Below are 51,796 nucleotides of genomic sequence, written 5' to 3' on the forward strand. Positions count from 1 at the left end.
TAATAAAAATAGAATCTTTGGTAAACTGTACAACTGAAAATGCAGTGGAATCTTGAGTATCTAACATCCCTTTAAAGGTTAGGTAATGGACTCCATCTTTTACTGCATAATCTCCCGCATGGTTATGTCCGTTAAAATAAAACTTAACATTTTCATAGGGTTGAATTAGTTTTTGAAATTCTTTAAAATTCCAAAGGTTATGCAAATCCCTTTCTCTAATGGCTGGAAAATGACAATAAATACCTACATGCTCATCATTAACAATTGCTTTATCTAGCTCAGATTTTATCCATTGTAACTGTTCATGACTTAAACCTCCATTCCAAACAGCAACGTTTGGTAAGTTGTCACTTTTAAGTTGATTAAAAAGCGAATCGGTTTGCTTTATTTTATGGGGTTCTGCACCATAAAAACTCAGCTCATTACCATCCAAAACTATAAATCGCCAATTGAATTTCTTAAAGCTATAATATCTTGTTTTAAGTCCCATTTTATTAGGAACAAACCGCTTTAAAGAATCGGCTACACTAAAATCATGATTTCCTAAAACATGCCTTTTTTCCGATTTCAAGGCATTCCAAATTGGTAAAACAGTATCAAAACTGGCAAAACCTCTATCAATAAAATCTCCTAAATGAATGGTATATTCCAAATCTTTTGTATTCAAGAAATCTACAGCAACTTGCAATTTTTGTTTTGCAGCTTTATAAAACCTTGGCGCTTGGGTTTCACAGGCACAATATTGGCAATCAGCAATTACGCCTATTTCAAAACTACCATCAGATTTATCCGTTGATGTTTTACACGCAAAAACTAATAAACCAATTATTAACAAGGCCTTCTTCATAATCCATTGATATTGTTACTTTACTCAAATAATGTTGAGGACAAATACCTATCGCCTCTATCACAAATGATAGCTACAATAACCCCTTCATTTATTTCCTCTGCTATTTGCAAGGCACAATATACAGAACCACCGCTACTCATACCAGCAAACACACCTTCTTCTTTGGCAAGTTTTATGGTAGTATTTTTTGCTTCTTCCTCAGACACATCTACCACGATATCCACCTTTTTCGGATTAAAAAACTTAGGTACATATTCTGGTGACCACTTTCTAATACCTGGTATTCTAGCCCCATCAGCTGGTTGTGCACCAACAATAGTCACATTACTATTCTGCTCTTTCAAATAAGCAGAAACACCCGTTATGGTTCCCGTGGTTCCCATAGCCGACACAAAATGAGTGATTTTTCCGTTAGTAGCTTCCCATATTTCAGGACCTGTAGTTTTGTAATGTGCTTTCCAATTATCGTCATTTTCAAACTGGTTTAAAAGCACATAGCCTTTTTCATCTCTTAGCTTAAACGCCAAATCTCGTGATCCTTCAATACCAACGTCGGCAGGGGTTAAAATAACTTCTGCACCATAAGCACGCATGGTCTTTACGCGCTCTTCGGTAGAATTTTCAGGCATGATTAACACCATATTTATACCTAATAATTTTGATATAAAAGCCAATGCAATCCCTGTATTTCCACTAGTTGCTTCTACTAAAGTTCCTCCTTTTTTTACATCCCCTCGCTTTATTGCTTCATTAATCATATTAAAGGCTGGTCGGTCTTTTACGCTTCCGCCCGGGTTATTGCCCTCTAATTTTAAAAATAAACGAACGCCTTTTTTATTGATTAGATGTGTTGCTTCTACAAGGGGGGTATTGCCAATTTGGCCAATGATACTATTTTCGAATGCCATTCTTCTTGGGTCTAATTTTAATCTCAGTTTGATAGGTTACTAATGAATTTTCTGGAACAGATTCTGTAATCCAAACATTGGCGCCAATAATACTATTTGCACCTATTACAATATCGCCTCCTAATATGGTTGCATTGGCATAAATACAAACATTAGCTTCTATTGTTGGGTGCCGTTTTGTAGAAGCTAAACTTTTAGCTACAGAAATACCGCCTAATGTAACACCCTGATAAATTTTTACACCTTTTCCAATAATAGAGGTTTCTCCTATCACAATACCTGTTCCATGATCTATATAAAAAGACTCGTCTATTGTGGCTCCTGGATGAATATCAATTCCTGTTATGCCATGAATATATTCACTCATCATTCTAGGTAAAATATAAACACCCAATTCATGTAAAGCATGACTTAACCGATAAATTGAAATGGCATGAAATCCTGGATAAGCCATATATATTTCTTCTAAACTATGTGACGCAGGGTCATTTTTTTCAAAAGCTATAGCATCTAAATCTAGTTTTCTTCGTATTTCGGGGAGCTCAGTTTTAAATGCCTCCCAAATAGATAATCCGTTTTCAACTTTAAGTTTTAAAAGGATTTTCAAAAATGTCGTTTCTAAATAGTCTTGATGTTCCACTTCTTGTTCGCAATCAAACAACGAATAAAAGAGTCTTTTTGTAAAGGTCTTTACTGTATCTTTCAAACAAACATTATAACTTTTCATATATGTGTTGGCTTTTTTTCTGTTTATAAAAATAGTCTGTAAATATTTATAAACTTACTTTTTATTGTAAAAACTAAAATCCTGCAAGATGTTAAATAATCTTGCAGGACTGTACTATTATCAATAATCTAAAAATTTAATTTATAGCTTGAACTACAGCTTTTGGCGCTTCTTTTCTTGACCCGTCAAAACCATCAATTCCACTTACGGTTGTATATTTCAAAACGTACTTTTTACCAGGATTGATAATTCTATAAGCTGCCTGACACATTAACGTAGCCTCATGGAAACCACAAAGAATTAATTTTAACTTCTCAGGATACGTATTCACGTCTCCAATGGCAAAAATACCAGGAATATTGGTTTGATAGTTTAACGAATTATCTACTTTAATGGCATTCTTTTCAATCTCTAGTCCCCAATTTCCAATAGGTCCTAATTTTGGTGACAATCCAAATAATGGAATAAAATGATCGGTCTCAACACGAGTTGCCTCCCCTTCTTTAACATAGGTTACCGCTTCGATATTACCCTCACCATGAAGTTCAGTAACTTCTGCAGGTGTTATTAAATTAATTTTTCCTCCTTGAGTTAGTTCTCTAACTTTTTCAACCGAATCTAACGCCCCTCTAAACTCATTTCTTCTGTGAATTAACGTTACTTCTGAAGCTACATCAGTTAAAAAGATACTCCAATCTAAGGCAGAATCACCACCTCCAGAAATGACAACACGCTTATTTCTGTAAAATTCAGGATCTTTAATAATGTATTCTACACCATTATCCTCATAATCTACTATGCCTTCAATAGCTGGTTTTCTTGGTTCAAAAGATCCCAAACCACCGGCAATAGCCACCACTGGCGCATGGTGCTTTGTGCCTTTGTTTGTGGTTACAATAAAAGAACCATCTTCTTGTTTATCAATAGTTTCGGCACGCTCACCCAAAGTAAAACCTGGCTCGAATTGCTTGCCTTGTTCCAACAAGTTTTTGGTTAAATCACCCGCTAAAATCTCAGGAAACCCAGGAATATCATAGATGGGTTTTTTAGGATAAATCTCTGAACACTGGCCACCAGGCTGTGGCAATGCGTCAATTAAATGACATTTTAGTTTTAATAACCCTGCTTCAAAAACGGTAAATAACCCAGTTGGTCCTGCTCCGATAATAAGTATATCAGTCTTGATCATCTTATGATTCTTTTTTTTGTATTAATCCTTTTGTGAATTCGTTAAGTGTTTCCACTTTTTCTTCAAAATCACCTTTTATTGTTTTTCTGTATTCGTTCAAATTTTTCACTAAATCGTCTATGTTTTCAGGAATTACTTCCTCAAAAAATTGCCTTAAACGTTTAGCGGTAGTTGGCGATTTTCCATTGGTAGAAATAGCCACTTTTACATTACCTTTTGTTACAATCCCTCCCATATAAAAATCACAATATGGTGGATTATCAGCCACATTTACCAAAATGCTTTGTTGTCTACAATGCTTATGTACATTCAGGTTGACTTTTGGCTTGTTGGTGGTTGCCACCACAATATGTTTTCCTTTAAGATGTTTTTTCTTGTACTTCTTTTTAATTAAAGTTACATCACCAGTCTTGGCCAAAGCTATAGTTCCTTCCCTAAACATTGGGGATACCATTGTTACATGTGCATCGGGGCTCGATTTTAAAAGAAACGTTAATTTTTCTTCGGCAACAAAACCACCACCTACAATAAGCACCTGTAAACTTCTGGCTTTTAAAAAAATAGGATACAAATTATTTCTTTCTTCCATATCCTACTTTTCTGCTATCTCATTATAAATAGAACTCAATGTAGCACGCTCTTTTACCACATCACCAATAACAATGATTGCTGGTGATGATAATTGTTTTTCTGCAACAATACTTTCAATAGTATTTATGGTTCCTATACCTACATTTTCATCTTGTCTAGTTCCATTTTGAATAACAGCCACAGCCGAATCTTGCTTGTTTGCTTCGGAAAAAATCTTTACAATCTCACCAAGCTTACTCATTCCCATTAAAATAACTACCGTGGCGTTTGATTTGGCTGCCAAAGCTACATCACTTGACAATTTATGCTTCTTCGTGGTACCAGTAATGACCCAGAAACTTTCGGAAGCACCTCGTTTTGTTAATGGAATACCTTGATAAGCTGGCACCGCTACAGACGATGATATACCTGGCACTACATAAGTTTCCAATCCAAATGCTCTTACATAATCTATTTCTTCAGCACCACGCCCAAAAATAAAAGGGTCACCACCTTTTAATCTTACTACATGTCCTTTTTCTTTTGCTTTTGAGACAATCAATTCATTGATTTGTTCTTGCTGAAATGCATAACACCCCTTACGTTTTCCCACAAAAATAAGCTCCGTATCTTGAGAGGTATATTTTAATAGATTTTCGTTTATAAGCGCATCAAAAAGTATCACATCGGCAGATTCAATAGCCTTAATAGCCTTAAGGGTTATTAAATCTTCATCGCCAGGACCTGCGCCTACAACCGTTAGTTTGGGTGTTTTCAAGTTCATTATATAATTTTAGACCGCTTTTGCAGCATTAGTTTCAACTGCTCTGAAAGCTCTTACTTTTTGTAAAAACTGATTTGCTTGTTCAATATATTTTGATGCAAAGTCTTCAGAAGGAGCAAATTTATTAATTTGATACACTAATTCTGAAAAAGAAACGTTGCCCAACTCAATTTTTTCACTTTCAACAAAAATCTCATCAAATTGTGCGATAATACCAGCATGGGTATTTGTTTTCTTGTTTTCTGCTAATAATAATGCTTTTGCTGAATTTACCAACGAGCTATACGCATGATAAATAGCACTTGAATACACTTTATTTCTTAAAGCTTCTTTAGCATTCTCAATTTTTTCTTCGCTCTCTAAAAATAAGGTAGCAATTAAATCAATGACCACACCAGCACATTCCCCTATACCAATCTCTTTTACATATTTCTCTTCCGTACCCCAATCAATAAAATCACTTTCAGTTAAATTACTAACATCTTGTAAATCTTGTAAAAAGTCATAGAAATACCTTTCACCTTTTTCTTTATAGTACGCAACAAACTTCTTCCCTTTGGCATTAGCCTCATAATCATTCAAGATTCTCCTTAAAGCTTCGGGTCCTCTTCTACTTGGTACCTTCACCACTTTATCTGCAAAAACACCATTTCCATCACCTAAATTACCGCCACCTAATAATACTTGTAATGCGGGAGCTACTAATTTATCTGGTGTACGAACAGACATTCCTTGAAACCCAATGTTGGCCATATTGTGCTGTCCGCAAGCATTCATACATCCACTAATTTTAATCACTAAATCTTCGTTGCTTAAATACTGTGGATATTCTGCTTTTATAACGCGCTCTAATTCATCAGCAATTCCAGTACTACTTGCAATACCCAAATTACAAGTATCTGTACCTGGACAGGCTGTGATATCAACCGCTTTGTTATAACCTGCTTCAACAAACCCTAATTTTTCTAACTCATGATAGAAAAATGGCACTAGTTCCTCTTTTACATAAGGAATCAATATATTTTGACGTAATGACAAACGAATTTCTCCCGCCGCATAATTTTCAACTAAATCTGCTAAAAGCCTTGCCTTATCCGTGTAAAAATCTCCTAAAAGCACCTTTATACCTATAGCCACATACCCCTCTTGTTTTTGAGGCACTAAGTTTGTGCTTTTCCAAGTTTCAAAAGCTTGCTCATCTTTGATAGTAACTTCTGGAACATTAGATACCACAACTGGCTGAGCATATTCATAGGCATCAGCATCAATAGCTACTGATTTTAAGGCTATAGCATTTTGCTCAGCTTCAACTAAATTTTTAAAAGCCTCTAAACCAATATCCTTAATTAAGAATTTCATACGCGCTTTGGCTCGGCTTTTACGCTCACCATAACGATCAAAAATTCTTAAAACACCTTCCATTACTGGAATGATTTTATCCGTTGGTAAGAAATCAAATAACACATCAGCGTGACGTGGCTGTGATCCTAAACCACCTCCAAGCAATACTTTAAAGCCGCGTTGTCCTTCTTGTATTTTAGCTATAAAACCAAGGTCATGCAAGTATGACAATCCCGTATCGTCATCAGAAGCTGAGAAAGACACTTTAAACTTACGCCCCATTTCCTGACAAATTGGGTTTCTCAAAAAGAACCTAAATAGAGCATCCGCATAAGGAGATACATCAAATGGCTCATTAACATCAATACCAGCAGTTTCACTAGCTGTTACGTTTCTCACGGTATTACCACAAGCTTCTCTTAAGGTAATTTCATCTCGCTCAAGTTCAGCCCACAGCTCTGGCGTTCTATTCAAGTCTACATAATGAATTTGAATATCTTGACGTGTTGTGATATGTAATCGCCCACGAGAATATTCATCAGATACTTCTGAAATTCTACGTAACTGATTACTTTTCACTTTCCCATATGGTAATTTAATACGAATCATTTGTACGCCCTCTTGACGTTGACCGTAAACACCACGTGCTAAACGAAGGCTTCTAAATTTTTCTTCATCAACCTTACCGTTGTGAAAAAGCTCAATTTTATTTGCTAAATCGATGATATCTTTTTCAACTACTGGATTTTCTATTTCTGTTCTAAAACTTTGCATTCCTCTGCTAACCTCCCAACGGGAAGGAATTTGTTAGTTTGACTATATTATTATTTGTTAAGCTGCTTTTATTCTATTGGATAAATCCCGCGCCAACGGTATTATTTGACTGCGGATCAATAAGAATAAAAGACCCATTAGTTCTATGATTTTTAAACTGATCATAAAAAATAGGTTTGTTCAATTTAAATGATATTGAAGCAATATCATTAACACCTATACTTGTTACACCTTCTTCAATGCCTGAATAATCAGGGTGAATTTTATGATTAATCTTATCAACCTTAGCCAATACTTTATTAATCCCATGTTGAACAATGTATTTGCCACCTGTATTTAATTGGGTAGCATCCATCCAACACACATTCGCTGTAAACTGTTTTTCAATAGTTGGTAAATCACCATCCTTAACAATCATATCACCTCTACTTACATTGATATCATCTTCTAAAGTGATGGTTACTGACGAACGTCTTGAAGCCGTTTCATATTTTTCATCATAGAAATAAATCTCTTTGATTTTTGATTTGGTCATTGATGGTAACACCACAACGGCATCACCAACGCTTAAATTTCCTCCGTAAACTTTACCAGCATAACCTCTAAAATCATGGAATTCTTCTGTTTTTGGACGAATCACATACTGCACTGGAAAACGCGGAGTACCTGTATTAAAGATATCGGCTTTATCTAATTGCTCTAAATGCTCTAGCAAAGCTTCGCCTTTATACCAAGGCATTTTATCTGTGGTGTTTACTACGTTATCACCTTTTAATGCACTAATGGGAATAAACGTAATTTTTTGTCCTTGATAATCACGCTTACTCATTAACGCTTCAAAATCGGCTTTAATTTTGTTATAAACCTCTTCAGAATAATCTACTAAATCCATCTTATTGATAGCAACCACTACATCTTTTATTCTCAATAAATTATTGATAAAAAAGTGACGATTAGTTTGCTCAATCACGCCTTTTCTTGCATCAATTAATATGATTGAGGCCTGTGATGTTGAGGCTCCAGTAACCATGTTTCTGGTATACTCTACATGACCAGGAGTATCGGCAATGATATAACTTTTCTTCTTGGTTGAAAAATAGATATGCGCTACATCTATAGTAATACCTTGTTCTCTTTCAGCAACTAAACCATCTGTTGCTAAAGAAAAATCTAAGTAATCATAACCACGTTGTTTACTTGTTTTTTCAATAGCCTCTAACTTATCTGTAGTTAAAGATTTTGTATCATAGAGAATACGTCCTATTAACGTACTTTTCCCATCATCTACACTTCCTGCTGTTGCTATTTTTAATACTTCCATTTTATACTGTTGTTGGTTGTTGGTTTCTGGTTAGCAGGTTTCCCTATTAACCTTTTATATTCAACAACTTATATTATAATTTATTTTTTTGAAAATGTTTGCTTATTTAAATTACCTTTAATAGATAACTAACAACCATTAACCATTTTAAAAATACCCTTGTTGTTTACGTTTTTCCATAGCTGCTTCAGAGCGTTTATCATCTATACGTGCGCCACGCTCTGAAATAGTCGATTCTCTAATCTCTTCAACTACCTTATCAATAGTAGACGCTTCTGACAACACCGCTGCTGTACAACTCATATCCCCTACCGTTCTAAAACGCACCATTTCTTCAATAACCTCTTCATGATCATCTCTATAAACCACATCATCTTCCGCCGACCAAATCATACCATCTCTTAAGAATACTTTACGTTTATGTGCAAAATATATAGAAGGAATTTCAATGTTTTCTTTCTCTATATAAGACCATACATCTAACTCGGTCCAATTTGAAATTGGAAACACACGAACATTTTGCCCATGCTCTATCTCTCCATTCAACATATCAAACAACTCTGGGCGCTGATTTTTTTCATCCCATTGACCAAAATCATCACGTACAGAAAAAATACGCTCTTTAGCTCTAGCCTTTTCTTCATCACGACGTGCACCACCAATACAAGCATCAAACTTAAACTCTTCAATAGCATCAAGAAGTGTTGTAGTTTGTAACATATTTCTACTAGCATACCTTCCTGATTCTTCTTTTACCTTACCTTGGTCTATAGAATCTTGCACATTTCTTACAATTAATTCTAAACCTAACTCTTCAACCAATCGGTCTCTAAATTCTATGGTTTCAGGAAAATTATGTCCTGTATCGATATGCATTAAAGGGAATGGCACTTTTGCTGGATAAAATGCTTTTACAGCCAATCTTACCAAAGTAATTGAATCTTTTCCTCCTGAAAATAACAACACAGGTTTTTCAAATTGCGCTGCAACTTCTCTCATAATGTATATCGCTTCATTTTCTAACGAGTTGATATGTGATGTATCTTTATTCATAATTGTGTTTCAATTCGCTTTCGCGGAACTATTTTTTATTGATTAGGCGTGTAAACCACACTCTCTATTTGCTAATGCTTTGGTTGGATCAAAATATTTAAACTCATTAGGAAGGCTATTCTCTTTTAAATACCCATCTAATTTCTCATCAGACCAAAAGTAAAACGGACTTACCTTTAAAACACCATCTTTACTTAAACTAAAAATCCCTATGCTATCTCTAAATGCGGTTTGCCCCTGACGTAAATTTGTAAACCAAACTTTAGGTTTATGCTCATCCATAGCTCTTTTAAAAGGCTCTAGCTTCACCTGCTCAGTAAACAAAGCATGTTCAGGATCATCAACAGCAGGTATTCCCAATACTACATCTCTATGCGCCGAAGTTTGCTTTGGGACATACAAAAACACATTTAGATTTAAATCTTTTATCACCTGCTCTGCATGCCTGTATGTTTGTGGTGTATTATATCCTGTATCACACCACACGACTGGCAACGTTGCTTCTACCTGAGTTACAGCATGCAATATTGCCGCTTCATACGGCCTAAAATTAGTAGTCACCACCGCTTTTTGACTTAACTCAAGTGCTTTTTCTACAATTGATTTCGGCGTCGCCTCTTTAAACGCTTTGTTTAACTCTTGTATTTGATTCTCTGTAAACATTGTTTAATTTTTTATTTTCCCCACTTAATAGAATTCCAAACTCGTTCATGGAAAAAGTATAACACCATTTTAGTGATTAATTCAATACCTCCTATTGAAAAAGCCAAATCTAATTTACCCGTTATTATCCAAGAAATTAATACCGTATCTAAAGTTCCTATTGTTCTCCAGCTAAGTGACTTTACAACACTTCTTAGCGGTTTTTCACTAGTAGTATCCTCTTTATACGTAGACTTTTCTTTACTTTTTAATAACATTTGTCCTATCATTTGTCGTTGAATTATATTAATCCTATCAGTTTAGTAGGGATTACAAAAGTAATACTTTTTTTTACTTTACAAACTCTATTTTTTAATTTTTAGATTTTTTGTGTTTTTTTAAGTAATACGCAGGAAACTTTTTAAGAGAATAAAAGAAAAAATGATTATTTGCTAATTTATTCTTCAGACAAATCGGCTAAGGTTGTGTTTCTAAACACTTTAAGTGTGCTATCTCTAACCTCAATCATTAATTTATGTACACTACATTTATGCTCATCAGGGCAGTCATCACACTTTTCATAAAAGTTTAAACTCACGCACGGCACCATAGCAATAGGCCCCTCTAACACTCGCATAACATCGGTCATTTTTGTTAGCGCGGGAGATTGTCTTAAATAGTACCCCCCGTGCTTCCCTTTTTTTGAGCCTAAAATACCCGCTTTTCTTAACGTTAGCAGAATCCCTTCTAGAAACTTTGGCGGAATACTTTCGCTTTTGGCTATTTCACTAACTCGTACTGGTTCGTCTCCTTGTGTTCTAGCAATAAAAGTTAAAGCCTTTAGTCCGTATTTCGTTTTTTTAGATAGCATGTCTTTAAGATAACTTTTTTAAAGCCTGTTCAATATCAGAAATAATATCATCGATATGCTCTAAACCAAGCGAACAACGCACCATTCCGTCAGTTATACCCGCTGCTGCTTTAACATCGGCCTCAACCTTAGCGTGTGTAGTACTTGCTGGATGTGTTACAATGGTTCTGGTATCCCCTAAATTGGCCGATAGTGAGCACATCTTTATAGCATCAAAGAAAGCACGACCGCCTTCTAAACCACCTTTTACTTCAAAAGCTACGATACTTCCACCTAATCGCATTTGTTTTTTGGCTATGTCATGTTTAGGATGCGATTTTAGAAACGGATATTTTACCCATTTTACCTTTGGATGCGACTCCAAATACTCGGCAAGTTTTAATGCATTTTCACAATGCCTATCTACCCTTACTGCAAGTGTTTCTAATGATTTGGACAACACCCAGGCGTTAAAAGCACTCATTGAAGGTCCTGTTAGTCTTGAGAATAAATATATTTCGCGAATCAATTCTTTTTTCCCTACAGTAATACCACCAAGTACTCGCCCTTGTCCGTCCATTAATTTCGTGGCCGAATGGATTACTAAATCAGCACCAAATTTAATAGGGTTTTGCAAATATGGTGTAGCAAAGCAATTATCAATTACTAACAACAAACCATGCTTTTTACAAATAGTGCTTAAAAATTCTAAATCTAAAACATCAACTCCCGGATTGGTAGGTGTCTCTGCATAGATAAACTTTGTATTAGGTTGAATTAAATTTTCGATAGTTTCCACCTCATCAATATTGAAATACGAACATTCAATATTCCATTTTGGGAAATACTTGGTAAACAAACCATGAGTTGCTCCAAACACAGAGCTGCACGACACCACATGATCACCTGCATCAAGCAAGGTAGCAAAGGTTGAAAACACAGCAGCCATACCACTTGCAAAAGCAAAACCAGCTTCTGCACCTTCCATCAAACATACTTTATCTACAAATTCATTGACATTAGGATTGCTGTATCTACTATATAAATCACGTTGTTTCTCTTCTGCAAATGATGCGCGCATTTCTTCTGCATCATCAAACACAAACCCCGAGGTTAAGTATAACGGCACCGAATGTTCAGAAAACTGAGTGGTTTCTGATTGTGTACGAATAGCTTCTGTTTCAAACTGCTTTTTACTCACTTTACTTTTTTTATGATCAATACAATTGACCTATTTACAAGACGACATAACGTCTAAATTCATTTTATTTTCGATAATCTTAAAATATCTCCAAAAACACCTCTAGCAGTTACCTCGGCTCCTGCTCCAGCTCCTTGAATTACAATAGGCTGTTCACCATATGATTCTGTAAATATCTCAAAAATAGCATCAGATCCCTTTACATGTCCCAGGGTGCTATCTTCTGGCACTGAAACTAATTTCACCTCTAAAACACCTTTATCTTGAGATAAATCACCAGACAAATCACCCACATAACGTAGTACGTGCCCCGGTTTTTGTTCGTCTTTTAGTTTTTGATACCTTACATCCAGCACTTCTAATTGCGACAAAAATTCTGCTACAGAAATGTCTCTATAAGCTTCTGGAATAAGATTTAGCACCTCAACATCTTCAAATTCATTTTGTAAATCTAATTCTCTAGCCAAAATTAGTAATTTTCTCGCTACATCATTTCCTGAAAAGTCTTCTCGCGGATCTGGCTCGGTAAAACCCTTGTCTACTGTTTCTTTAATAATGGCACTAAATGGCTTTTCTTCTACCGAAAAATTATTAAACAAGTAACTTAAGGTTCCTGAAAACACGCCTCTAATACGTGTAATATTTTCACCTGATTCGTGCAATAATTTAATGGTATCAATCAAAGGTAATCCTGCTCCAACTGTGGTTTCATATAAATATTCCTTATTATGCTCTTTTAAATTAACGCGTAAATTGGTGTAAAACTCATGAGAAATCGTGTTAGCAATTTTATTGGATGACACCAAATCAAAACCAGCTTCAACCAAAGGTATGTAGTTTTGATAAAAGGTAGAACTCGCGGTATTATCAACCGCTATTAAATTTTCTAAATGATGTGTTTTGGCAAACGCTATGATATCGTCAATTGAATTTTCAATAGATGACTCTGCTATTTCTTCTTTCCAATTTTCTGAAACCCCATCTTTATTTAAAAGCATTTTTTTAGAGTTAGCTATTGCAAAAACGTTAAGATGAATACCCTTTCTTTTCTCAATATCTTCCTTAGACTTTAAAATTTGATTGATTAAAGCCCCGCCTACACCTCCATGACCAAAAATGGCAATGTTTATTTTTTTAGAAATACCAAAAACTTCACCGTGAATCACATTAACCGCTTTATGCAATTGGTTCTTTTTCACCACCAAACTTACATTCTTTCCTGTTACTGTGTTATTAAAAAGTAACGGTGTAATCTGATTTCTAATTAAAGCATTGAACGGTTTATGAAACGAGCTCAATTCAATACCCACAATGGAGATCACAGATACGTCATCAACCACATCAATTTTATTCACGTCTTGCGAATAAAAATCACTCTCAAACTCCCTCTCAAGCGCCAAAACAGCTTGTGTAGCTTGATCTGCATCTATAATCAACCCTATACCCCGCTCTGAAGACCCTTGAGACACTATACTCACACTGATACCATAATTGCTTAAAGCTCCAAAAATTCTAGCGTCAACACCAATTTTACCCAAAAGCCCTCTTCCTTCAAAATTCAATAACGCCACATTATCAAGAATTGATAATGAAGTTACTTCCTTAGTACTTGGTCGAGCTGTAATTAAGGTACCTTCATCTTCAGGATTAAATGTATTGAGTATTCTTAAGCTGATATTTTTCTCAACTAAAGGAATGATGGTTTTGGCGTGCAATACCGAGGTTCCAAAATTAGCCAACTCGTTGGCTTCACTGAATGACAATTCTCTAATCTGTTTGGCATCAGAAACTAAATTAGGGTCGGCTGTGTAAATGCCGTTTACATGTGTATAATTTTGAAGCTCATCCGCATCTAAAAAATTAGCAATTAAAGCCGCTGTATAATTACTGCCATTTCTGCCTAATGTAGTGGTTTCATTTTTCAAATTTGAAGCAATGAAACCTGTAATTACATTTACCGAATCTTTATGTTTTTTGAAATATGCCTGCGTGTTTTCCTTTGAAAGTTTTGACAATGGTTGCGCATTGCCAAAAGCTTCATCTGTTTTTATTAAATCTCTTGAATCGGTAGCATGTGCGTTAACTCCGCGCTCATTCAAGATGGTTGTGATTAGTTTTACAGACAATAGCTCGCCCTGTGCTAAAATATTATCTTTGGTTTTTTTACTATAATCACGTAACAAACTAACACCTTCAAAAAGCTGATCTAAAACAGAGAACTCTTCTGAAAAATCGACTGATTTTAAAGGTTCAATCTGATAGGTTTTAAAAGCCTCTAAAGCTTCTTTATATGACTTTCCTTTTAAGGCTTTATTTAAAATAGCCTCTAAATCATCGGTTGCCGATCCTCGTGCCGAAACCACTACACAGATACGATCCCCATTTTTTACCTTATTCTCTATGATTGAAAGTACTGTTTCTAATCCTTTTCCATTAGCTAGAGACTTACCCCCAAACTTTAAAACTTTCATGCGTTTTCTTTTTGAATCAGGCACAAAAATGCCTTCAATTATTTTCTCCAGTTGCTCATACTCCATTAAAAAGGCATCATGCCCATGCACCGAATGTATTTCATTATAAGTCACATTAGGATGTGTTAATGCCAGCTGCCTATGAGTTTCTCTATTCTCTTCTGCTGTAAAAAACAAATCGGAGTCCACCCCAATAATATGAATATTAGCCTTTATTGTATCTAAAACATTGAAATCTTCTTTTCTTCCTTTGGTTACATCAATGGTTTTAAGCAATTGATTCATGAGTTTATAAGCCGAAAGCTGAAAACGTTCCTGTAACCTTTTGCCATGGTGCAATAACCAACTCTCCACATTAAAAATCTCTAAATCATCATTTATAGAACGGTGGAAGCGTTCTTTAAAAGATTCTGGGGTTCGATAACACAACATGGCATGCATTCTAGCATCATGTACCGGATTTTTTGAATTCAGCAAAAACTGCTCTTGAATTTGACAGTTGGCAATCAACCAATCGGTAGACTTCCAATCGGTAGCCACAGTCACCAAATTCTCAGTAAAATCTGGTTTATTAACGGCCATTTCCCAAGCTATACCCCCACCTAGTGAGCCACCTATGGTAGCAAACACTTTAGGAATATTTAGTTTTTCAAGACCTAACAGAAATATATTAGCCACATCTCTAGCTACAAAATCCTTATAGTTATCAATGATGAAGCTATCATAACCATTTCCTGGTATATTAAACGCTAAAATAGAATACAACTTGGTATCTATCACTTTATCATCACCAATTAAATCCTTCCACCAGCCATCTTTACCTGCCACATTACTATTACCCGTAAGGGCATGGTTCACTAAAACTATAGGTGCAGTACCTAATGGTTTACCAAACACCTGATAACTCAATTTTATTTGAGGAATGGAAACTTTACTTTCAGTAACAAAGTTTTCAAGAATGATATGTTGTAATGGCGTATCCACTAATATTCAAATTACATTTAACCTGTTTTACTTTGCAGCATCAAACAAGTTATTAATAGTTATATTTTTTCAAAAGCCTGCTTTAAATCCGCTTTTAAATCTTCAATATCCTCAATCCCAACAGACAACCTGATTAAATCTGGCGACACACCTGCCGAAGCCTGAGCCGCTTCATCCAATTGTTGATGGGTGGTACTTGCCGGATGAATAATCAATGATTTTGTATCTCCTATATTAGCTAACAATGAAAATATCTTTGTTTCATCTGCTACGGTCTTTGCCGCTTCAAAACCTGCTTTTGCTCCAAAGGTAACAATTCCGCTTTGTCCTTTAGGTAAATATTTATCTGCTAAAGCTTTATATGTACTACTTTCTAATCCTGGATAATTTACCCATGCCACTTCAGGTTGAGCCTCAAGCCATTTAGCCAACTCTAAAGCATTCTTACTATGCTGCTTGATTCTTACAGGTAAGGTTTCCAACCCTTGAATGATATTAAATGCATTTGTTGGACTTAAGGCGCCACCAAAATCACGTAATCCCTCTAAAATCAATTTGAATGTATAGGAGGCAGCCCCTAAAGTTTCATAATATTTCAATCCGTGATAACCTGCTGAAGGCTCTGTAAATTCCGGAAAATTCCCATTGGCCCAGTCAAAAGTTCCAGCATCAATTATTGCGCCTCCTAACGAAGTACCTTGTCCCCCAATATATTTGGTTAATGAGTGAATAACAATATTTGCGCCGTGCTCAATTGGATTTAATAAAGCTGGTGTTGCCACTGTATTATCTACAATGAAAGGAACGCCTGCTGCTTTTGACACTTCAGCTATTGCCTCTAAATCTAACACATCTAATTTGGGATTTCCTAAGGACTCTACAAAAAAGGCTCTTGTATTATCTTGAACGGCATGTTTAAAATTTTCAGGGTTTGAAGCATCAACAAATGTGGTTGTGATACCTAATCGCGGTAACGTTACGCTTAATAAATTGTATGTTCCGCCATACAAACTACTTGAAGCCACAATATGATCTCCTGCCTTTAACAGCGTTAACAAACCCGTTGAAATCGCTGCTGTACCAGAAGCAAATACTACCGCACCAATACCACCTTCAAGCGCTGCTAAACGTTCCTGTAAAATTTGATTGGTAGGATTATTTAATCTTGTATAAATAAAGCCTAATTCTTGTAGTGAAAACAAATTAGCCGCATGTTCTGAATTATTGAACACATACGATGTAGTTTGATAAATAGGAACCGCTCTTGTTCCGCCAGTTGCACTAGTTTCATGTCCTGCATGAAGCGCGTTTGTTGCAAATTTTTGTGTACTCATTTTTCTAATTTTTTTTGAGTTAATAATTTAATTAATTCAAAAGTCAAAATGCACCTTTTTATAGATGTACTTAATAGAAAAATGTTATAAAGAATTTTAAAATTGCTAAGAGCAATTTTATTATGGTTATCTATCCAAACATCGATAAATGAATCAATATTCAAGTAGAATTTAGCACCTTCTTTAATAAGTTTAAAGGGTTGCTAAGGTTTCATAGGGTCTAATCCCTCCGCCTTTCTTGATAACATCTCAGTAAGTCTTTGAACTTTGTAATTGCAAATATTCGTTCAGAAAAATTAATTTCCAAATTTTTTCAGGTGAAATTTTAAATTTTTGTAAAAATTTAAGAGTTCAACATGCGTTGCTGAAACTTATCTCGAATAATTTGACCTATGGGTTTATTTTCTATTTTAGACTCTAACCATGAGATAATATCTAAATATAAAAACGCACGACTTTGATAAGGATCATCTTCAAATTCCTTAAGTTTTCTATGTAATTTGATGAATTCGTTTTTCACTTCATTCGGATAAATATCCCCCAAACCTCTTAAAAACTTGATAAATTCTTTTTGCACCTCATGCAAATCTTCCATTTTAATTAAAAACTTATAGGTGCTTCTTATTAACACATCAAGATTGTAATCTAATCCTGCTTCATAGTGCGCCACCAAATTCAAAATTCTTGAAAAACACAATAAATCTTCCCGCATTTGAAGCGACCTATTGCTTATAATTTTCTCTAAATAATAAATACATTTTTTATTATCACCAGCCCCAAAGTTCATACACGCCATTTTATAATAAAACACCATAATGTGATGCTCATCAATGCGATCTTTATATACACGAAGACGTTCTAACACCTCATCAACCAAAGGAATGCCTTCTTCAAAACTTCCTTCAATAAAATGTAAGTTAAACTTGTTATTATAAATATATAAAAAGGCTAAACCATCAATATTATCATCGGCTGGAAACCATTTTTGCTGTGTAATATTTTCAAGTTTAAACAATACCTCTTTAAACTTTTCATATTGCCTCAAGTAAAATAACGCTTCCAGCAAATAATGATTTCCTCTTAGAAAAAAGACAGGGTGCAGCACAATCATGTCTTCATTATAATAAAATAAATCCACCCACTTTTTGGCATATTTATAACAGGATAAAAAATCTTGGGTTAAAAAACTATACCACAATTTAGCCTTAAACAACCACAATTTTTCCCTAAAACCTAATTCGTTAATATCATACTTAGGCAATCTATCATTATAATACTCTGTTATACGCTTGGTTTCAGCCTTATTCTTCACATAGCCTGTTTTTAAAAACTGGCCGTATAACTGAAGTGATAAATTAGATAATTTACTAGCCAAAACATTTTGCTGACTTAACTCTTTGGCTTGCACAGACAATTCGTCAGCCCGATTATTTAAACTCCTCGTAATATACTGAGATTCAATAACCTTTTCAAGCTCAACAATTTCATAAGCCACATTTTTCTCTTCATTCGTAATGGCTAAGTTCTTCGCTTTATCTAAAATCTTTAAGCTTTGTTTATAAAGCCCTTTATGATATAAAATGGTTGCAAAATCAAGTTGCTCTCTAATTTGAATGCGAATATCTTGATGAGATGGATTCAAGCGAAGACTTATTAAAATCTGTTTGTATAAATGTGCCTTTAAATTTGAAAGCTGCTGTTTCTTTACAATCCCTTTTTTAAGGATTACGGCTTCATCATAAGATCCCAATTTATCAAGAATATTAAAGAGCATTAAGAATTTTGAATCCTCATTTACCCCTAATCTTCCTACATAAAGTTTAAACTGTCTTTTTTCAGATTTTGAAAGCGACTTAATTAAAATAAACAAATTATCTTTTTGTTCTCTTGTCATAGTTACAAAAACAGATGTAAAACTCTTATTATAAGCTTTTTAACAAAACATTCATTGTGTTTAACATCGTAAAAAACAAATGTAGAATTCCATTTTTACAAAACCAAAATATACATTCGTAAATCAATACGAAAATATATTTTAATAAATGTCTGATAATAGAGTCCAAATTTTTGATACAACCCTAAGAGATGGCGAACAAGTCCCTGGTTGTAAATTGAATACTGAACAAAAATTGATTATTGCCGAACAGCTTGATAATTTAGGCGTTGATATCATCGAAGCTGGTTTTCCAGTATCAAGTCCAGGCGATTTTAAGTCAGTTGAAGAGATTTCAAAAATTGTAAAGAATGCAACCGTTTGTGGTTTAACCCGTTCTGTTGAAAATGATATAAAAGTAGCTGCCGAAGCATTAAAATATGCCAAAACAGCAAGAATCCATACAGGTATAGGAACGTCTGATTCGCATATAAAATTCAAGTTTAAATCGACGCGAGAAGATATCATTGAGCGCGCTGTAAAAGCCGTGGCCTATGCCAAAACGTTTGTAGAAGATGTTGAATTTTACGCTGAAGATGCTGGTAGAACAGATAACGACTATTTAGCGCGTGTTTGTGAAGCGGTAATAAAAGCTGGTGCTACAGTTTTAAATATTCCAGACACCACTGGGTATTGTTTACCACACGAATATGGTGCAAAAATTAAATACTTAAAAGAAAACGTAACTGGTATTGATAAAGCCATTTTATCGTGTCATTGTCATAATGATTTAGGTTTGGCTACCGCCAACTCCATTGAAGGGGTTATTAATGGTGCCCGACAAATAGAATGTACTATTAACGGTATTGGTGAGCGTGCAGGCAATACCGCTTTAGAAGAGGTAGTTATGATTTTAAAACAACACCCTTACTTAAACCTTGATACGGGTATTCAAACCGAAATGCTTTATGGTATAAGCCAATTGGTATCAGACAGTATGGGTATTTATACACAGCCTAACAAGGCCATTGTAGGTGCTAATGCTTTTGCCCACAGTTCTGGTATACATCAAGATGGCGTTATTAAGAATCGTGAAACCTATGAAATTATCGACCCTAAAGATGTGGGTGTAACAGAATCGGCCATTGTACTTACCGCTAGAAGTGGTAGAGCGGCTTTAGCCTACCGAGCCAAAAATGTAGGATACGAGTTAACCAAACTTCAATTGGATGAAATTTACACAGATTTCTTAGATTTTGCTGATAAGAAAAAGGAAGTAGATGATAATGATATTCATAAAATCATTGAAAGCAGCAAGATTTATAAAGAAATTACATCCTCTTAATCGAATATATTTCAATTATTTATAACAATTAGCTAATTTACAAATACATTTTCTCTTTAAAGCACTTTGAATAACCCATGAAATTAAATATTGCTGTTTTACCTGGAGATGGTATTGGACCAGAAGTTACTGCACAAGCCGTCAAGGTTTTGAAAGCCATAGCCATGGAATTTAACCATGTATTTACTTTCAGAAAAGCACTTGTGGGCTCAAGTGCCATGGATAAAACTGGAAATCCGTTACCAGAAGAGACCGTTAACATTTGTAAAGAAGCTGATGCTGTTCTATTTGGAGCTATTGGTAGCCCTGCCTATGATCATGATCCAGATGCCAAAGTAAGACCTGAACAAGGTCTTTTGGGCATAAGAAAAGCTCTTGGTTTGCATACTAATATAAGACCTGTCATAGCCTATGAAGATTTACTAAACAAATCTTCACTAAAAGTTAAGCAGATAAAAGATACAAACCTTGTCATTTATAGAGAACTTACCGGAGGTATTTATTTTGGAGAAAGGCATTTAAGTGACGATGGTAACACGGCTTCAGATGTTTGCACCTATCAGCGTTTTGAAATAGAACGTATTGCTCATGGCGCTTTTAAGGCGGCACAATCAAGAAAACGAAAATTAACCTTGGTTGATAAAGCAAATGTTCTGGAAAGCTCAAGGCTTTGGCGCCGTATAGTTAAAGAAATAGCGCTTCAATATTCTAATGTTGAAGTGAGTTATATGTATATTGACAATGCAGCTATGGAGCTGATTATTAACCCAAGACAGTTTGATGTTATTTTAACCGAAAATATGTTTGGGGATATTTTATCAGAAGAAGCAAGTGTTATTGTAGGATCAATAGGATTATTGGCCTCTGCTTCTTTAGGTGATAAGCATGCCATGTTTGAGCCCATTCACGGAGCTTATACAAAAGCAGCTAATAAAGGTATTGCAAACCCCATTGCCTCTATTTTGTCGGCCGCTATGTTACTGGATCATTTTGGGTTAGATGATGAAGCAGCTCTGGTACGCGAAGGTGTAGATAAATCGTTGAAACTTCATATAACCACTCCCGATTTAAATAACAAATATGACAATATAAGTACTACTAAAGTAGGTGATTTTATTGAAGATTTTATTAATAATCCCGATGAAACAAATCTAAACTTTACTAATATACATTTAGGACAATCCACTATTATTTAATTATTTGAGTTAGTCAACAAACTATTAAACTGAACATAATGGGACGTCCAAAAAAAGCGCATTTTTTTACAAATGCGCTTTATTTTTATACCTAGTACGATATTCTCATATTGAATTCCGTTCACTCAAACTAAATTTAACCTTAATCTTTAATCATACAGCCTAAATTACTCTGGTTTATAGGTTCGAATGTATTCAAATTTAGAAGTTGAACGTGCTTCACTAATAACAGAAGGATCAGTTGTATAATCCTCAACCTGCCCTACTGTCTCTCGCCAAGGTTGTGCCGCAGCCGATATAATAAGATACATATCCTTATTTAAACCTGTGCCATTTGTATAGTTCAACGGATCTATTTCATCAGTAGGTGTTTCTCTTACTAATTCGCCATCAACATAATATTTAAGTGTCCAAGGATCTAACCACAGTATTCCATAATTATGATAATCATCTGCCCACTGTGTTCCTTTTCCATCAGCATAATAGGTTTCTGGCCCTTTGGGTTGATAATCTTGAAACGGATCTCTTATAAACGTATGATGACTTAAATGTAATCTTTTTGAAAAATAATCGTTGTCTTTACTACCATAAGCTTCCAAATTATCTATTTCCTGAGTAGAGTCTTCACTTAATAGCCATACAGCCGTAGCTAACGATGATTCACTTATTTTTGCCCGCGCTTCCATATATAGCGGATATCCTACTTTGGCTTTTGATGTTACACAACCCGTATGCACATTATTACCATCAATAGTCGCTTTATACACAAGTTTACCATCTTGTATTGAAGAATTTTCCGGAGTATAAACCGTTGATGTTGTAGCCGTACCAGACTTTTTAGGTCCTGTCCAGCCATTGAAAAACGAATCTTGCCAATCATCTGAAAATTGAGAATCAGTCTTATCACTATATTCAAACTCATTGGAAAACTCAGGTTGAATAACCCACATTTTTCCATTACCAGGATCTGGTAAAAAAGCAACTGGGCTCGGTGCTTTATCTGTGGTAATATCTTTTTGATCTCCATAAATTGTTTCAGAATTACTAGACAAATAGGCTCTGAAATAGTATTTAGCATTACCTTTTAATTCTGAAATGGTAGTAGTAAAATCATTTGACGTTGATGAAACCACTTGTTTGTTATCATTAATTGTAGGAAGCTCTGTTTCGGCCCAAACGACACCTTGCTCTATGCTCTGAAAATCGTCATTCCCATAGGAAATAGTTCCTCCTACTAAAACGTCTGAATAGACGGCGGTTTTCTCTGGAATTTTAGTATTAACCATTGTTAGAATTGGGGTAACTTCAGGATCATCTTCTGTGGCGTCACTTTTACTGCATGAAGCAAAAATGATTAAACTACAACATAATGTTAGGGGCAAATATTTATTAAGCATAATATATTGAAAAATTATTTTAGTAAAAATACCAACTCAGCTTCAATTACAAGGAAGCTAACACTGGAAAAAAACTAAACTTTCAATAAATTATCCCAATTACCGATGTCTATTTTTACCGATTGAACGAAATTAATGACTCATTCTATAAGAGTACATGCCATAGGTTGTTTCTCTAATTTTTTCAACCAACGCTTCGTAAGGATTATCACAAACATCAACAAGCCCAATATTATAATTTTCACCATCAAACCTTCCAGTGAGCGGTTCATCGATATACTGAAACCAATGCGCACCAATAACTGAAGGGTTTCTTAATGCACCTTGAATGTAGCTTTGATACTTTTCACCTCTATCCTCCTGACTTTCTGCTTTCTTAACACCTGCATGAAACATACCTCTATCAACAGCTCCAAAATGAAATTCACCAATTAAAATGGGTTTATCTACACCTTTTGGCAGACCGATATTTTCTACGCTATACTCATATTTATTGAAGCTCATAATATCCATATACTTGCTTGCTGCCGTTAACACCACATCATTATTAGCCCAAGCAAAACGACAACCTAAATAATTTTGTTTAGGTGCAATTATCTGCAATTCTTCCTTTATGGTCTTAAAATACGTTTCAGCAATTTTTCTATAAAAATCGACTAAATCTGGCATAGCTTTATTCATATCTGGTGTTTCAGTTGATTTAAGCAAAGCTTCCCAGGATTGATGTGACGTTCCCCAAGATTGATTCAAAGCTTGTATAGTGGTATACTTATCTGTTAAATCTTGAACGAAAACATGTTTTGCAATTTGTGTTTCAGGGCTCCTCAACACACCAATGGACAATGATCCCAAATCACCCCAAGACAATTCATTATCCACAAAGTAGCCGATGCACCAAGCATCATAAGCGCCTTCTTTTTGAGATGCCATTGATGCCTTAACAGCCTTTTCAAATTTTGGATCAAACACATCATGAAACCTTCCCCAAAATCCTTCAGATCCTTGAATTTTTGGTGTATTCCTAATCCAAATAGATCCCACATATGCCGTTTTTTGTTGTCTGGTTGTCCAAATATCAGAAACAAATCCAATCGTATTTAATCCCCAGCTCTTAAACCTTAAATGTGCTAAATCTGAAAACTTATACTGCCAATCATAGTCAAACTTTTTAAACAAATTACTCTGATAAAAATTAAAAGATGTATATGAATCTATTTTACTGTAAAACCCATGAGAAGCTCTTCCGCCTTCACCATAAAACTTAGCATACTCGCCCTCTGCTTTTGGTAATGTCTCAAAATAATGTTCTCTTCCTGAAGTCCCTGTATGTGCACTATTTGGAGAAACACAATTCACCCCAGCCGTCCAAAACAAATACCCTTCCGGATCAACCAGCCACCATTTACCTTTGTACTTCTCTGTTCTAAAAAAGCCTGTGGCTTCTAATTTAGGACCACCTGTCCAGCCTCCATAAGTTCCTCTTTCCTCTGGCCCACTCTTTTCCAAGAGCTTTTCTAAATTAACTTCTGCCACTTGTTTTAATTCTTCTTCAGCATGTATTTTTCCCTTCCAATCGTTGTGTTTATATTGGCCAAACTTGTCTACAAATGGAAAAAAACCTGAAGTATCTCGTACTTCTAATTTGCCTTCGGCTCGAATATTATCAATAGTAAATGTATTATTTGATGAGGCATAACGTGAACAAAAGCTTATTTCTTTAATAGCATCAATATCTGTTTTCAATGAACCAGGTATACCCCGCATGCCTTCAACTTTCAATTGAGGCGAAAACACCCATGGTGTCCAGGCTAAATCAACTGTTATTGCCTTTTTCTCACCCGGATTTAAATCTACGTAATCTGAACAATACCATTTAATTAAACCATCTGGATCATCGCCTACAAACATTTCAACTTGCATGTAAGAATCACCAATATTAGCAACATCAGCTTTTACTTGATGGTATCCTTTTAAATCCCAATTTACATTATCTGGTTGTTTTAAAACAATAGTAGGTTTCGACACCTGATGCCCTGTTTTTACCTGTAACAATTTAGTTGTCCCAGACTCAATTACTTTGTATGACGCGTCTACAACTCCTTCTACTTTTAACTGATTCTCTTGTTCAAAATCAAAAAGCACATACTCTTTCGTTTCATCTATTTGCTTCTTACAAGAAAGAAAAACTGAAAAAGAAAATAATAACAAAAAAATACGGTGGTGTATGCTATTCATTTTGAGTCTAATTTAGTTGATGCATAAATATAATCTTCAAAAAAATAAAAACAGATTCTTGTACTTTACAAAAACTGTACAAGCGCTACAACCAAACACTTAATCAAATGAATACAGTGTGATTTACAAAAAAAGTTGGGTTTTTAAACTATTAAAGATTGCTTAACCAAACGTGTAATCTATCAGTCCAGGTCTCTAAATACGCATTCCCCACAGCTAAACCATATCCGTGGCCACCAAAAGGATACACATGTAATTCAGCCTTAACACCATGATTATTTAAAACCTTATATAATTGCAGACTATTCTCTACCGGCACTGCTTTATCATCACCAGAATGTACTATAAATGTTGGAGGTGAATTTTCAGTAACATGAAGTTCATTTGAGTACTGGTGTTTCAGATTTTCATCGGCATCTTTTCCCAACAAATTGTTGCGAGATCCTTTATGGGTGTAATCATGTTTCAAGGTAACTACGGGATATATCAATATAGAAAAATCTGGTCTGGCTGAAATGGTATCTAAGGGTTGTTCTTCAAACTCATTTTGTTTGTTAAACTGTGTACTTAATGTGCCCGCCAAATGACCTCCAGCAGAAAATCCCATAATACCAATTTGATCTGGTTTTATATTAAACTCAGCAGCGTGATATCTCACCCATCTCATAGCACGTTGCGCATCCTGCAAAGGCGCTTTATGCGGTACTTTTAATGATTTGGAAAGTGGTAACCTGCTTTTTAAAACAAATGCTGCAATACCTTTACTATTAAACCATTTGGCAACATCTGTCCCTTCCCAATCATATGATAAACTGCGATACCCGCCGCCAGGACAGATTATTACACCCTGTCCTGTGGCACTTTTTTTGGCTGGCAGAAAAATTTGTAATGTTGGTGTTTTTACAAGTGTGATTCTTGTAATGTCTGTTTTTTCAACCACCTCCTCTTGTTCTGTTTCTTGGCTATTGGGTATGTTACTATCCCAAATTTCTATCGTTTTAACCTGTGCATGCCCCATATTAAGTCCAATAAAACAAAACCATAAAAAAAATAGTCTCATATCCTTACTACTCTCTATTTAGGAAATTTATCGCGTATTTTATCCAAACTCAAATTATGAATGCTTCCTGTATGGGTGTGTTTTTTTGAGGTATCAGGTACATAGGTGCCATTTTGAACTTGTCCGCCAATTTTCTGATAAGCTTCTCTGAAACTTTGCCCCTCTACAACCAAGGTGTTAATATTATCAACCGTGAACAAGTATTTGTACTTATCATCATTGATATTAACATCTTTAATTATTATTTGTTGAATCGAGTAATTGAAAATATCAAGAATATCCTTTATTTCCTCAAACGCTGCAATCATATTCTCTTTTAGCAACTGAAAATCTCTGTGATAACCACTCGGTAAATTATTAGTTATTAAAAGCATCTCCCCTTGAAGCGCTTGAATTTTATTACATTTTCCTCTAATTAATTCAAATACATCTGGGTTCTTTTTATGCGGCATAATACTGCTTCCTGTGGTGAGCTCATCTGGGAAGGATATAAAATCAAAATTCTGACTCATATACAAGCAAGTATCCATAGCAAAACGAGCTAAGGTATTGCTTAAACTACCCAAAGCAGCAGCAATAGTCCGTTCATTTTTTCCGCGTCCCAGCTGTGCCGCAACGACGTTGTATTTTAATGTAGCAAAGTTCATTTCTTCAGTAGTAAATTCTCTATCAATAGGAAAAGAACTACCATATCCTGCAGCTGATCCCAAGGGATTTTGATCTACCGTTTTTAAGGCTGCATTTAATAGAAAAACGTCATCTATCATCAATTCTGCATAGGCAGAAAACCACAATCCAAATGATGAAGGCATAGCCACTTGCAAATGTGTATAGCCTGGCAATACTTTATCTTTGTATTGCTCAGCCAAATGCAACAGTGTATCAAACAAGGTCTTTGTTTTGCTTTGAATTAGCTTTAAATTCTCTTTATAATACAGGTGACAAGCCACCAAAACTTGATCATTTCGTGAACGTGCTGTATGAATTTTTTTTCCTACCTCGCCCAATGTCGCTGTTAATTCATACTCTATTTTAGAATGAACATCTTCAAACTGCGCATCGATAACAAATTCACCTGCTTCAATTTCATTTTCTAAAACTTGTAACCCTCCTAAAAGTTGTTCTAATTCTATGGTGGTTAAAATGCCAATTTTATGCAACATTTTAGCATGTGCTTTTGATGCTATAACATCATATTTTGCAATATGAATATCTATTTCTCTATCGTTTCCAACTGTAAATTGTTCTATTTTTTTATCGATAGATATGCCTTTATCCCAGAGTTTCATTATTTTCTATTTATTTGTTTATATGCTGATGTGTTAAACAATAACGCGATTCAACAATTCCACATAAATCTTTATACCTTCTTCTATTTCCTTTATAAAAATAAATTCGTTTGCCGAATGTGACCGTGTACTATCACCTGGTCCTAATTTTAATGACGGACAGAATAAAACGGCCTGATCTGATAGTGTTGGTGACCCATAAGTGGTTCGCCCCATATCAACACCCGCTTTCACCAAATCATGATTCATTGGAATACTGGATGAATTAAGCCTTAAACTTCGTGGGGTGATTTTTGTTACAGGTGCTTGTGCTTGTAAAATTTGCGCTATTTCAGCATTACTATAAGCATCGTTTACACGGACATCAATAACTAAATCTACATGACCCGGAACTACATTATGCTGCGACCCTGCATTTATTTGGGTTACCGTAAGTTTCACGTCACCTAAGGCCTCAGAGCCTCTTTCAAATTTAAAATCTTGAAACCATTTAAGTGCTTCTATACTGTTATAAATAGCATTATTATCATTGGGGTGTGCAGCATGACTGGGTGTTCCCTCAATCACAGCATCAAAAACAACAAGACCTTTTTCAGCTACTGCCAAATTCATAAGCGTGGGTTCTCCCACAATGGCTACATCTACTTTTGGAATAATGGAAAGCATACTATTCAATCCATTTGGGCCACTACTTTCTTCTTCCGCCGAAGCAACAATAACTAAATTGTATTTTAAATTTTTATAATTATAGAAATACGTAAAAGTGGCTATTAAAGCCACCAAACATCCTCCTGCATCATTACTTCCTAAACCATATAGTTTTCCCTCGTCAACAATAGCCTTAAAAGGATCATTGGTATAGGCCGAATTTGGCTTAACCGTATCGTGGTGCGAATTTAGCAATAGTGTAGGTTTGCTGTTATCAAAGTACTTATTAACCGCCCATACATTGTTTTTTGTTCTCTTATAATCTATGGCATAGCGTTTAAACCAAGCTTCTATATGTGATGCCGTAATATCTTCTTCTGATGAAAAAGACTGCGTTTCTATTAATTGTTTTAAAAGCGTTATAGCTTCTTGTGTTAACTGTTCTATCATAAAAACAAGGTTGTAAACTTTTGTTCTTTATTACTTATTACAGTTGGGTTGCCTATAAATACTCTAGACACACCTTGCTCAATAGCATGGTAGCAATTTTCTAACTTGGGCAACATACCATCATGAAAAACGCCATCGTGTTTTAACACTTGATAGGTACCTGAATCCATGTAATCAATAACCGAATTATCATCATCAACAGACATAAGCACGCCGTTTTTCTCAAAACAATAGTACAACTCAACCGTGTATAATTTTGATAAACCTATGGCTAATTCTGAAGCTATGGTATCAGCATTGGTGTTAAATAATTGACCGTTTTTATCATGGGTAATGGCACAAAATACTGGTGTAAAATTAGCTTTAATCAGTTTATTTATGCTTTTATAATTTACTTTTTTAACATCACCCACAAATCCATAATCAATAGCTTTTACTGGACGTTTTACAGATAAAATACTATTAATATCGGCACCTGTTAATCCAATAGCATCAACATGTAACGCTTGAAGTTTTGCAACAATATTTTTATTTACCAAGCCACCATAAACCATAGTGATAACCTCTAACGTATCTGCATCTGTAATACGGCGCCCATCTATCATTTTAGACTCTACACCTAACCTTGACGCTATGTGCGTAGCGCGTTTACCACCTCCATGTACTAAAACTTTATGTCCTTCTAACTTAGAAAAATGTTTTAGAAATGCATTTAAAGCCTCTTGATCTTCTATAACATTTCCTCCTATTTTTACTATTGATAATTTTTCTTTCATATTCTTTATTTTAGATTTTAAACACGTTTAAGCCTGAAACGTTATTGCAAATCTTCTAATATTTTTTTTAACACCAACTGCGCGGCATAGGTTCTGTTATTTGCCTGCTGAATTACAAGAGACGCATCACTATCTAACACCGCATCTTCAACAACCACATTTCTTCTTACAGGCAAACAATGCATAAACTTGGCATGACCCAATTTCTCGTTTGTAATCATCCAATTAGGGTCTGTGTTTTTTATTTGACCATAATCTTCATAAGAGCTCCAGTTTTTGGTATAAACAAAATCTGCTCCTATAAATGCTTCTGCTTGATTATGATATATAGGCGTGTCTTTAGTTATTTCAGGATTTAAATTATACCCCTCTGGATTGGCGATTACAAATTCAACATCCATTTTTTGCATGGCTTCTACAAAACTATTTCCAACGGCATGTGGCAAAGCTTTCACATGTGGTGCCCAACTTAATACCACTTTAGGTCTTGGTTTTGTTGTATACTCCGAAATGGTTAAGGCATCTGTTAAACCTTGTAAAGGATGTCCTGTGGCACTTTCCATATTTACAATGGGTACCGAAGCGTATTTAGCAAAGGCATTTAATACCTGCTCACTCTCATCTTTCGCCTTATCGGTTAAAGTTGGAAATGCTCTAACCGCAATGATATCACAATACTGAGATACCACAGCCGCCGCTTCTTTAATATGCTCGGCGGTGTTTCCATTCATCACTGTACCATCACCAAATTCAATACCCCAAGCATCACCAGAAACATTCATAACAATCGGGTTCATTCCTAAATTTAAAGCGGCTTTTTGAGTACTTAATCGCGTTCGTAAACTTGAATTAAAAAAAAGCAAGCCTAAGGTTTTGTGTTTACCTAATTCAACATCACCCAACGGATTTGATTTAATGGCTTTAGCCGCCTCAATCCATGCATTAATATCATCTATATCTTGAATAGAAATGTAATTCATCTTAATTATTTTATTTTGGTAAACAGTACTTTATTTTGCATTGCATTTACTATAAAGTTATCTTCTAAACCGTTTACAATCCATGTTTCTATGTTTGCTTTTTTAGCTAAGGAAGCGGCTTCTATTTTAGAAGCCATACCACCACTTCCATGCGAGGATTTTGAACTCACTACTTGTGCTCTTAACTTCTCAAAATTTAAAACCTCTTCAATGGTTTCTGGCGCTTCGTCATTTATAGAAGCTTTGGTATAAATACCATGCGTGTTGGTTGCAATAATGAATAAATCAACCCCAAGTAATGACGCTGTTAATGCCGCTAATTTGTCGTTATCACCAAACTTAATCTCATCAGTGGCTACTGTATCATTTTCATTTATAATTGGCACATAGTTATTATTCATTAATACTTTTATGGTATTCATGATATTGGTTCTACTATCTTCCTTTTCAAAATCTGAATAGGACAATAAACACTGTGAACTTAGTAAACCGTACTCTCTAAAGATTTCCTGATAAATTCTAATAAGATGTGGCTGACCAATTGATGCCAAAGCCTGCTTTACAAAAACTTCTTCTTGTTTACTCTCTAGCTTTACAAATTGCTTAGCCACTGCAATAGCTCCTGAACTTACAATAACAAACTCACAGGAATCTTGAAGCTTAGCTATTTGATTTGCAACATCTTCAATTTTTCCTCTTGAAATATTATTGGTCTCTTTGGTTAGCGTATTTGAACCAATCTTTAATAGTATGCGCTTCTTTTTTTGCATGTTTATCTTATTTGTCCATTTCCATGAACATACCATTTATTAGTCACTAAATGCTGTAACCCTATTGGTCCACGCTGATGCAACTTATCTGTACTAATAGCAAGCTCACCCCCTAAACCTAATTGTCCACCATCTGTAAAACGAGTTGAAGCATTGTGATAAACCGCAGCCGTATCTACATTAGCCATAAACAATTCGGCCTCGGTATCATTCTTTGTTATAATGGAAGACGAATGTCCGCCGGAATATTTATTGATTTTAGCGATAGTGTCTTCATTTGATGCAATTTCACCAATAACAATTTTGTAGTCTAGAAACTCTTCGTACCAGATATCTTCAGAATCAAAAGCTTTAATTTCTTCAAACTTTGACGTTTTGGCATCTCCTAAAATTTCAACATTAAACTCCTTTAATTTAGCAATCAATGTTTCTATAAACTTATCTTTATCAGGCAAATTGGCATCAATAAGTACTTTGTCAACAGCGTTACATGCCGATATTTTTGCAGTCTTTCCGTTTACGATAACATTTAAAGCAACATCTAAATCTGCCTCCTTATGTACATAAACAAAATTATTTCCGCGTCCGCTAATAATAACTGGACAGGTGGCATGTTTTTTCACAAAGGCAATTAAACGTTCCCCTCCACGAGGCACAATTAAATCTACTTTTTGTGTTGGCTTTTCTAAAAACGCTTGAGTTTCTGTCCTATTAAATTGTAAATACTCCACCCAACTGGTAGCTGCTCCATAGGTCTGCAACGCCTCATGCCATAAGGCTACAATTTTCAAATTTGAATGTAAAGACTCTTTCCCGCCTTTTAATAAAATCTTGTTTCCAGATTTAAACGCAATGCCTGCAGCTTCAACCGTTACATCTGGTCGTGATTCATAAATAATCATTACCGTTCCAAAGGATGCTGTTTTATTATAAATCTGCATACCATTTTCATGCTTAAAGCTAAAACGTTCTATCCCAACTGGGTCTTCCTGCGAAGCCAAATGAGTTACAGACTTTATCATTTCATCTACTTTTGCATCGTTAACCTTTAAACGATCAAACATAGAAATATCATCCCCTTTGTAGGCTTCTAAATCTGTTTTATTTATTTCTATTAACGCTTCTCTATCACGCTTTAAAAGTTCTGCCATTTTTAATAAAACAGCATTTCTTATTTCTATAGATAGTAAAGTATTCATTTTGTAGTTTTAATTTTAAACCTTAGCCTCAACTATTTCTGAGTTGGCTAAGACGCCTATAAGCGCTTCAAAAAACATATTTATATGCTCTTTCCTTACGGTTAAAGGCGGTAATATTCTTAATAATTTTTTATTTGAGGCACCTCCTGTAAAAATATGGTGCTCATAAATTAATTTTTTTCTGAGGTCGCCCACTTCAAAATCAAATTCAAGCCCTAACATTAAACCTCTTCCTTTTATTTTCTTTATCTGTGGAATGGTTTGAGCTATCTTGATGAAGTATTCAGACATATTAATCACATTATTCATCAACTGTTTTTCCTCAATCACATTTAGCACAGCTAAGCCTGCTGCACAAGCCAAATGATTTCCACCAAATGTGGTACCTAACATGCCAAATTTTGCCTCAATTTCTGGATGAATCAATATCCCGCCAATAGGAAAACCATTTCCCATACCTTTGGCTATTGAAATAATATCGGGTGTCACATTATGATGTTGAAAGGCAAAGAATTTACCTGAACGCACGTAACCAGATTGTACCTCATCGGCAATAAACATGGTATTATTGGCTTTACAAAGGGCATAAACTTGTTCAAAGAAATCTGATGTTCCCTGATCTAAGCCTCCTACACCTTGAATAAACTCAACAATGACTGCACAAACATCTCCTTTTTCAAGTTCTGCTTTCACGCCTGTAATATCATTCAAGTCTAAAATAGTTACTTCCTGTTGCGCATTTATTGGCGCTATAATATTAGGATTATCCGTTGCGGCCACAGCAGCCGAAGTACGCCCATGGAATCCATTTTTAAACGCTACCACACGTGATTTCCCTGTTTTAAAGGATGCTAATTTCAAGGCATTTTCATTTGCTTCTGCCCCAGAATTACACAAAAACAATTGATAATCTTTACAACCAGATAATTTTTCTAACCTATCAGCTAGTTTAACCTGTAAAGGGTTTTGTATGGCATTAGAATAAAACCCGAGCTTTGACACTTGATTTGAAACTGCCTCAACATATTTAGGGTGTGCATGACCAATGGAAATCACGGCATGACCCCCGTAAAGATCTAAATACTCAGCCCCTTGATCATCATAAACGTACACCCCTTTACCAGATACAGGGGTTACATCATATAGTGGATAAACGTTAAATAATGGCATATTAATTCTTTTTAAGTTGATTTATTTTTTCAAACGAGGCATTAATCCCTTTTATTAATGAAGAACTTAATCCTTGATGTTCCATTTCATTAAGGCCTTCAATGGTACAACCACTTGGTGTTGTAACACGATCAATTTCTTCTTCGGGATGCTTACCCGACTCTTTCAACAAACTTGCCGCACCATAACAGGTTTGCAAGGCTAACTCATGAGCTTCATGTGCTTCAAAACCTAATTGAATAGCCCCTTGAGTGGTTGCTCTTACCAAACGCATCCAAAATGCAATACCACTGGCGCAAATAACCGTAGCTGCTTGAATTTGTTCTTCAGGAATTACCATGGTAGTACCTAGCTGATTAAAAATATCCTTTGCCAATACTAAACGGTCTTGCGCTACTGTATTAGCTGCCAGGCACGTCATAGACTTACCTATTGAAATCGCGGTATTTGGCATAACTCTGATAATGTGTTTATCCCCTCCAACTATACCTTCTATTCTTGATATTTCAACACCAGCAGCAACAGACATTACGGTATGGCGATCTGTAATAAGATGTGTCACGCTCTCTAGTACGCTATTAATATGCTTAGGTTGAAGTGCAAAAATGATCATATCTGACTGCTCAACAGCTAAAAGATTATCATTCGTTACCGTCACATTTTCAAGGGTATTAAACGCATCTACATTGGCCGTATTTTTATCACTCAAATACAGCGAGGTATATGATTTATTCCCTATAAGCCCTTTAGCAATCGAGCTTCCTAAATTTCCAGTTCCAATAATGGCTATTCTCATGGTTTTCTTTTTAAAAATATGTAGCTTTTAAATGTAGCCCTGTTGTTTCCTCAAAACCAAACATTAAATTCATGTTCTGAACAGCTTGTCCTGAAGCCCCTTTCAGTAAATTATCTATAATGCTTGTTATCAATAATTTACCTTCATGTTTATGTAAATGAATCAAACATTTATTGGTATTAACCACTTGCTTTAAGTGCAAAAAATTATCTGAAACAAAAGTAAACGCACTATTTTTGTAGTAGGCGTTATAAAGCGCTTTAGCATCTTCTAAAGCACCTTCAAAATCGGTATAAATTGTAGCAAAAATACCTCTTGAAAAGTTTCCTCTATTTGGCATAAAAAGGATTTCAGAAGAAAACGTGTGTTGCAATTGTTTTACTGACTGATTAATTTCTCCTAAGTGCTGATGGGTAAACGGTTTATAATACGAAAAGTTGTTATCTCTCCAGGTATAATGTGTGGTTGCTGACAAGGACGTACCAGCTCCAGTAGCTCCTGTAACCGCATTAATATGCACATCATTATTTAACAATTCGGCTTTAGCTAACGGAAGCAAGCCTAGTTGAATGGCTGTTGCAAAACAACCTGGATTTGCAATAAAATTGGCAGATATTATCTCTTCCTTTTGTAATTCTGGCAGTCCATAAACAAAATCCTTACCGTTAAAAACTCTATCTTTTTCAAGTCTGAAATCATTACCTAGATCTATAATTTTAGTGTTTCCAGAAAAGACATTTGATTCTAAAAACTTAACTGAATTACCATGACCTAAACACAAAAACAAGACATCAACTTTAGGGTTTATGGTATCTGTAAAAGTTTTATCAAAAGACCCCACCAGATCTTGATGCACTTTACTAATTTGATTTCCTGCATTACTTGTACTAAAAACAAAATCGATCTCAGTTTCTGGATGATGAATTAATAGTCTAATAAGTTCTCCTGCGGTATACCCTGCACCCCCTACTATGCCTACTTTAATCATCTTGTTTTGAATTTACTTGTTGATATATCTTATTCTGATTCCCCAAAATCTTTATAAAGCCTTTGGCGTCATCAGCTGTCCAAGCTTTATTCTCTTCACCATAACTTCCAAACTTAGCACTCATTAAATCATGTTTAGAAGAAATACCGTCTAAATTGAAATGGTAAGGTTTTAAGGTAACAAACACATCTCCTGTAACCTTGTCTTGGCTATTCTGTAAAAAAGCCTCAATATCACGCATAACAGGATCTAAATATTGTCCCTCATGCAAGTGCATACCGTAAAAACTAGATAAATATTCTTTATGCTGCAACTGCCATTTGGTTAAGGTATGCTTTTCTAATAAGTGATGCGCTTTGATGGTAATGAGAGCTGCTGGGGCTTCAAAACCAACACGGCCTTTTATACCAACTATAGTATCACCCACATGAATATCTCTACCAATAGCATAAGCTGACGCTAAGTTATTCAACACTTCTATATTAATTTCAGGCTCATTTTCAACGCCATTAACAGCAACTAGCTCACCTTTTATGAAGGTAAGTTTTACTTTTTCTTCTTCGGCATGCTTCAATTGCGATGGATAAGCTTCATCTGGCAATGCTTTTTCAGAGGTTAAGGTCTCTGCGCCGCCAACACTAGTACCCCACAACCCTTTATTAATGGAATACTTAGCCTTTTCCCAAGACATATCAATACCATTGGCCTTTAAATAATCAATTTCTTCTTGTCTGGTTAGCTTTTGATCTCTAATTGGAGTTATGATTTTAATTTGAGGCGCTAAGGTTTGAAAAATCATATCAAATCTCACCTGATCATTTCCTGCGCCTGTACTACCATGAGCGATATACTCAGCTCCAATACTTTTAGCATACTCAACAATTTCAATAGCTTGAACAATGCGTTCCGCACTTACAGATAAGGGATATGAATTATTCTTTAATACATTTCCAAAAATTAAATACTTTACTACTTTTTGATAAAATGTAGAAACGGCATCAATATTTTTATAAGTAGACACCCCCATTTTATAGGCGTTACTCTCAATGTGATTGATTTCATCTTGGGAAAATCCTCCTGTATTAACGCTCACAGCATGCACATCATATTCTTTTGATAAACTTACGGCACAGTATGAGGTATCTAATCCTCCGCTATATGCTATAACTAATTTTTTCATTTGTCTGCTTTTTTATCTTTCTTTAGAAATAAGGCTTCTTTTATTCTTTTTAATCTTTCAACCACCTTTCTCTTAATAGGTTTTACTTCTTGTTTTTTGGCTTTTGAGTCATACAACATTCCTGTACACAAACACATTTTTCTATTGGTTCGTGTTAAAACATCATAATTTTTGCACGTTTGACATCCGTCCCAAAAGGTAGGATCGTCCGTTAACTCAGAAAAAGGCACGGGCTTATACCCCAAATCGCTATTCATTTTCATCACAGCAGGTCCTGTGGTAATACTAAAAATTTTAGCGTCTGGAAATTTATTTTTAGAGTGTTCAAACACTTTAAGTTTTATTTCTTTAGCTAGTCCTCTCCCTCTAAAATCTGGATGCACAATGAGCCCTGAATTGGCAACAAATTTACCATGCCCCCATTTTTCAATGTAACAAAAACCAGCAAACTTACCATCCTCAATAGCAATAACAGCATTACCATTCTCCATTTTGGTGGCTATATATTCAGGCGTACGTCTAGCAATACCTGTACCTCGTACAGCTGCTGACTCTGCTATGGTTTCGCAAATAATTTCTGCGTATTTTATATGTGATTTATCGGCTATTACAACCTTCATTTCCTTCTTTTGTATTGAATGTCAATTAATATTCTTTTCTTAACTGCTGAACTGGACTCACCTAATTCAATAAAAATTACACATACCCTTACGGGCGACGAGGAAATCTTCGACGCATCATATCTCGGTTAATTATGAAATTAACGTTATTTTTAAATATTATGAAAAAGAAATTGGACAATTTGAAAAAAATTAAAATGACGTTTTTAAGGTTATTCGACTAATTTAAGGCAAATTAGAAGCGGCGGCGATTGCGCACGGGCAAACCGGGTGTAGTACAACGTATTTTATTTTTTAAATTTTTCATGCCTCAAAATTAAGACTTTATTTTATAAACGCCTAAAATCAATAGCGTTTTTAGAAATATTTGTGTAAATCTCGATTTTTTTAAGATTTTATTTTAATATTTCGAAAAATACTTTGATTTCACAAAAAAAACGCACGCCTTTATAGCCTACATCTTTTACTCTAAGCATCCCAAACTAAAATTTTCAGATTATTTATCTTTTACAAGCGCTATAAAAGAGAGTCAGTCACAATTCAGCAACGCTAAAAAAAAGAATACTTTAATTTAAATTATCACCATAAGCCCAGCCATCTCTTACTGGCTCCTTTAAGAAGACATCGAGTTCTGGCTTATTGGTCACTTTTAAATTTTCAGCATCAAACTTTATTACACCACCAAAACGCTGCGCCATAACGCCTACCAAGGCCATTTCTGTTAAATTGGCCGCATAATCAAAATTGGATCCCGGCAACGTATTATCTTTTATGGCATCAAGCCATTCTTTATGAGGTTGATTATTACCTACCCTTGGTATTGTTTTACTGGGTGCATCCTTTAAAAATGCCGCCCATTCATCCTCCGACACTAATAGTTTTGGTTTTTCAGGCCTTGCCCCTGTTATTAGCGTTCTCTTACTTCCTATCATGAGCATACCTCCTTTAGGGTTTAACTCTTGAATTCCCCATTCTGGTTTGATTTTAATATTTGGCTTTTTATAACCTTCATGCCAAGTAAGCTTAACCGCTGGTTTATTATCTCGTTTTTTAAAATCAAACACAACTGTAGACCTGTCTGGCATAAAACCTTCATGATTAAAACTGCCTTTTGGAACTTCAGCCTTAACCTTATGTGGTGACCCTAAATTTAATGCCCAAAATGGCGCATCTAAAGTATGGCATGCCCAATCGCCCAATTGCCCCAAACCAAAATCATAAAAACCACGCCACGATTTTGGCGCATAAGCAGAATTAAACGGACGCTTTTTTGCGGGGCCTAACCAAAGATCCCAATCTAAATAATCAGGAATTGCATCTTCTTCAGGTGGAAATTGACCTGGCTTGGTAAAATAATACCCAGGCTCAAACCTATTAACACCACGCCATGCATGTACTTCTTTCACTTCCCCTAATACATCTGCATCATACCACTCTTTTATTAATCTTATCCCTTCAGTAGTATGCCCTTGATTCCCCATTTGAGAGACTACGCCATAATACTTTGCTGCCTTTTTCAGTGTTCTTAATTGCCATATATTATGCGCTAATGGCTTTTCTACATAAACATGTTTTCCCAACTCCATAGCCGCCATAGTTGCTGCAAAATGTGTATGATCTGGGGTTGAAATAACCACCGCATCAATCTCGCTATTCATGTTATCGAACATCTGCCTAAAATCCTTAAAAGTCTTTGCTTTCGGATAATTTAACGCTGCTTGCTCTAAAAACCGTCGATCTACATCACATAAGGCGACAATATTATTGCTTTCAGAAACCATTTTTAAATTGTATCCTCCCCTATTTCCTACACCAATAACCGCTATATTTAATTTGTTATTTGGCGAAACACTGAGTAAACTAGGAAGCACAGCAAAACCTGCGGAAGCTATTGCTGTTTTTTTAACAAATAATCGTCTTGAAATGATTGATTTAGTCATGTTTAAATTCTATTAGTTTAGTTCTCTAAGCCAAATATTTCTGTAACTCACACGACTATTATCGCCGTGATCTTGCAATTTTAAAGGCGCCTTACCATGAGCCTTATTTTTAGGCCAACCTCTATATTCTGTAGTGCCTTTTATTTCAAAATGGTCTTGAATCAAAACACCATTATGCAATACCGTGATTGTGGCAGATTTCATTTTTTCACCGTCCTTATTAAATTCAGGTGCATGATAAATAATATCATAACTATTCCACGCTCCCGAAGGCACCGAAGCTACTACTAATGGTGCCGATTGCTTGTAAATAGCCCCCACTAATCCGTTAACATAGGTTTCGTTATCATTATTATCCAATACTTGAACCTCATACCTTCCCTGAAGAAAGACGCCACTATTTCCTCTATGCTGTCCTTTTCCCTGAATATCTTTGGGCGACTTCCACTCAATATGCAATTGCACAGAACCAAAACTTTGTTTGGTTTGAATATCACCTGACTTATCCTTTACAGTCATACTTCCATCGTTATTTAACTGCCATTCAACAGGTCTATTGTCTTTTGAATGTTCCCAATGATTAAAATCTGTTCCGTCAAATAACACAATAGCATCACCAGGTACATCACCGTGAGCTTTTGGATTTACTTTAGGTGGAACCGGAGCATAAAATTCGGTTACTTTTGGGTTAGTAGGTTCCTTTATCTTCTGAAAAGTTCCTGTCTCAATAGCCTTTTGAATAGCTTGTTTTTCCTGACAACCCACACCTAACGTAATAAACAACAAAAACACAACCAATAAATGTTTCATAAATAACTATTAGATTATATCCCTAAAATAGTTTTTAATTGTGCTACATCTGTTTCGCCTCCAGCAAAATCATCAAAACTACGCTCAGCTGCTTCAATAATATGTTTTTGAATAAAAGACGCTCCCTCTCTTGCGCCTTGCTCAGAAGATTTTATACAACACTCCCATTCCATAACCGCCCATAAATCTAAACCATACTTGGTTAGCTTTGAAAAAATACCACTGAAATCAACCTGACCATCTCCTAAAGATCTAAATCGCCCAGCACGATCTGCCCAAGCGCTATATCCGCCATAAACACCTTGTTTTCCTGTTGCATTAAACTCTGCATCTTTAACATGAAAGGCCTTTATACGTTCGTGATAATAGTCTATAAATGTCAAATAATCCAGCTGCTGCAAGACAAAATGACTAGGATCATACAAAATATTGGCACGTTTATGATGCCCCGTAGCCTCTAAAAAACGTTCATAAGAAACCCCGTCATGTAAATCTTCTCCTGGATGTAACTCATAACACACATCAACACCATGTTCATCAAAATGATTCAATATAGGCAACCACCGTTTGGCTAATTCCGCAAAACCAAGTTCTACCAATCCATTGGGGCGTTGCGGCCACGGATATATAGTATGCCACAATAAAGCGCCTGAAAAGGAAGCATGCGATTTTAAACCTAACCTACCACTTGCTGTACCTGACTTCTTTACAAAATCTATAGCCCATTCTGTTCTTGCTTTAGGGTTGCCACGAACCTGCTCTGGAGCAAACCCGTCAAACATTGTATCATAGGCAGGATTTACGGCCACTAATTGACCTTGTAAGTGAGTAGACAGTTCTGTAATCTCTAAACCAAAACCATTGACTTTACCTTTTAATTCATCACAATAGGTCTGACTTTCAGCGGCCCTTTCAATATCAATTAAATGAGACTCCCATGTTGGTATTTGAATCCCTTTATACCCTAAATCCGAGGCCCATTTACACATCCCTTCCAAGCTATTAAATGGCGCTTCATTACTAGCAAACTGTGCCAAAAAAACAGCAGGTCCTTTTATTGTTTTCATGTTTTAATATATTAATCTAATGTTGTCCAAGCCGCATTATTCTTATTACTTTCAACCGCAGCATATATAAATTTCATGCCGCGCACCCCATCATCAATTGTAGGGTAATCAGGAAATTCAATGGTTTCACCTGCTAAAACCGCCATAGCATGGGTGGCAAAATTTTTATAAATGGTTGCAAAAGCCTCCAAATATCCCTCTGGATGTCCCGCTGGTATTCTGGAAACATTCAAACATTCTGGATATAAATTATTTCCATTAGGTGTGTATACTTTAATAGGATCGTTAAGCCAGTGTGTTATCAATTGGTTAGGGTTTTCTTGATGCCATTCTAAACTTCCTCTTGTTCCATAAACCTTAATAGCCAAATTATTCTCTTCACCCAATGCTATTTGAGAAATAGACATAGTTCCTTTTGCTCCATTACTCATACGCAGCAACACATTACCGTCATCATCAAGCACTCTTCCTTCCCCAAACACACCAAGATCGGCCGCTAATTCATCAATCTTCAAACCTGTTACATACTCAACTAAATTTTCAGCATGTGTACCAATATCACCTAAAGCGCCGCCAATACCCGATTTTGTTGGATCTACCCGCCAAGCCGCTTGTTTATTATCGGTACTTTCAACAGCTGTAGATAACCATCCTTGCAAATACTGTACTTGAATTTTTCTAATAGTTCCTAAATCGCCATTAGCCACCATGGCTCTCGCCTGCTTCACCAGCGCATTCCCTGTATAGTTATGAGTTAAAGCAAACAGCTTACCACTTTTAGCTACAATAGATTCCAATGCAAGCGCCTCGTCAAGCGTAAGCGTAACTGGTTTATCACAAACTACATGAAATCCGTGTTCTAGAGCCATTTTAGCCGGCGAAAAATGCATATGATTAGGCGTTACAATAGCTACAAAATCCATGCGCTCCTCCTCTGACAAAGCCTTCTCTTTTAAAATCATTTCTTCATAACTACGATAGCATCTATTTTCTGGCAAGTATAATGCCTGTCCTGATTTTATCGATTTTTCAGGATCACTACTAAACGCCCCACAAACCAATTCTATGAGCCCATCAATTGAAGCTGCTTTTCTGTGCACATCACCTATGAATGATCCCGAGCCGCCACCAATCATTCCCATTCTTAATTTTCTACTCATTTTTTTATACTTCAGAAGTTTTTACTTGTCGCCGCATGTAAAGATGTAACCCCATAAAAGCCACGATTAAAATAGCTGGCAAAAGAGACATTGTACGAAGTGCTTCAGCAGCACTTGCATTATCCATTAAATTTCCCATAATTGGTAAAACAATAGACACCGAAAACATGCCTGCGCCTCCCATAATAGACAAGCCCAAAGCACCTGTTTCGGGTAAATATTCCGCAACAAAACCTAACATGGTTGGCCAAAAGAATGTGACACCAATAGCAAAAATAGCCGCCGCCACAAAAGTTAAGCCTCCCGTAGTCATTGTAAGCATCCAAAGCCCTATAAATGTAAAAACCGCCGAATACAACAACATACCCGATGGTTTCAATTTATGCACCACCTGACCTGCAAACATACGCCCAAACGCCATGATTCCATTGATAAACGCTAATACTAATAATGGTGCCGTTACCGATTCTTTTAATAACGACTCTATACGTTGTGTAGTTCCTAATTCAGATGCTGCTGTTAAAAACATGCAACACACCATAAACAAGAATAACGGTTTTAAGACACTTTTAAACATATCTTTATTACTTATTCCCAACTGCAGGCGTTCGGTTATAGGTATTTTTTGTCCAAAAAACAACACACCATAAAACACCAAAGGAATAAACAAGGTACTAACCATAGCCTCCCAGCTTAAGCCTAGCACATCCATAGTTAGCCAGCCTATTAATGACCCAATTACAATACCTCCAGGAAACCACACATGAAACCTATTAAGCATTTTCGTTTTTTCTTCGGAATACATAGAGGCTATCATAGGGTTCAATGCTGCCTCAACAAAACCATTACCTATTCCAATGAATAAGGTAGCTATAAATAACGAGGTCATAGAGTCAGCTAAAAGCGTTAATACAATGCCAATGGTATGTGTAATAAAGGCCAACCACGTAATTCTTTTTATACCCATTAAATCTACCAAGGGTCCTCCAATAATCATCGCAATAGTAAACCCAAAAAAGGCAGGTGCAAATGCATATCCTAATTGTTCAAGCGTCAAGCCCATACCCTCTGGACCAAAAACGGTTTCTAACCTTGCTCTAATTGCAAAGGTCATGGCTGTGGTTATTAATGCCAAACAACTTGCCAGAAACAATCTGTTTTTATTAACGTGCTCCATAAATTTATATAGTTTAGTTATTTCGTTTTGATTAAGACAGTTCTCTACCTACTTTAATAAGCAAATCTCTTGTTAACTGAATACCTTTTTCTTCTGAAACATTGTTACCTTCAAACTCCACACCCACAAAGCCTGTATATTTAAAATCCTTAACCATGGTCATCATACGTTTAAAATCAATAGTTGTTTCATTACCATGTTCATCAAAATCGTATGACTTGGCACTCACTGCTTTGGCAAAAGGCATTAATTGCCTCATGCCTTTATATCTATCATAAGCGTCTACACAGTTTTTGTCTTCATCTTTGGCAATACAGAAGTTTCCAAAATCGGGTAAGGTACCACAATTAACATGTCTCACCTGTGAAAACACGCGAGACATCCAGTCTCCATTTGAAGAAAATCCACCATGATTCTCAACCAGTATATTAATGTCTGAACCTTCAGCAAAGTTGGATAGCTTTTCCAAAGAATCAATAGCCGCTTTCATAGCATCATCTTTATCTGTTCCTCCTGCTAAATTAACCCGAATAGCATGGCATCCTAAAAAATGTGCGGCATCAACCCATTTATAATGATTTTCAATAGCTTTTAGCCTTCTGTTGTCATCGGCATCAGCCAAATCCCCCTCTTGATCAATCATAATAAGTACATTTTTCTGACCTTCAGAATCTGCTATAGCATTCATCTCTTTAAGATATGCCATATCTTTCACTTTATCCTTAAAAAACCCATTAACATACTCCAAACCATTACAACCTAACGCTCTTGATTTAACCGCAAAATCAAGATTATTCATGTTTCCAGATCTTAAGGCCCGATGCAATGACCATTGCGCTAATGATATATCAAAAAACAACGAGGACTCTTTAGAAACTGTTTCCTTTGAAAGTTCAACCTCTTTTTTTTTCTTTTCATTACAAGCGTACACCCCAAGAGCAGAAAGCGCTAAGCTTGCTTGAGAGGCTTTAACAATAAATTTTCTTCGCTCCATATTTTTGATTTGTCCTTTGGTATAACCTTGTGAAAAATATATAAAAAAAGAATAGTTCCTGTTTGTTTTTATTCAGTGAAAGAATTTAAACAAATTAGATTTCAGGATAGGCACTAATATTTTGATCAATACAAAACCGAGCTCTAAACTCATTTGGAGAACACTTTTCATGCTTTTTAAATACGGTAGAAAAATATTGACTTGTAGTAAACCCACACATATAAGCCACATCACTTACCGTTAAATTCGGATTATTTTTCAAAATACCTTTTGACATTTCCAGCCTCCGCATCGTTAAATACCGCATAGGTGTCACATTAGTTAACTGTTTACAATGATGGGTAAACCTGGTTAAACCAACACCTGCAGATTTTGCCATAAGATCTATAGTCCACTGCTCTGAAAGTTTCTTATCTAACTCTTTCAAAAAATACTTAACACTTCTTGAACTATCTGTTAAAGACTCATTTAATTCAATATTTTCAGTATTCAACAAGTCTAAAATTAATATCAGCAAATAATTAATAAGCAATCTAATTTTTGACGCATTACTACCCTGATCATCTGTATTAATTGCTTGATTTATACGCTTAAAACAATCTCTAACACGTTGATCTGTTTTAAGAATAGACTTTTTATTTTGCCTCAAAATGGTTGTTAACCGCAACAAATCATCTTTAGTTAGCGTAATCCAATCCGGCCAGACCCATTCTTGATGTGGTCTTCTCACACCCAAATCTATTATAACCCAATAAAATTTCCCCATTCCTATAAATGGATTACCAACCTTATGCGCTTCCCACGGTCTAGTAATAGTTAAATGATTTGGTGTAAGCAAAACCTCCTTGTCTTCCTGAGCATAAGGCATAGAACCCGATTCTAGAAAATGAAACTCAATACCTTCATTTCTATGCCAGTCTAAGCCCCAGTCTTGAGGCTCATTGGCATCCCAGTACCCTATACTATTTAACCCAAGCGTATTTTCATCTAACCTATCTCCTGGATACGTATGCCTTGCCAAGGCCTTAAATTTTAATTTCCCCCTTTTAAAAGCATCAATAAGCGGCAAACAGGTATCCGCATGATACACTACTCCATCCGCCTCATAAGGCTTTATTTTCTGTATATTTACTTTCACTGAAATATTTTAAACACTTTATCTCTGCAAAATAGCTATTTTTCCGTTTACTATAAAAGTATTTATTGTTTTATGATATTTTAACAATTTTACTAACTAAATATTACTAAATTATAGACTATTTAAATGATTAATAAACCCATTACGGAAAATCCTGAAACATATGACGCCATTGTTATTGGTACTGGAATTAGTGGCGGTTGGGCTGCCAAAGAACTTTGTGAAAACGGACTAAAAACTTTGGTTTTAGAGCGCGGACGTATGGTAAAACATATTGAAGACTACCCAACCATGCACATGGATCCATGGGATTTTAAACACCGTGAAAGACAGCATCCTGACGCATTAAAGAACCAACACAAACAAAGTCAACTATGGAATGGTGGGCTAACGCGTCCCGATACAAAGCACTGGTTTGTTGATGACTTAAAACACCCATACAACGAAACCAAAGAATACCTTTGGCTAAGAGGCTATCATGTTGGCGGACGCTCTATCATGTGGGGCAAGCAATCGTATAGATTGAGCGATCTGGATTTTGAGGCAAATAAAAAAGATGGACATGGGGTTGATTGGCCCGTGCGCTACAAAGACATTGCCCCTTGGTATGATAAGGTTGAAGAATTTATTGGCGTTTCAGGTGAGAATCTGGGCTTACCTCATCTTCCAGACGGAAAACTAGAACCTCCTATGGAACTGAACTGTGTTGAAACAGATTTAAAAGATAAGATTTCTGAAAATTTTGATGATAGACTTTTAACCATAGGAAGGGCGGCCCATATTACGGGCAACAAACATCACGAAGGGCGAAGTAAGTGTCAATACCGAAATAGATGCATGCGAGGCTGTCCCTTTGGAGGATATTTCAGCAGCAACTCTTGTACCCTACCAGCAGCAGAACGCACCGGAAACATGCATTTAAGACCTCATTCTATTGCTTATGAAATTGTTTATGACGAGAAATTAAAAAAAGCGACAGGCGTAAAAGTTATTGATGCAGAAACGAATGAAAACCTATTTTTTAAGGCCGATATCATTTTTTGCTGTGCTTCAACAATTGCTTCTACTAGTATTTTGATGCAATCAAAATCAAAACGTTTCCCCAACGGACTGGGAAATGATTCGGGTGAATTAGGTCATAATCTTATGGATCACCACTACGCAGTGGGCGCACAAGCCGAAGTAGATGGGTTTTCAGATAAATATTATAAAGGGCGGCGTCCAAATGGCTTTTATATTCCTAGATTTAGAAATCTTGGTGATGATAAAACAAAACAAAAAAACTTTCTTAGAGGCTACGGATATCAAGGTGGAGCAAGCCGAACCAATTGGCAGCATGCTGTCTCTGAATTAAGTTACGGCAAAAATTTAAAAGATGACATTTTAAAACCTGGCCCATGGCGCATTGGTATGGGAGGTTTTGGTGAATGCCTGCCATATCATGACAACAAAATAACGCTAAACTATGACAAGCCTGACCAATGGGGATTGCCAACGGTAACCTTTGATGCCGAAATCAAAGAAAATGAAATAAAAATGCGAGAAGATATGAGAGACCAGGCCATTGCCATGTTAAAAGCAGCTGGTTATAAAAATGTAAAAGGCTACATAGGAAAAGCCATACCAGGAGCTTGCATTCATGAAATGGGAACGGCTAGAATGGGATATGATCCTAAAACATCTGTTCTCAACAAATACAATCAAATTCACTCAGTCCCCAATGTATATGTCACAGACGGTTCGTTTATGACCTCTTCAGCTTGTCAAAACCCATCGCTTACCTACATGGCTTTTACAGCCAGAGCTGCCAATCATGCGGCCAAAACATTTAAAAAGAATAAAGACAGCTAATGGCATGGATAGAAGAACAGCAATAAAAAACTTAGCTAAAGGTTTGGGTGTTGCAGCTGCAACACCTACTATAATGCATATTTTGGTATCATGCCAGGACAAAACAGAAACATGGGAACCTTTATTTCTGTCTGCAGAGGAAAAGCATATTGTCACTCATTTGTCCAATCTATTTATTCCAAAAACAGACACTTTAGGCGCTTTAGATGTTAATGTTCCTCAGTTTTTAGACATGATGTATCACGACATTGAATTAAAGCAAAATCAAGATATATTTAAAAAAGGTGCAACTTATTTTTCGCATGTATTTACTAAAACATTTAACAAACCAGTTGCTTCAGGAACAAAAGAAGATTTCAATCACCTTTTAGATATATATTTTAACCGTTCTGAAACAGATAAGCAGACCATTATTAAAAGACAAAATCAAAAATTAAACCATATTCCTAAAGATGAATTAGAACCTTTTCACGTGTACAAATTTTTATTTTCAGTAAGATATTATGCCATTTTTGGTTACTGTACATCAGAAGAAGTTGGTGAAACGATTTTAGCCTATGATCCTGTTCCAGGTAATTATTTAGGTTGCATCCCTCTTGAAGAAGCAACACAAGGAAAAACGTGGTCTTTATAAATTAAATTATGAGAGAAACTTACGATGCCATTGTAATAGGCACAGGCATAACAGGTGGCTGGGCTGCTAAAGAATTATGTGAAAACGGACTCAAAACTTTAGTTCTGGAACGCGGAAGAATGATAAACCATGTAGCAGATTACCCTACCATGAACTTAGACCCCTGGGATCAAGAACTGAGAGGCGCAACAACCCCCGAAGAAAAAGCCAGACAACTAAAACAAGGTAGAACGGGTTATACCATAAAAAATGAAAGCAGACATTGGTTTGTTGACGATATTGATCATCCTTATAATGAAACGAAACGCTTTGATTGGATGCGCGGTTATCATGTTGGGGGCCGATCAATTACCTGGGGCAGACAAAGCTACAGGCTAAGTGATTTAGATTTTGAAGCCAACATCACCGATGGCCATGGTGTTGATTGGCCTATAAGATATAAAGACATAGCCCCGTGGTATGATTATGTTGAAACATATATTGGAGTAAGTGGAGAAGCCTTAGGATTACCACAACTTCCTGACGGTATTTTTGAACCTCCCATGGAACTCAATTGTGTGGAGCTTCACTTAAAGGAACAAATGTCAAAAAATCATGGCCGCGTTTTAACCATTGGAAGGACAGCTAATACTACCAGTAATAAACTTCATGAAGGCCGGGGAAAATGTCAATTTAGAAACAGATGCATTCGCGGCTGTCCTTACGGCGGATATTTTAGCAGCAATGCCTCTACTTTACCAGCAGCGCAACGTACAGGAAACATGACACTCAGACCGCATTCTATTGCGTATGAAATCATCTATGATGCCAACAAAAAAAAGGCCACTGGCGTTAAAATAATTGATGCACAAACTAAAGAAAAACTTGAATTCAAGGCGGATATCATTTTTTGTTGTGCTTCTGCTATGGCTTCGGCTAGTATTTTATTGCAATCAAAATCAGATAGATTCCCTGATGGTCTTGGAAATGATTCAGGAGAATTAGGACATAACATTATGGATCATCATCTTGGAGCGGGCGCTTCAGGGTCTATTGAGGATTTTGATGCGTTTTACTATAAAGGCAGACGCCCTAATGGTTTTTACATTCCTAGATTTAGAAATCTTGGTGACAACGCCAGTAAACAAAAAGACTTTTTAAGAGGATATGGTTATCAAGGTAGAGCTAGTCGAGGGAGTTTTTCTGAATACGTTGCTGAATTAGCTTATGGAGCGGAGTTCAAAGAAGAAATTCTTAAACCCGGTGAATGGAGATTGGGCATGGGAGGGTTTGGCGAATGTTTGCCCTATCACGACAATAAAATGACTTTAGATTATAATAAATTAGATCAATGGGGATTACCAACCATAACCTTCGATGCCGAATGGAAAGAAAATGAATATACCATGAGGAAAGATATGGTTAACCAGGCCGTAGATATGTTAGAAAAAGCAGGGTTCAAAAATATCAATACTCGAGATACGCCGAAAGCTCCTGGTATTGGTATTCATGAAATGGGCACCGCTAGAATGGGGCACAATCCTAAAACATCTGTGTTAAACAAAAACAATCAAATTCATTCGGTTCCAAATGTTTATGTTACAGATGGCGCTTGTATGACCTCTTCAGGATGTCAAAATCCGTCGTTGACTTATATGGCACTTACAGCGAGAGCTGCCCATCATGCTATCAAACAATTTAAAGCCTTAAAAAATGAATAGACGTGACGCTATAAAAAATATTGGTTTAACCTTAGGTTATACCGCAACAATTCCCAGTGCTTTTAGCATACTACAAAGTTGCCAAACAAAAGAAAACCAATGGAAACCCATATTCTTTGATACAGATGAAGGCCTTGTTATAAAAAATCTCATCGATCTCATGTTACCTAAAACAGAAAAAACTCCCGGAGCTCTTGATGTTAATGTACCAGAATTTATAGATTTATATGCTTATAAGGTTTATGATCAAGAGCAAGCTGCTCAATATCGAATTGAAATTCAAAGTATTTTAAAAGCCTTACCTATTACAGAATCTGGCGTTAGTAAGTTAAAAAACGAGGATTATGATGACTTACTTAAACGCTATTTAAAAACCTCAAAAAAAGAGCAACAGCAATTTAAGAAAGATAAAGACATAACCTACAAAGCTTTAGTAAACTTAAGAAACCAAGCTGTATGGGCTTTTAAAACCAGTGAAGTAATTGGAGAAAATGTTTTAGCCTATGACCCTATTCCAGCCTCCCAAAAAGGCTGTATCTCTGTTGAAGAAGCCACGAGAGGTAAAGCCTGGTCTTTATAACATAACTACAAAAACATAATTTTAATGATAACACGATGTAAACAACTAATACCTATACTTTTTATCGCTTTAATAATTTCCTGTAAACAGCATAAAAAAGCAGAAATCCCTATCTCAAAATCTGAAAGCTGGGTAAAACTATTCAATGGCAAAGATTTAAACGATTGGATTGTAAAAATAAAAGGACACCCTGTGGGTGAGAACTACAACAATACGTTTATTGCTGAAAATGGCGTGTTAAAAGTAAATTATAAAAGCTATAAAGATACCTTTAATAATGCATTTGGACATATTTACTATAAGAAGCCTTTTTCAAACTACCGCTTTAGAATGAAATATAGATTTACAGGCAAACAATTATCAGATGGTGCCGCGTGGGCCAATAGAAATAGTGGGATTATGATTCACTGTGAAAACCCAAAAAACATTGGGCTAGAACAAAACTTCCCTGTTTCCATTGAGGTTCAATTGCTAGGTGGCAATGGCGTTGATGAGCGTTCAACAGCCAACTTATGTACACCAGGCACCCATGTTGAAATGCAGGGCGCTTTACAAACCGAACATTGTATTAGCTCTTCTTCTAAAACCTATCACGGAGAACAATGGATAAGTGTTGAAATTGAAGTTAGAAAAGATTCCATCATTAAGCACTACATTAATGACGAACTGGTCTTGCAATATTACAAACCTCAATACGGCGGAAAAGTAGATTACAATGAAGATTTCTGGAAAGCAAAAGAAGGGCAACCTGTAACTGGTGGTTATATTTCGCTTCAAAGTGAAAGCCATCCTGTAGAGTTTAAGGACATTGAAATTCTTGAATTATAGAAATTTATTGATATGAAGAGACGATACTTTTTAAAAAAAAGCACCTTGGCAGCCACCCTCGCAGGAATTGGCATTCAACATGTAACAGCCAACAACTCTGCTTCTTCATTTAATAGTCACTATTCTAAATTCAAAATGAACTTTGCGCCTCATTTAGGCATGTTTGAACAACACGCTGGCAAAGACCCACTAGATCAGTTACATTTTATAGCCGATCAGGGTTTTACGGCTTTCGAGGACAACAATATCAAAAAAAGACCCATCCAGCTTCAAGAGTCTATGGTTAGAGTTATGACCGATAGAAACATTAAAATGGGAGTTTTTGTAGCGCATGATATTAATTGGAAACAACCTACACTCACTACAGGAAACATTGAATTACGCGATGCTTTTTTAAAACAAATAAAAGAATCTATAGAAGTTGCCAAACGCGTTAATGCCAAATGGATAACGGTTGTTCCTGGCCATTTAGACTTAAAACAACACATAGACTACCAAACGCATCATGTTATTGAAGCCTTAAAGCAAGCCTGTAGCCTACTTGAACAACACGATATTACTATGGTTTTAGAACCATTAAATTTCAGACTTCATCCAGGGCAGTTCCTCTCTAAAAGTCCGCAAGCTTACCAAATTTGTAAAGCAGTGAATTCACCATCTTGTAAAATATTGTTTGATATTTATCATCAACAAATACAGGAGGGCAACCTGATTCCTAATATTGAACAATGCTGGGATGAAATTGCATATTTTCAAATAGGAGACAATCCAGGCAGGACAGAACCCACAACAGGAGAAATAAATTTTAAAAATATTTTTAAATATTCTAAGTTCAATTAATAAGTGCAACACGAATATTTAAAATAGATGGGGCTAGCCCCATCTATTTTAGGCTCAATATTTATATTCGTTTTGGATGAAACATTATAAACAATTGACCTTACCA

General features: G+C 35.8%; 45 protein-coding genes and 1 riboswitch (1 of these 46 only partly in view). Of the genes, 8 read left to right on the plus strand and 37 right to left on the minus strand.

Annotation, left to right across the window (positions count from 1 at the left end; genetic code table 11):
* The 16 genes from FGF67_RS04165 to FGF67_RS04240 all read right to left on the minus strand — a co-directional run.
* A protein-coding gene (locus tag FGF67_RS04165; RefSeq protein ID WP_139695211.1) for a metallophosphoesterase crosses the window boundary here: on the minus strand, positions 1-847 show its 5' portion. It extends 44 nt beyond the left edge of the window; the window shows 847 of its 891 coding nt (coding positions 1-847); its start codon is at positions 845-847; its stop codon lies off the left edge, out of view.
* 20 nt (positions 848-867) lie between these two features.
* On the minus strand, positions 868-1,758 hold the full coding sequence (gene cysM / locus FGF67_RS04170) for a cysteine synthase CysM (RefSeq protein ID WP_139695212.1): 891 nt from the start codon (positions 1,756-1,758) through the stop codon (positions 868-870).
* Positions 1,742-2,485, minus strand: a complete 744-nt coding sequence (gene epsC, locus FGF67_RS04175; protein ID WP_139695213.1) for a serine O-acetyltransferase EpsC — start codon at positions 2,483-2,485, stop codon at positions 1,742-1,744. The genes cysM and epsC overlap by 17 nt, the downstream gene beginning before the upstream one ends.
* Positions 2,486-2,621: 136 nt before the next feature.
* Positions 2,622-3,674 carry an NAD(P)/FAD-dependent oxidoreductase gene (locus tag FGF67_RS04180; RefSeq protein WP_139695214.1) on the minus strand — a complete coding sequence of 351 codons (1,053 nt, stop codon included), beginning with the start codon at positions 3,672-3,674 and terminating at the stop codon, positions 2,622-2,624.
* A 1-nt stretch (position 3,675) separates the two neighbouring features.
* Positions 3,676-4,263 (minus strand): precorrin-2 dehydrogenase/sirohydrochlorin ferrochelatase family protein, encoded by a 588-nt coding sequence (locus FGF67_RS04185; RefSeq protein ID WP_139695215.1) that lies wholly within the window; start codon positions 4,261-4,263, stop codon positions 3,676-3,678.
* A gap of 3 nt (positions 4,264-4,266) precedes the next feature.
* Entirely contained in the window at positions 4,267-5,028 is a 762-nt protein-coding gene (gene cobA / locus FGF67_RS04190; protein ID WP_139695216.1) for a uroporphyrinogen-III C-methyltransferase, read from the minus strand.
* A gap of 9 nt (positions 5,029-5,037) precedes the next feature.
* Complete coding sequence (locus FGF67_RS04195; RefSeq protein WP_139695217.1) at positions 5,038-7,143, minus strand: HEPN domain-containing protein; 2,106 nt, start codon at positions 7,141-7,143, stop codon at positions 5,038-5,040.
* Positions 7,144-7,216: 73 nt separating this feature from the next.
* Positions 7,217-8,464 carry a sulfate adenylyltransferase subunit 1 gene (locus tag FGF67_RS04200; RefSeq protein WP_139695218.1) on the minus strand — a complete coding sequence of 416 codons (1,248 nt, stop codon included), beginning with the start codon at positions 8,462-8,464 and terminating at the stop codon, positions 7,217-7,219.
* A 147-nt stretch (positions 8,465-8,611) separates the two neighbouring features.
* Positions 8,612-9,517, minus strand: coding sequence for a sulfate adenylyltransferase subunit CysD (cysD, locus tag FGF67_RS04205; protein WP_139695219.1), 906 nt, complete (start codon positions 9,515-9,517; stop codon positions 8,612-8,614).
* A gap of 42 nt (positions 9,518-9,559) precedes the next feature.
* The gene (locus FGF67_RS04210) at positions 9,560-10,180 is read right to left on the minus strand and encodes a phosphoadenosine phosphosulfate reductase domain-containing protein (protein WP_139695220.1); all 621 of its coding nucleotides are present in this window, start codon (positions 10,178-10,180) and stop codon (positions 9,560-9,562) included.
* Between the two features lie 11 nt (positions 10,181-10,191).
* Positions 10,192-10,449 (minus strand): DUF2061 domain-containing protein, encoded by a 258-nt coding sequence (locus FGF67_RS04215; RefSeq protein WP_199240653.1) that lies wholly within the window; start codon positions 10,447-10,449, stop codon positions 10,192-10,194.
* A 167-nt stretch (positions 10,450-10,616) separates the two neighbouring features.
* Positions 10,617-11,030, minus strand: coding sequence for an RrF2 family transcriptional regulator (locus FGF67_RS04220; RefSeq protein ID WP_139695221.1), 414 nt, complete (start codon positions 11,028-11,030; stop codon positions 10,617-10,619).
* Between the two features lie 4 nt (positions 11,031-11,034).
* Positions 11,035-12,210, minus strand: coding sequence for a trans-sulfuration enzyme family protein (locus FGF67_RS04225; RefSeq protein WP_139695222.1), 1,176 nt, complete (start codon positions 12,208-12,210; stop codon positions 11,035-11,037).
* A gap of 59 nt (positions 12,211-12,269) precedes the next feature.
* A complete protein-coding gene (gene thrA / locus FGF67_RS04230; RefSeq protein WP_139695223.1) occupies positions 12,270-15,665 on the minus strand; it encodes a bifunctional aspartate kinase/homoserine dehydrogenase I in 3,396 nt (1,131 codons plus the stop codon).
* A gap of 59 nt (positions 15,666-15,724) precedes the next feature.
* Positions 15,725-16,999, minus strand: a complete 1,275-nt coding sequence (locus tag FGF67_RS04235) for an O-acetylhomoserine aminocarboxypropyltransferase/cysteine synthase family protein (RefSeq protein ID WP_139695224.1) — start codon at positions 16,997-16,999, stop codon at positions 15,725-15,727.
* Between the two features lie 123 nt (positions 17,000-17,122).
* Positions 17,123-17,247: riboswitch (SAM riboswitch) on the minus strand.
* Positions 17,248-17,342: 95 nt separating this feature from the next.
* The gene (locus tag FGF67_RS04240) at positions 17,343-18,893 is read right to left on the minus strand and encodes a hypothetical protein (protein WP_139695225.1); all 1,551 of its coding nucleotides are present in this window, start codon (positions 18,891-18,893) and stop codon (positions 17,343-17,345) included.
* A gap of 148 nt (positions 18,894-19,041) precedes the next feature.
* On the opposite strand from FGF67_RS04240, the gene FGF67_RS04245 reads away from it, so the two are divergent.
* Together FGF67_RS04245 and leuB are read left to right on the plus strand one after the other, a co-directional pair.
* Positions 19,042-20,217 (plus strand): 2-isopropylmalate synthase, encoded by a 1,176-nt coding sequence (locus FGF67_RS04245; RefSeq protein ID WP_139695226.1) that lies wholly within the window; start codon positions 19,042-19,044, stop codon positions 20,215-20,217.
* A gap of 77 nt (positions 20,218-20,294) precedes the next feature.
* Positions 20,295-21,413 carry a 3-isopropylmalate dehydrogenase gene (leuB, locus tag FGF67_RS04250; protein WP_139695227.1) on the plus strand — a complete coding sequence of 373 codons (1,119 nt, stop codon included), beginning with the start codon at positions 20,295-20,297 and terminating at the stop codon, positions 21,411-21,413.
* A gap of 167 nt (positions 21,414-21,580) precedes the next feature.
* Here the strand turns inward: leuB and FGF67_RS04255 are convergent, their stop codons facing one another.
* The 21 genes from FGF67_RS04255 to FGF67_RS04355 form a co-directional block, all read right to left on the minus strand.
* Positions 21,581-22,810, minus strand: a complete 1,230-nt coding sequence (locus FGF67_RS04255; RefSeq protein ID WP_139695228.1) for a family 16 glycosylhydrolase — start codon at positions 22,808-22,810, stop codon at positions 21,581-21,583.
* A 132-nt stretch (positions 22,811-22,942) separates the two neighbouring features.
* Positions 22,943-25,045, minus strand: a complete 2,103-nt coding sequence (locus FGF67_RS04260; RefSeq protein WP_139695229.1) for a beta-galactosidase — start codon at positions 25,043-25,045, stop codon at positions 22,943-22,945.
* A 151-nt stretch (positions 25,046-25,196) separates the two neighbouring features.
* On the minus strand, positions 25,197-26,105 hold the full coding sequence (locus tag FGF67_RS04265) for an alpha/beta hydrolase (protein WP_139695230.1): 909 nt from the start codon (positions 26,103-26,105) through the stop codon (positions 25,197-25,199).
* Between the two features lie 14 nt (positions 26,106-26,119).
* Positions 26,120-27,394, minus strand: coding sequence for an argininosuccinate lyase (argH, locus tag FGF67_RS04270; protein WP_139695231.1), 1,275 nt, complete (start codon positions 27,392-27,394; stop codon positions 26,120-26,122).
* Between the two features lie 33 nt (positions 27,395-27,427).
* Positions 27,428-28,492, minus strand: a complete 1,065-nt coding sequence (locus FGF67_RS04275; RefSeq protein WP_139695232.1) for a M20 family metallo-hydrolase — start codon at positions 28,490-28,492, stop codon at positions 27,428-27,430.
* Positions 28,489-29,268, minus strand: a complete 780-nt coding sequence (gene argB / locus FGF67_RS04280) for an acetylglutamate kinase (protein WP_139695233.1) — start codon at positions 29,266-29,268, stop codon at positions 28,489-28,491. The genes FGF67_RS04275 and argB overlap by 4 nt, the downstream gene beginning before the upstream one ends.
* A 41-nt stretch (positions 29,269-29,309) precedes the next feature.
* Positions 29,310-30,248, minus strand: a complete 939-nt coding sequence (locus FGF67_RS04285; RefSeq protein ID WP_139695234.1) for an N-acetylornithine carbamoyltransferase — start codon at positions 30,246-30,248, stop codon at positions 29,310-29,312.
* A 5-nt stretch (positions 30,249-30,253) separates the two neighbouring features.
* Positions 30,254-31,018 (minus strand): glutamate 5-kinase, encoded by a 765-nt coding sequence (gene proB, locus FGF67_RS04290; RefSeq protein ID WP_139695235.1) that lies wholly within the window; start codon positions 31,016-31,018, stop codon positions 30,254-30,256.
* A 2-nt stretch (positions 31,019-31,020) separates the two neighbouring features.
* Positions 31,021-32,217, minus strand: coding sequence for a glutamate-5-semialdehyde dehydrogenase (locus FGF67_RS04295; protein ID WP_139695236.1), 1,197 nt, complete (start codon positions 32,215-32,217; stop codon positions 31,021-31,023).
* A 15-nt stretch (positions 32,218-32,232) separates the two neighbouring features.
* The gene (locus FGF67_RS04300; protein ID WP_139695237.1) at positions 32,233-33,387 is read right to left on the minus strand and encodes an aspartate aminotransferase family protein; all 1,155 of its coding nucleotides are present in this window, start codon (positions 33,385-33,387) and stop codon (positions 32,233-32,235) included.
* A 1-nt stretch (position 33,388) separates the two neighbouring features.
* Positions 33,389-34,183, minus strand: a complete 795-nt coding sequence (proC, locus tag FGF67_RS04305; protein WP_139695238.1) for a pyrroline-5-carboxylate reductase — start codon at positions 34,181-34,183, stop codon at positions 33,389-33,391.
* 10 nt (positions 34,184-34,193) lie between these two features.
* The gene (gene argC, locus FGF67_RS04310) at positions 34,194-35,171 is read right to left on the minus strand and encodes an N-acetyl-gamma-glutamyl-phosphate reductase (RefSeq protein ID WP_139695239.1); all 978 of its coding nucleotides are present in this window, start codon (positions 35,169-35,171) and stop codon (positions 34,194-34,196) included.
* Positions 35,164-36,351: an argininosuccinate synthase gene (locus FGF67_RS04315; protein ID WP_139695240.1), complete on the minus strand. Its 1,188-nt coding sequence runs from the start codon at positions 36,349-36,351 to the stop codon at positions 35,164-35,166. The genes argC and FGF67_RS04315 overlap by 8 nt, the downstream gene beginning before the upstream one ends.
* Positions 36,348-36,971 (minus strand): GNAT family N-acetyltransferase, encoded by a 624-nt coding sequence (locus FGF67_RS04320; RefSeq protein WP_139695241.1) that lies wholly within the window; start codon positions 36,969-36,971, stop codon positions 36,348-36,350. The genes FGF67_RS04315 and FGF67_RS04320 overlap by 4 nt, the downstream gene beginning before the upstream one ends.
* Before the next feature lie 566 nt (positions 36,972-37,537).
* Positions 37,538-38,911 carry a Gfo/Idh/MocA family protein gene (locus FGF67_RS04325; protein ID WP_139695242.1) on the minus strand — a complete coding sequence of 458 codons (1,374 nt, stop codon included), beginning with the start codon at positions 38,909-38,911 and terminating at the stop codon, positions 37,538-37,540.
* A 12-nt stretch (positions 38,912-38,923) separates the two neighbouring features.
* A complete protein-coding gene (locus tag FGF67_RS04330; RefSeq protein WP_139695243.1) occupies positions 38,924-39,721 on the minus strand; it encodes a 3-keto-disaccharide hydrolase in 798 nt (265 codons plus the stop codon).
* Between the two features lie 14 nt (positions 39,722-39,735).
* Complete coding sequence (locus tag FGF67_RS04335) at positions 39,736-40,788, minus strand: sugar phosphate isomerase/epimerase family protein (RefSeq protein ID WP_139695244.1); 1,053 nt, start codon at positions 40,786-40,788, stop codon at positions 39,736-39,738.
* Positions 40,789-40,799: 11 nt separating this feature from the next.
* Positions 40,800-41,948: a Gfo/Idh/MocA family protein gene (locus FGF67_RS04340; RefSeq protein ID WP_233244001.1), complete on the minus strand. Its 1,149-nt coding sequence runs from the start codon at positions 41,946-41,948 to the stop codon at positions 40,800-40,802.
* A 4-nt stretch (positions 41,949-41,952) separates the two neighbouring features.
* A complete protein-coding gene (locus FGF67_RS04345) occupies positions 41,953-43,125 on the minus strand; it encodes an MFS transporter (RefSeq protein ID WP_139695245.1) in 1,173 nt (390 codons plus the stop codon).
* 31 nt (positions 43,126-43,156) lie between these two features.
* The gene (locus FGF67_RS04350) at positions 43,157-44,119 is read right to left on the minus strand and encodes a sugar phosphate isomerase/epimerase family protein (protein WP_139695246.1); all 963 of its coding nucleotides are present in this window, start codon (positions 44,117-44,119) and stop codon (positions 43,157-43,159) included.
* Between the two features lie 94 nt (positions 44,120-44,213).
* Complete coding sequence (locus tag FGF67_RS04355) at positions 44,214-45,257, minus strand: helix-turn-helix transcriptional regulator (RefSeq protein WP_139695247.1); 1,044 nt, start codon at positions 45,255-45,257, stop codon at positions 44,214-44,216.
* 126 nt (positions 45,258-45,383) lie between these two features.
* Between FGF67_RS04355 and FGF67_RS04360 the strand changes: the two genes are divergently transcribed.
* The 6 genes from FGF67_RS04360 to FGF67_RS04385 are packed head-to-tail and all read left to right on the plus strand — an operon-like array spanning position 45,384 to position 51,690.
* The gene (locus FGF67_RS04360) at positions 45,384-47,108 is read left to right on the plus strand and encodes a GMC oxidoreductase (RefSeq protein ID WP_139695248.1); all 1,725 of its coding nucleotides are present in this window, start codon (positions 45,384-45,386) and stop codon (positions 47,106-47,108) included.
* A gap of 4 nt (positions 47,109-47,112) precedes the next feature.
* Positions 47,113-47,742 carry a gluconate 2-dehydrogenase subunit 3 family protein gene (locus tag FGF67_RS04365; RefSeq protein ID WP_158293173.1) on the plus strand — a complete coding sequence of 210 codons (630 nt, stop codon included), beginning with the start codon at positions 47,113-47,115 and terminating at the stop codon, positions 47,740-47,742.
* An 8-nt stretch (positions 47,743-47,750) separates the two neighbouring features.
* Positions 47,751-49,442, plus strand: coding sequence for a GMC oxidoreductase (locus FGF67_RS04370; RefSeq protein WP_139695250.1), 1,692 nt, complete (start codon positions 47,751-47,753; stop codon positions 49,440-49,442).
* A complete protein-coding gene (locus tag FGF67_RS04375) occupies positions 49,435-50,022 on the plus strand; it encodes a gluconate 2-dehydrogenase subunit 3 family protein (RefSeq protein ID WP_139695251.1) in 588 nt (195 codons plus the stop codon). The genes FGF67_RS04370 and FGF67_RS04375 overlap by 8 nt, the downstream gene beginning before the upstream one ends.
* Before the next feature lie 24 nt (positions 50,023-50,046).
* Positions 50,047-50,850 carry a 3-keto-disaccharide hydrolase gene (locus tag FGF67_RS04380; RefSeq protein WP_139695252.1) on the plus strand — a complete coding sequence of 268 codons (804 nt, stop codon included), beginning with the start codon at positions 50,047-50,049 and terminating at the stop codon, positions 50,848-50,850.
* Between the two features lie 12 nt (positions 50,851-50,862).
* Positions 50,863-51,690 (plus strand): hydroxypyruvate isomerase family protein, encoded by an 828-nt coding sequence (locus FGF67_RS04385; protein ID WP_139695253.1) that lies wholly within the window; start codon positions 50,863-50,865, stop codon positions 51,688-51,690.
* Positions 51,691-51,796 lie beyond the last annotated feature (106 nt).

The sequence above is a fragment of the Allotamlana fucoidanivorans genome, assembly GCF_006265225.1.
GTDB classification, from domain to species: domain Bacteria; phylum Bacteroidota; class Bacteroidia; order Flavobacteriales; family Flavobacteriaceae; genus Allotamlana; species Allotamlana fucoidanivorans.

Excerpts from the sequence above, each read along its gene's own strand:
- cysM (WP_139695212.1), bottom strand. The coding sequence starts at position 1,758 with ATGGCATTCGAAAATAGTATCATTGGCCAAATTGGCAATACCCCCCTT.
- epsC (WP_139695213.1), bottom strand. The coding sequence starts at position 2,485 with ATGAAAAGTTATAATGTTTGTTTGAAAGATACAGTAAAGACCTTTACA.
- FGF67_RS04180 (WP_139695214.1), bottom strand. The coding sequence starts at position 3,674 with ATGATCAAGACTGATATACTTATTATCGGAGCAGGACCAACTGGGTTA.
- FGF67_RS04185 (WP_139695215.1), bottom strand. The coding sequence starts at position 4,263 with ATGGAAGAAAGAAATAATTTGTATCCTATTTTTTTAAAAGCCAGAAGT.
- cobA (WP_139695216.1), bottom strand. The coding sequence starts at position 5,028 with ATGAACTTGAAAACACCCAAACTAACGGTTGTAGGCGCAGGTCCTGGC.
- FGF67_RS04195 (WP_139695217.1), bottom strand. The coding sequence starts at position 7,143 with ATGCAAAGTTTTAGAACAGAAATAGAAAATCCAGTAGTTGAAAAAGAT.
- FGF67_RS04200 (WP_139695218.1), bottom strand. The coding sequence starts at position 8,464 with ATGGAAGTATTAAAAATAGCAACAGCAGGAAGTGTAGATGATGGGAAA.
- cysD (WP_139695219.1), bottom strand. The coding sequence starts at position 9,517 with ATGAATAAAGATACATCACATATCAACTCGTTAGAAAATGAAGCGATA.
- FGF67_RS04210 (WP_139695220.1), bottom strand. The coding sequence starts at position 10,180 with ATGTTTACAGAGAATCAAATACAAGAGTTAAACAAAGCGTTTAAAGAG.
- FGF67_RS04215 (WP_199240653.1), bottom strand. The coding sequence starts at position 10,449 with ATGATAGGACAAATGTTATTAAAAAGTAAAGAAAAGTCTACGTATAAA.
- FGF67_RS04220 (WP_139695221.1), bottom strand. The coding sequence starts at position 11,030 with ATGCTATCTAAAAAAACGAAATACGGACTAAAGGCTTTAACTTTTATT.
- FGF67_RS04235 (WP_139695224.1), bottom strand. The coding sequence starts at position 16,999 with ATGAGTACACAAAAATTTGCAACAAACGCGCTTCATGCAGGACATGAA.
- FGF67_RS04240 (WP_139695225.1), bottom strand. The coding sequence starts at position 18,893 with ATGACAAGAGAACAAAAAGATAATTTGTTTATTTTAATTAAGTCGCTT.
- FGF67_RS04245 (WP_139695226.1), top strand. The coding sequence starts at position 19,042 with ATGTCTGATAATAGAGTCCAAATTTTTGATACAACCCTAAGAGATGGC.
- leuB (WP_139695227.1), top strand. The coding sequence starts at position 20,295 with ATGAAATTAAATATTGCTGTTTTACCTGGAGATGGTATTGGACCAGAA.
- FGF67_RS04255 (WP_139695228.1), bottom strand. The coding sequence starts at position 22,810 with ATGCTTAATAAATATTTGCCCCTAACATTATGTTGTAGTTTAATCATT.
- FGF67_RS04260 (WP_139695229.1), bottom strand. The coding sequence starts at position 25,045 with ATGAATAGCATACACCACCGTATTTTTTTGTTATTATTTTCTTTTTCA.
- FGF67_RS04265 (WP_139695230.1), bottom strand. The coding sequence starts at position 26,105 with ATGAGACTATTTTTTTTATGGTTTTGTTTTATTGGACTTAATATGGGG.
- argH (WP_139695231.1), bottom strand. The coding sequence starts at position 27,394 with ATGAAACTCTGGGATAAAGGCATATCTATCGATAAAAAAATAGAACAA.
- FGF67_RS04275 (WP_139695232.1), bottom strand. The coding sequence starts at position 28,492 with ATGATAGAACAGTTAACACAAGAAGCTATAACGCTTTTAAAACAATTA.
- argB (WP_139695233.1), bottom strand. The coding sequence starts at position 29,268 with ATGAAAGAAAAATTATCAATAGTAAAAATAGGAGGAAATGTTATAGAA.
- FGF67_RS04285 (WP_139695234.1), bottom strand. The coding sequence starts at position 30,248 with ATGAATTACATTTCTATTCAAGATATAGATGATATTAATGCATGGATT.
- proB (WP_139695235.1), bottom strand. The coding sequence starts at position 31,018 with ATGCAAAAAAAGAAGCGCATACTATTAAAGATTGGTTCAAATACGCTA.
- FGF67_RS04295 (WP_139695236.1), bottom strand. The coding sequence starts at position 32,217 with ATGAATACTTTACTATCTATAGAAATAAGAAATGCTGTTTTATTAAAA.
- FGF67_RS04300 (WP_139695237.1), bottom strand. The coding sequence starts at position 33,387 with ATGCCATTATTTAACGTTTATCCACTATATGATGTAACCCCTGTATCT.
- proC (WP_139695238.1), bottom strand. The coding sequence starts at position 34,183 with ATGAGAATAGCCATTATTGGAACTGGAAATTTAGGAAGCTCGATTGCT.
- argC (WP_139695239.1), bottom strand. The coding sequence starts at position 35,171 with ATGATTAAAGTAGGCATAGTAGGGGGTGCAGGGTATACCGCAGGAGAA.
- FGF67_RS04315 (WP_139695240.1), bottom strand. The coding sequence starts at position 36,351 with ATGAAAAAATTAGTTATAGCATATAGCGGAGGATTAGATACCTCATAC.
- FGF67_RS04320 (WP_139695241.1), bottom strand. The coding sequence starts at position 36,971 with ATGAAGGTTGTAATAGCCGATAAATCACATATAAAATACGCAGAAATT.
- FGF67_RS04325 (WP_139695242.1), bottom strand. The coding sequence starts at position 38,911 with ATGACTAAATCAATCATTTCAAGACGATTATTTGTTAAAAAAACAGCA.
- FGF67_RS04330 (WP_139695243.1), bottom strand. The coding sequence starts at position 39,721 with ATGAAACATTTATTGGTTGTGTTTTTGTTGTTTATTACGTTAGGTGTG.
- FGF67_RS04335 (WP_139695244.1), bottom strand. The coding sequence starts at position 40,788 with ATGAAAACAATAAAAGGACCTGCTGTTTTTTTGGCACAGTTTGCTAGT.
- FGF67_RS04340 (WP_233244001.1), bottom strand. The coding sequence starts at position 41,948 with ATGAGTAGAAAATTAAGAATGGGAATGATTGGTGGCGGCTCGGGATCA.
- FGF67_RS04345 (WP_139695245.1), bottom strand. The coding sequence starts at position 43,125 with ATGGAGCACGTTAATAAAAACAGATTGTTTCTGGCAAGTTGTTTGGCA.
- FGF67_RS04350 (WP_139695246.1), bottom strand. The coding sequence starts at position 44,119 with ATGGAGCGAAGAAAATTTATTGTTAAAGCCTCTCAAGCAAGCTTAGCG.
- FGF67_RS04360 (WP_139695248.1), top strand. The coding sequence starts at position 45,384 with ATGATTAATAAACCCATTACGGAAAATCCTGAAACATATGACGCCATT.
- FGF67_RS04365 (WP_158293173.1), top strand. The coding sequence starts at position 47,113 with ATGGATAGAAGAACAGCAATAAAAAACTTAGCTAAAGGTTTGGGTGTT.
- FGF67_RS04370 (WP_139695250.1), top strand. The coding sequence starts at position 47,751 with ATGAGAGAAACTTACGATGCCATTGTAATAGGCACAGGCATAACAGGT.
- FGF67_RS04375 (WP_139695251.1), top strand. The coding sequence starts at position 49,435 with ATGAATAGACGTGACGCTATAAAAAATATTGGTTTAACCTTAGGTTAT.
- FGF67_RS04380 (WP_139695252.1), top strand. The coding sequence starts at position 50,047 with ATGATAACACGATGTAAACAACTAATACCTATACTTTTTATCGCTTTA.
- FGF67_RS04385 (WP_139695253.1), top strand. The coding sequence starts at position 50,863 with ATGAAGAGACGATACTTTTTAAAAAAAAGCACCTTGGCAGCCACCCTC.